44 protein-coding genes and 1 other RNA gene are annotated in these 56,613 nt (G+C 72.4%); 24 read left to right on the top strand and 21 right to left on the bottom strand.

Annotated features, from left to right (window positions below):
• Positions 1-141: 141 nt before the first annotated feature.
• The 5 genes from ACWGN5_RS29280 to ACWGN5_RS29260 are packed head-to-tail and all read right to left on the bottom strand — an operon-like array spanning position 142 to position 5,561.
• Positions 142-1,452, bottom strand: a complete 1,311-nt coding sequence (locus ACWGN5_RS29280; RefSeq protein WP_453520604.1) for a DUF58 domain-containing protein — start codon at positions 1,450-1,452, stop codon at positions 142-144.
• A gap of 12 nt (positions 1,453-1,464) precedes the next feature.
• A complete protein-coding gene (locus ACWGN5_RS29275) occupies positions 1,465-2,448 on the bottom strand; it encodes an AAA family ATPase (protein WP_369144551.1) in 984 nt (327 codons plus the stop codon).
• Positions 2,445-3,653 carry a DUF4350 domain-containing protein gene (locus ACWGN5_RS29270; protein WP_453520601.1) on the bottom strand — a complete coding sequence of 403 codons (1,209 nt, stop codon included), beginning with the start codon at positions 3,651-3,653 and terminating at the stop codon, positions 2,445-2,447. The genes ACWGN5_RS29275 and ACWGN5_RS29270 overlap by 4 nt, the downstream gene beginning before the upstream one ends.
• Positions 3,650-4,342: a DUF4129 domain-containing protein gene (locus ACWGN5_RS29265; RefSeq protein WP_453520600.1), complete on the bottom strand. Its 693-nt coding sequence runs from the start codon at positions 4,340-4,342 to the stop codon at positions 3,650-3,652. The genes ACWGN5_RS29270 and ACWGN5_RS29265 overlap by 4 nt, the downstream gene beginning before the upstream one ends.
• Positions 4,343-4,346: 4 nt before the next feature.
• Entirely contained in the window at positions 4,347-5,561 is a 1,215-nt protein-coding gene (locus ACWGN5_RS29260) for a DUF7544 domain-containing protein (RefSeq protein WP_453520598.1), read from the bottom strand.
• 330 nt (positions 5,562-5,891) lie between these two features.
• Between ACWGN5_RS29260 and mtrA the strand changes: the two genes are divergently transcribed.
• The 6 genes from mtrA (at position 5,892) to ACWGN5_RS29230 (ending at position 13,382) form a co-directional block, all read left to right on the top strand.
• Positions 5,892-6,569, top strand: a complete 678-nt coding sequence (gene mtrA, locus ACWGN5_RS29255; protein ID WP_010356958.1) for a two-component system response regulator MtrA — start codon at positions 5,892-5,894, stop codon at positions 6,567-6,569.
• 1 nt (position 6,570) lies between these two features.
• Positions 6,571-8,559, top strand: coding sequence for an MtrAB system histidine kinase MtrB (gene mtrB / locus ACWGN5_RS29250; RefSeq protein ID WP_453520595.1), 1,989 nt, complete (start codon positions 6,571-6,573; stop codon positions 8,557-8,559).
• 91 nt (positions 8,560-8,650) lie between these two features.
• Entirely contained in the window at positions 8,651-10,414 is a 1,764-nt protein-coding gene (locus tag ACWGN5_RS29245; RefSeq protein WP_453520594.1) for an LpqB family beta-propeller domain-containing protein, read from the top strand.
• A gap of 227 nt (positions 10,415-10,641) precedes the next feature.
• Positions 10,642-11,445 carry a ComF family protein gene (locus ACWGN5_RS29240; RefSeq protein WP_453520593.1) on the top strand — a complete coding sequence of 268 codons (804 nt, stop codon included), beginning with the start codon at positions 10,642-10,644 and terminating at the stop codon, positions 11,443-11,445.
• 293 nt (positions 11,446-11,738) lie between these two features.
• Positions 11,739-12,419: a ribosome hibernation-promoting factor, HPF/YfiA family gene (gene hpf, locus ACWGN5_RS29235; RefSeq protein WP_369144544.1), complete on the top strand. Its 681-nt coding sequence runs from the start codon at positions 11,739-11,741 to the stop codon at positions 12,417-12,419.
• A gap of 210 nt (positions 12,420-12,629) precedes the next feature.
• Positions 12,630-13,382, top strand: coding sequence for a response regulator (locus ACWGN5_RS29230; RefSeq protein WP_017237000.1), 753 nt, complete (start codon positions 12,630-12,632; stop codon positions 13,380-13,382).
• 3 nt (positions 13,383-13,385) lie between these two features.
• Here the strand turns inward: ACWGN5_RS29230 and ACWGN5_RS29225 are convergent, their stop codons facing one another.
• Both ACWGN5_RS29225 and ACWGN5_RS29220 read right to left on the bottom strand, forming a co-directional pair.
• Positions 13,386-14,549: a winged helix-turn-helix domain-containing protein gene (locus tag ACWGN5_RS29225; protein ID WP_453520590.1), complete on the bottom strand. Its 1,164-nt coding sequence runs from the start codon at positions 14,547-14,549 to the stop codon at positions 13,386-13,388.
• 30 nt (positions 14,550-14,579) lie between these two features.
• Positions 14,580-15,170: a GNAT family N-acetyltransferase gene (locus tag ACWGN5_RS29220; RefSeq protein WP_453520589.1), complete on the bottom strand. Its 591-nt coding sequence runs from the start codon at positions 15,168-15,170 to the stop codon at positions 14,580-14,582.
• Positions 15,171-15,409: 239 nt separating this feature from the next.
• Here ACWGN5_RS29220 and secA point away from each other — a divergent pair, with 239 nt between their 5' ends.
• Complete coding sequence (secA, locus tag ACWGN5_RS29215) at positions 15,410-18,217, top strand: preprotein translocase subunit SecA (RefSeq protein ID WP_453520587.1); 2,808 nt, start codon at positions 15,410-15,412, stop codon at positions 18,215-18,217.
• Between the two features lie 57 nt (positions 18,218-18,274).
• Here secA and ACWGN5_RS29210 read toward each other — a convergent pair whose 3' ends face one another.
• Positions 18,275-18,787: an Rv3235 family protein gene (locus ACWGN5_RS29210; RefSeq protein WP_453520584.1), complete on the bottom strand. Its 513-nt coding sequence runs from the start codon at positions 18,785-18,787 to the stop codon at positions 18,275-18,277.
• 274 nt (positions 18,788-19,061) lie between these two features.
• On the opposite strand from ACWGN5_RS29210, the gene ACWGN5_RS29205 reads away from it, so the two are divergent.
• Together ACWGN5_RS29205 and ACWGN5_RS29200 are read left to right on the top strand one after the other, a co-directional pair.
• Positions 19,062-19,568 carry a DUF6912 family protein gene (locus ACWGN5_RS29205; protein WP_453520583.1) on the top strand — a complete coding sequence of 169 codons (507 nt, stop codon included), beginning with the start codon at positions 19,062-19,064 and terminating at the stop codon, positions 19,566-19,568.
• Between the two features lie 23 nt (positions 19,569-19,591).
• On the top strand, positions 19,592-20,248 hold the full coding sequence (locus ACWGN5_RS29200) for an HAD family hydrolase (protein WP_453520580.1): 657 nt from the start codon (positions 19,592-19,594) through the stop codon (positions 20,246-20,248).
• Between the two features lie 153 nt (positions 20,249-20,401).
• Here ACWGN5_RS29200 and ACWGN5_RS29195 read toward each other — a convergent pair whose 3' ends face one another.
• Complete coding sequence (locus tag ACWGN5_RS29195) at positions 20,402-20,956, bottom strand: DJ-1/PfpI family protein (RefSeq protein WP_453520579.1); 555 nt, start codon at positions 20,954-20,956, stop codon at positions 20,402-20,404.
• 430 nt (positions 20,957-21,386) lie between these two features.
• Here ACWGN5_RS29195 and ACWGN5_RS29190 point away from each other — a divergent pair, with 430 nt between their 5' ends.
• Positions 21,387-26,387: an NAD-glutamate dehydrogenase gene (locus tag ACWGN5_RS29190; protein WP_453520577.1), complete on the top strand. Its 5,001-nt coding sequence runs from the start codon at positions 21,387-21,389 to the stop codon at positions 26,385-26,387.
• An 84-nt stretch (positions 26,388-26,471) separates the two neighbouring features.
• Here ACWGN5_RS29190 and ACWGN5_RS29185 read toward each other — a convergent pair whose 3' ends face one another.
• The 4 genes from ACWGN5_RS29185 to ACWGN5_RS29170 form a co-directional block, all read right to left on the bottom strand.
• On the bottom strand, positions 26,472-28,205 hold the full coding sequence (locus ACWGN5_RS29185) for a serine/threonine-protein kinase (protein ID WP_453520575.1): 1,734 nt from the start codon (positions 28,203-28,205) through the stop codon (positions 26,472-26,474).
• A 210-nt stretch (positions 28,206-28,415) separates the two neighbouring features.
• Positions 28,416-29,729 (bottom strand): glycosyltransferase 87 family protein, encoded by a 1,314-nt coding sequence (locus tag ACWGN5_RS29180; RefSeq protein ID WP_453520573.1) that lies wholly within the window; start codon positions 29,727-29,729, stop codon positions 28,416-28,418.
• Between the two features lie 26 nt (positions 29,730-29,755).
• Positions 29,756-30,523, bottom strand: coding sequence for an ABC transporter ATP-binding protein (locus ACWGN5_RS29175; protein ID WP_453520606.1), 768 nt, complete (start codon positions 30,521-30,523; stop codon positions 29,756-29,758).
• A gap of 94 nt (positions 30,524-30,617) precedes the next feature.
• On the bottom strand, positions 30,618-31,535 hold the full coding sequence (locus ACWGN5_RS29170; protein WP_453520570.1) for an ABC transporter permease: 918 nt from the start codon (positions 31,533-31,535) through the stop codon (positions 30,618-30,620).
• Between the two features lie 195 nt (positions 31,536-31,730).
• Between ACWGN5_RS29170 and ACWGN5_RS29165 the strand changes: the two genes are divergently transcribed.
• Positions 31,731-32,330: a TetR/AcrR family transcriptional regulator gene (locus tag ACWGN5_RS29165; protein ID WP_453520567.1), complete on the top strand. Its 600-nt coding sequence runs from the start codon at positions 31,731-31,733 to the stop codon at positions 32,328-32,330.
• 4 nt (positions 32,331-32,334) lie between these two features.
• Here ACWGN5_RS29165 and ACWGN5_RS29160 read toward each other — a convergent pair whose 3' ends face one another.
• The 4 genes from ACWGN5_RS29160 to ACWGN5_RS29145 form a co-directional block, all read right to left on the bottom strand.
• Positions 32,335-33,186 (bottom strand): carbohydrate ABC transporter permease, encoded by an 852-nt coding sequence (locus ACWGN5_RS29160; RefSeq protein WP_369144531.1) that lies wholly within the window; start codon positions 33,184-33,186, stop codon positions 32,335-32,337.
• The gene (locus ACWGN5_RS29155) at positions 33,183-34,484 is read right to left on the bottom strand and encodes a carbohydrate ABC transporter permease (RefSeq protein ID WP_453520564.1); all 1,302 of its coding nucleotides are present in this window, start codon (positions 34,482-34,484) and stop codon (positions 33,183-33,185) included. Before ACWGN5_RS29155 ends, ACWGN5_RS29160 begins: the two co-directional genes overlap by 4 nt.
• A 7-nt stretch (positions 34,485-34,491) precedes the next feature.
• The gene (locus ACWGN5_RS29150; RefSeq protein ID WP_453520561.1) at positions 34,492-35,832 is read right to left on the bottom strand and encodes an ABC transporter substrate-binding protein; all 1,341 of its coding nucleotides are present in this window, start codon (positions 35,830-35,832) and stop codon (positions 34,492-34,494) included.
• Positions 35,833-35,963: 131 nt separating this feature from the next.
• Positions 35,964-39,902, bottom strand: a complete 3,939-nt coding sequence (locus tag ACWGN5_RS29145) for an FHA domain-containing protein (protein WP_453520559.1) — start codon at positions 39,900-39,902, stop codon at positions 35,964-35,966.
• A 497-nt stretch (positions 39,903-40,399) separates the two neighbouring features.
• On the opposite strand from ACWGN5_RS29145, the gene ACWGN5_RS29140 reads away from it, so the two are divergent.
• From ACWGN5_RS29140 to prfB, 3 genes are all read left to right on the top strand, one after another.
• Entirely contained in the window at positions 40,400-42,121 is a 1,722-nt protein-coding gene (locus ACWGN5_RS29140) for a serine/threonine-protein kinase (protein WP_453520557.1), read from the top strand.
• A gap of 107 nt (positions 42,122-42,228) precedes the next feature.
• Positions 42,229-43,467: a serine/threonine-protein kinase gene (locus ACWGN5_RS29135; protein WP_453520555.1), complete on the top strand. Its 1,239-nt coding sequence runs from the start codon at positions 42,229-42,231 to the stop codon at positions 43,465-43,467.
• A gap of 29 nt (positions 43,468-43,496) precedes the next feature.
• Positions 43,497-44,600: a peptide chain release factor 2 gene (prfB, locus tag ACWGN5_RS29130; RefSeq protein ID WP_453520554.1), complete on the top strand. Its 1,104-nt coding sequence runs from the start codon at positions 43,497-43,499 to the stop codon at positions 44,598-44,600.
• Between the two features lie 236 nt (positions 44,601-44,836).
• On the opposite strand, the gene ACWGN5_RS29125 is transcribed toward prfB, so the two are convergent.
• Positions 44,837-45,574 (bottom strand): hypothetical protein, encoded by a 738-nt coding sequence (locus tag ACWGN5_RS29125; RefSeq protein WP_453520551.1) that lies wholly within the window; start codon positions 45,572-45,574, stop codon positions 44,837-44,839.
• 79 nt (positions 45,575-45,653) lie between these two features.
• On the opposite strand from ACWGN5_RS29125, the gene ACWGN5_RS29120 reads away from it, so the two are divergent.
• Positions 45,654-45,851: an LPXTG cell wall anchor domain-containing protein gene (locus tag ACWGN5_RS29120; RefSeq protein ID WP_369144525.1), complete on the top strand. Its 198-nt coding sequence runs from the start codon at positions 45,654-45,656 to the stop codon at positions 45,849-45,851.
• Between the two features lie 90 nt (positions 45,852-45,941).
• On the opposite strand, the gene ACWGN5_RS29115 is transcribed toward ACWGN5_RS29120, so the two are convergent.
• The gene (locus ACWGN5_RS29115) at positions 45,942-46,124 is read right to left on the bottom strand and encodes a hypothetical protein (protein WP_041129480.1); all 183 of its coding nucleotides are present in this window, start codon (positions 46,122-46,124) and stop codon (positions 45,942-45,944) included.
• Between the two features lie 235 nt (positions 46,125-46,359).
• On the opposite strand from ACWGN5_RS29115, the gene ftsE reads away from it, so the two are divergent.
• From ftsE to ssrA, 5 genes are all read left to right on the top strand, one after another.
• Positions 46,360-47,049: a cell division ATP-binding protein FtsE gene (gene ftsE, locus ACWGN5_RS29110; RefSeq protein WP_030692056.1), complete on the top strand. Its 690-nt coding sequence runs from the start codon at positions 46,360-46,362 to the stop codon at positions 47,047-47,049.
• Positions 47,050-47,070: 21 nt separating this feature from the next.
• A complete protein-coding gene (gene ftsX / locus ACWGN5_RS29105) occupies positions 47,071-47,988 on the top strand; it encodes a permease-like cell division protein FtsX (RefSeq protein ID WP_453520546.1) in 918 nt (305 codons plus the stop codon).
• 78 nt (positions 47,989-48,066) lie between these two features.
• Entirely contained in the window at positions 48,067-49,245 is a 1,179-nt protein-coding gene (locus tag ACWGN5_RS29100; protein WP_453520544.1) for a S41 family peptidase, read from the top strand.
• An 18-nt stretch (positions 49,246-49,263) separates the two neighbouring features.
• Entirely contained in the window at positions 49,264-49,812 is a 549-nt protein-coding gene (smpB, locus tag ACWGN5_RS29095; protein ID WP_453520542.1) for an SsrA-binding protein SmpB, read from the top strand.
• Positions 49,813-49,892: 80 nt separating this feature from the next.
• Positions 49,893-50,286, top strand: a transfer-messenger RNA (tmRNA) gene (ssrA, locus tag ACWGN5_RS29090).
• A 361-nt stretch (positions 50,287-50,647) separates the two neighbouring features.
• On the opposite strand, the gene ACWGN5_RS29085 is transcribed toward ssrA, so the two are convergent.
• Positions 50,648-50,944: a hypothetical protein gene (locus tag ACWGN5_RS29085; RefSeq protein WP_453520540.1), complete on the bottom strand. Its 297-nt coding sequence runs from the start codon at positions 50,942-50,944 to the stop codon at positions 50,648-50,650.
• 272 nt (positions 50,945-51,216) lie between these two features.
• Between ACWGN5_RS29085 and ACWGN5_RS29080 the strand changes: the two genes are divergently transcribed.
• Positions 51,217-51,405 (top strand): hypothetical protein, encoded by a 189-nt coding sequence (locus tag ACWGN5_RS29080; RefSeq protein ID WP_453520537.1) that lies wholly within the window; start codon positions 51,217-51,219, stop codon positions 51,403-51,405.
• Here the strand turns inward: ACWGN5_RS29080 and ACWGN5_RS29075 are convergent.
• A complete protein-coding gene (locus ACWGN5_RS29075; RefSeq protein WP_453520536.1) occupies positions 51,402-52,658 on the bottom strand; it encodes an MFS transporter in 1,257 nt (418 codons plus the stop codon). The genes ACWGN5_RS29080 and ACWGN5_RS29075 overlap by 4 nt on opposite strands.
• A gap of 83 nt (positions 52,659-52,741) precedes the next feature.
• On the opposite strand from ACWGN5_RS29075, the gene ACWGN5_RS29070 reads away from it, so the two are divergent.
• From ACWGN5_RS29070 to ACWGN5_RS29060, 3 genes are all read left to right on the top strand, one after another.
• A complete protein-coding gene (locus ACWGN5_RS29070) occupies positions 52,742-53,692 on the top strand; it encodes a LysR family transcriptional regulator (RefSeq protein WP_453520534.1) in 951 nt (316 codons plus the stop codon).
• Positions 53,693-53,825: 133 nt separating this feature from the next.
• A complete protein-coding gene (locus ACWGN5_RS29065; protein WP_453520532.1) occupies positions 53,826-55,181 on the top strand; it encodes a nitrate/nitrite transporter in 1,356 nt (451 codons plus the stop codon).
• An 84-nt stretch (positions 55,182-55,265) separates the two neighbouring features.
• Entirely contained in the window at positions 55,266-56,402 is a 1,137-nt protein-coding gene (locus tag ACWGN5_RS29060; RefSeq protein ID WP_453520529.1) for a uroporphyrinogen-III synthase, read from the top strand.
• The last annotated feature ends 211 nt before the right edge of the window (positions 56,403-56,613 follow it).

Raw genomic sequence — 56,613 nt, 5'->3', positions numbered from 1 at the left:
GGTACTGCAGGGGGGACCCTGTGGGAGAGTAGGACGCCGCCGAACAATCATTGTGGGAAAGCCCCGCACCTCATGGTGCGGGGCTTTTCTGCGTTTACGGCACGGACCCCCTCCCGGAGGGGGCAGTAGACGTCGATGGGTTCAGAGGCGGCCGGCTGCTTTCAGGGCCAGGTAGGCGTCTGCCAGGGCAGGGGCGAGGGTGTCGGGGGTCGCGTCGACGACCGTGACGCCGTGGCGCTGGAGCTGGTCCGCGGTGCGGGCGCGCTGGGACTGGGTCTGAGTGGCCGCTGCTGCTTCATAGACGGCTTCGATCGTGCCGCGGGCCTCGGCCATGCGCGTGACGTGCGGGTCGGCCACGGAGGCCACCAGGACCGTGTGGCGCTGGGCGAGCTGCGGGAGGACCGGGAGGAGGCCCTCCTCGATCGGGGCCGCGTCGAGGCTGGTCAGGAGGACGATCAGCGAGCGGCGTGGAGCGCGGGCCAGGGCCGTCGCGGCCAGGCCGCGCGCGTCCGTCTCCACCAGTTCGGGCTCCAGCGGGGCGAGGGCGTTGACCACGGCCGGGAGGACGTCGCCGGCGGAACGGCCCTGGACCTGGGCGCGGAGGCGGCGGTCGTAGGCCAGCAGGTCCACGCGGTCGCCGGCGCGGGAGGCGAGGGCGGTGAGGAGGAGAGCCGCGTCCATCGAGGCGTCCAGACGCGGGACGTCGCCGACGCGGCCCGCCGAGGTGCGGCCGGTGTCGAGGACGATCAGGATGTGTCGGTCGCGCTCGGGGCGCCAGGTGCGGACCGCGACGGCGGTCTGGCGGGCCGTGGCCCGCCAGTCGATGGAGCGGGTGTCGTCGCCGGGGACGTACTCGCGGAGGCTGTCGAACTCCGTGCCCTCGCCGCGGGTCAGCACGCTGGTGCGGCCGTCGAGCTCGCGGAGCCGGGCCAGGCGCGACGGCAGGTGCTTGCGGCTGGTGAAGGGCGGCAGGACACGCACGGTCCAGGGGACCTCGTGGTGGCCCTGGCGGGCAGCGAGTCCGAGGGGGCCGAAGGAACGGACCGTGATCCGCTCGGCGTGCCGGTCCCCGCGGCGGGTCGGGCGCAGGCTCGTGGTGAGGCGGCGGCGCTCGCCGGCGGGCACGGTCAGCCGGCGGCGCGAGAAGGCCTGCTCGGTGCCGGGAAGCCAGCTGCTGGGCGGCCAGGCGTCGCGGAGCTGGGCGCGGAGGGGCCGGCCGGAGGGGTTGGTGACGGTGAGCTGGACGTCCGCCCCGTCACCGAGTCGAACGGATGTATCACCACTTCGGGTGAATTGGAGCCTTCGTACTGGCGCCGCCAACACGTAGTCGCACAGAATTGCGAGGGAGAGAGGCGCGTTCACCGCAAGCATCCCCGTCCAGCTGGGGGCGAGGATGCCGACGGGGAGCGATCCGAGGGCGGCGAGCAGCGCGGTTCGTCCGGTGAGGGCCATGAGGCGCCGTTCTCAGCGGGGGACGGGGACGTGGGCGAGGATCGAGTTGATGACGGAGTCGGGGGTGACCCCCTCCATCTCGGCCTCGGGCCGCAGGTGGATGCGATGACGCAGGGTGGGGAGAGCGAGGGCCTTCACATCGTCCGGGGTGACGTAGTCCCGGCCGGTGAGCCAGGCCCAGGCGCGGGCGGTGGAGAGCAGGGCGGTGGCGCCTCGGGGAGACACCCCGAGTGTGAGTGAGGGGGATTCACGCGTGGCACGGCAGATATCGACGACATAGCCGGCGATCTCGGCGGAGACCGAGACCTTGGCGACGGCGGCGCGGGCCGCTTCGAGCTCGGCGGGGCCCGCGACGGGGCGGACGCCGGCGGCCTTCAGGTCGCGGGGGTCGAAGCCCTCGGCGTGACGGGTGAGGACATGGATCTCGTCCGCGCGTGAGGGCAGAGGGACCGTCAGCTTCAGGAGAAACCGGTCCAGTTGGGCCTCGGGGAGGGGGTAGGTGCCCTCGTACTCGACGGGGTTCTGGGTCGCGGCGACCAGGAACGGCTCCGGGAGGAGGCGCGGGGTGCCGTCGACCGTGACCTGACGCTCCTCCATCGCCTCCAGGAGGGAGGACTGGGTCTTCGGGGGCGTGCGGTTGATCTCGTCGGCGAGCAGCAGGTTGGTGAAGACCGGGCCGGGCTGGAAGGAGAACTCGGCGGTGCGGGCGTCGTAGACCAGGGAGCCGGTGACGTCGCTCGGCATCAGGTCGGGGGTGAACTGGACGCGCTTGGTGTCGAGTTCGAGCGCGGCGGCCAGTGAGCGGACCAGGAGGGTCTTGGCGACTCCGGGGACGCCTTCGAGGAGGACGTGGCCCCGGCAGAGCAGGGCGACGACGAGACCGGTGACGGCGGGGTCCTGGCCGACCACGGCCTTCGCGATCTCGGTGCGCAGGGCCTCCAGGGAAGCGCGGGCGCTGTCCGAGTCCGTGGCGATCTCGGGGGTCGGGGCGCTCATGAGGTGCGTACCTCTCTTTCGAGGGCGTCGAGTTGGTCCGCCAGGCGGATGAGGGTGGCGTCGTCGGCGGGAGCCGGGCCGAAGAGGAGGTCCTTGGGGTCCGCGGTGGTCTCGGGGAGACGGGCGGAGAGTGCGGGGAGGAGACGGTCGGGGGCGTGGGCGTCCTGGATGGCGACGCCGAGCAGCGGGGCGAGCCGGGAGCGGGTCGCGGTGCGCAGGACGGAGGCGGCGCGGTCGCGGGCGTTCGCCTTGCGGTAGAGGCGGGCGCGGCCCTCGGTGGCCTCCGAGGCGCGGAGGGCCACGGGGAGGCGCTCGGTGACCAGGGGGCCGAGGCGGCGGCCGCGCCAGAGGGCGGCGAGCAGGGCCGCGAGGGCGAGTTGGAGGGCGCCCCACAGCCAGCCCGAGGGGATGAGGGAGAGGAAGTTGCCCGTGGTGTCGTCGGCCGGTGTGTCGGCGGCGGCCGAGGCATCGGCGAGGGAGGGGAGGTACCAGACGAGATGGGGCCGGGAGCCGAGGAGTTGGAGGGCCAGCGAGGCGTTGCCCAGTTGGTCGAGGCGGGAGTTGTAGAGGATGTCGGGCGAGCCGAGGAGGACCGTGTCGGGGCCCGTGCCGGTGTCGGTGGCGGGGAGGTGCAGCAGGGTCGGCAGGCCGTCCGCGTGGTAGCAGGCGGAGGCGGTGGTGCCGGGGGCGGGTTCGTAGCGTTCGCCGCCGAGGTCGACGCTGCCGGCGCGGGTGGCGGCCGGCAGGGTGCAGGCGGGGGTGCGTTCCCGTACCGGGGCGCTCGGGGCGCTGGTGACTCCCGGGGCGAGGGTGGCGAGGGAGGCGCGGCCGGCGCCGATGAGGACCGTGCGGCCGGTGGAGTTCTCCATGGCCGTGTGGAGCGTGGACTGCTGGCTGTCCGTCAGCAGGTCGGGGGTGGTGACCAGGAGGGTCGTTCCGGTGTCCGTCGTGGCGGTGGCTTCGTCGAGGGTGGTGGCGATGGTGACGGTGACGCCGCGGGCCTTGAGGAGCTCGGCGACGGCCAGGCTGCCGTGCGGGTCGGCGGAGCGCGGGTCGAGGGAGCCGTGGGCGTCGGTGGAGCGGACCGTCGCGAGGGCGAGGCCGCCGATCAGGACCAGGGCGAGGACGAGGACCGCGCCGCGGACGCGGGTCCACACCTGGCGGGCGGTGGGGGCGGTCGAGGTGCCGGCGGCCGGGCGGCTCATGCGGGGGTCCCCGAGGAGGCGGTGTCGAGGGTGGGGCGGGTCCGCTCCAGGGCGGTGTCCAGGTCCTCGACGCGGCGGTATGCGGGCTCGTCGGCGGTGCGGCCGCCGTATGTGACGTCGTCGAAGGTGCGGGCCGCGAGGCGCAGGTCGTCCGCGTGCGACGGGAGGGAGCGGCCGGCCTCGGCGGCGGCCTCGTCGGCGGTGCGGCCGGGGCGGGGTTCGAGGAGGGTGCGTTCTTCCAGGGAGCGGACGATGGCGCGCATCCGTTCCTGGACGGCCTCGTTCCAGCGGCCGGCGGAGGCGTGCCGGGCGGCGGCCGCGCGGTGGTCGCGGGCGGTGCGGGGGCCGTCGGCGAAGAGCGAGTCGCCCGTGGTGCCGGGGGACCGGCGCGGGGTGCCGAGGCGCCACCAGAGGGCGGCTGCGAGGGCGGCCACGAGCAGGACGATGACGGCGAGGCCGAGGACGCCGCCCGGGGTGGCCCCCGAAGCGCTGCCGAAGAGGTCGTCGAGCCACTCCCAGAAGCGGTCGAGGCCGCGCTGGAGGAGGTTCGGGTCGTTCTGGTGGTACTTCGGGTCGGACAGCTCCCGCTCCGCCGCCTCGCGGGCGGGGACGCGGGAGATGTCCACCGGTACGTCGCCTTCGGCGCGCAGCCGTACGAGTGCCGCGGCCGTTCCCCCCGTGACCGTCACCGCATCAGCCCCCGACGGTGTCGGTGCCCGGCGTGGGGCCGTAGCCGGGGAGGCCCGCGGCCCGAGCCAGTTCGAGGTCCAGGGCTTCGCGGCGGATGCGCTGGTCCACGTACAGGAGGACCGTGACGCCGGCCGAGATCGGGTAGGTGACGGCGCTGGTGATCACGCCGCCGATGCCCGTGACGATCAGGAACGGCCAGCCGAAGGTGGTGGCGTTGCCGGAGAGCAGGCCCTCGAAGCCTTCTCCGTCCACGGCGAAGCCGATGATGGTGAACGGGATCGCGATGATCATGGCGAAGAGGAAGATCAGCAGCTGGGTCAGCACCGTGATGCCGAAGATCCGCCACCACGAGCCCTGCACCAGCTTCGCCGAGCGCTTCAGCGCCTGGACGACGCCGCGGCGCTCCAGCATCAGGGCGGGGGAGGACAGGCTGAAGCGGATCATCAGCCAGATGGCCGCCACGGCGGCGCCCAGACCTCCGAGGAAGGTCAGGGCCACGCCGGCGGCGCCGCCGATCAGCAGGCCGGGGAACAGGCCGACGCTCACGATCGCCACGGTCATCGCCGCGAGCAGCAGGGTCAGGCCGAGCAGCTGGAGCAGTCGCGGGCGGGCCTCCTGCCAGGCGGAGCCCAGCGAGACCGGGCGGCCGAGGACCGCGCGGCTGATGACGACGGTCAGCAGGGCGGCGCTCACGAGCGACGCCATCATCGTCACGAGCAGTGCGGGGCCCAGGCCGATCAGGGAGGCCTGGGCGGAGTCCAGGGTCTGCTCCAGCTGTTCGGCGGGCGTGGCGTCCGGGTTGAGCTCGGGGGAGGCCGGCACGAGGTAGCGCTGGGCCAGGATGTCGGCGATCTGGGAGATCACCGCGACCGTGACCGTGATGGAGAGGACCGTGCGCCAGTAGGTGCGGAGGGTCTTCACCGCGCCGTCGAGGATCTCGCCCATGCCCAGCGGGCGCAGCGGGATGACTCCGGGCTTGGCGGCCGGGGGCCTGCCCCAGTTGACGTGCGGGGGCGGGGTTCCCCAGTTCTGGCCGGGGGCGGGCTGCGGGGTCCGGTCGGTCGGCGGGGTCCACTGGCCGGCGGGCGGCTGGTCCTTGGACCACTGGGTGGCGGAGCCGTTCGCGTCGGCCGTGGCATGGGGTCCCTGGACCCCGGAGCCGTCCTGGCCGTCGGAGGGGGCGGATCCGGGCGAGGTCCAGCCCGGAGTGTCGTTCACGGTCGTCCACCTCGGAGGAATGGTCGCGGTGCCGGATCGGCGAACCGGCTCGGTCACGGCGGCCGACACCTGACGCGGCGGCGGGCCGGGTGCCATCGTGCCACGCGGGGCCCGCCCGTGGGCCGGAGCCTTGATCTCGTTCGTACCTTTGTCCGGACCTTCATTGTGCGAGCCGTAGGCGGCACACTGTGCGGATGCCCGATCAGGTCGCGCGAACCGTGCGCCGGCGGGCCGAGCGGGCCACCGACCACAAGATCAGGGCCCGGGCTGGGGGAGGCGCTGTGGGACAGGTCACGGCAGGTAACGATTGGCTAATGGGATGATGTCGATATGAAGGGACGCGTTCTTGTCGTCGACGACGACACCGCACTGGCCGAGATGCTCGGCATCGTGCTGCGGGGTGAAGGGTTCGAGCCGTCGTTCGTCGCGGACGGTGACAAGGCGCTTGCCGCTTTCAGGGAGGCCAAGCCCGACCTGGTGCTGCTCGACCTGATGCTGCCCGGCAGGGACGGCATCGAGGTGTGCCGGCTCATCCGCGCCGAGTCCGGCGTGCCGATCGTCATGCTCACGGCCAAGAGCGACACCGTCGACGTGGTCGTGGGCCTGGAGTCCGGCGCCGACGACTACATCGTGAAGCCGTTCAAGCCGAAGGAGCTCGTCGCCCGGATCCGGGCGCGGCTGCGGAGGTCCGAGGAGCCCGCTCCCGAGCAGCTCACCATCGGCGACCTCGTCATCGACGTGGCCGGGCACTCCGTGAAGCGGGACGGCCAGTCCATCGCGCTGACCCCGCTGGAGTTCGACCTGCTGGTCGCCCTGGCGCGCAAGCCGTGGCAGGTCTTCACGCGTGAGGTGCTTCTCGAGCAGGTCTGGGGCTACCGGCACGCGGCCGACACCCGGCTGGTGAACGTGCACGTCCAGCGGCTGCGCTCGAAGGTCGAGAAGGACCCCGAGCGCCCGGAGATCGTGGTGACCGTCCGTGGTGTCGGTTACAAGGCGGGACCGAGCTGACATGAGCGCAGGCAGTACTGCTCCGAGGCCCGGGGACCCGGGAGTCCGTACGGGGCGGACTGCCGGACCGGGGCGGGGGGGCTCGCGATTCGGCCGTCTGCTCCGCAGCAGGGCGGTCCTCCGGCTCTTCGCGCGGCTGGTCCGCCGGCCGCTGCTGCCCGCCGTGCGGCTGTGGCGGCGGAACATCCAGCTGAGGATCGTCGCGGGCACCCTGCTGATGTCCCTCGGGGTCGTGCTGCTGCTCGGCCTCGTCGTCATCGGGCAGGTCCGCAACGGTCTGCTCGACGCCAAGGAGAGGGCCGCCCAGAGCCAGGCCGCCGGAGGGTTCTCCGCCGCCCAGGACCGGGCGGCGACCACCCCCTCGGCGCCCGGGCAGCAGGACGGCGGGCGGGCCGGCTCCTCCGTGAACTGGCGCTCCACGCTGGTCGAGCAGCTCGCCAGCGGTGGCCAGAGCGCCTTCAACGTGGTGGCGCTCTCCCTCGACACCGGTGACACCGCGAGCCGCGGCGCCCGCGCCTCCGGCGAGGTCGACCCGACCACGAGCATCCCGGCGGACCTGCGGCACTCGGTCGCCCAGGGCACCGGGACCTTCCAGAAGTTCACGCGCATCCACTACACCAGCGGCAAGGCCTCCGAGGCCGGCCTGGTGATCGGCAAGCGGCTGAACGACGCCGACGGCGACCAGTACGAGCTGTACTACCTCTTCCCGCTGACCCAGGAGGAGGACTCCCTCACCCTGGTCAAGGGCACCCTGGCGACCGCCGGGCTCTTCGTCGTCGTCCTGCTGGGCGCCATCGCCTGGCTCATGGTGCGCCAGGTCGTCACGCCCGTACGGATGGCCGCCGGGATCGCCGAACGGCTCTCGGCAGGCCGCCTCCAGGAACGCATGAAGGTCACCGGCGAGGACGACATCGCGCGCCTCGGCGAGGCCTTCAACAAGATGGCCTCCAACCTCCAGCTGAAGATCCAGCAGCTGGAGGAGCTCTCGCGGATGCAGCGGCGCTTCGTCTCCGACGTCTCGCACGAGCTGCGCACACCGCTGACCACCGTCCGGATGGCCGCCGACGTCATTCATGAGGCCCGCGTCGACTTCGACCCGATCACCGCACGTTCCGCCGAACTCCTCGGCGACCAGCTCGACCGCTTCGAGTCGCTGCTCTCCGACCTACTGGAGATCAGCCGCTTCGACGCGGGCGCGGCCGCCCTGGAAGCCGAGCCGATAGACCTGCGCCAGGTCGTCCGCCGGGTCATCGGCGGCGCCGAACCCCTCGCCGAGCGCAAGGGCACCCGGATCGTCGTCCTCGGCGACCAGCAGCCCGTGGTGGCCGAGGCGGACGCCCGCCGCGTCGAGCGGGTGCTGCGCAACCTCGTCGTCAACGCCGTCGAGCACGGCGAGGGCCGCGACGTGGTCGTGAAGCTCGCCGCCGCCGGCGGGGCCGTCGCCGTGGCCGTACGGGACTACGGCGTGGGTCTGAAGCCGGGCGAGGCCACCCGGGTCTTCAACCGGTTCTGGCGCGCCGACCCGGCACGCGCGCGGACGACCGGCGGCACCGGCCTCGGCCTGTCGATCGCCGTCGAGGACGCGCGGCTGCACGGCGGCTGGCTCCAGGCCTGGGGCGAGCCCGGCGGCGGTTCGCAGTTCCGGCTCACCCTGCCGCGCACCGCGGACGAGCCGCTGCGGGGCTCCCCGATCCCGCTGGAGCCCGACGACTCCCGGCGCAACCGCGAGCAGGCGGCCGCCCGACGCGAGCAGGAGAGCGGCCGGCTCGCCTCGGTGCCGACGCAGCCCGCGGGCGACCGTCCGGCGCTCGCCGTACCGCCGAGGCTGCCCGCGCCGCCGCGGGCGACCGTCGACCCGACGGCGCTGCCCGGCAGCGGCGCACGGGTCGTGGCGCGAGCGGCGGCCGACGGCGACGGCGGCGGGGCGGGCACGACGACGGCCGGCGGGAACGGACCACTGGAGCGGGAGGACGGAACACGTGGGCGCTGACTCCCGAGCGGAGCACGCGGGGCGGGGACGCGGTACACGCGCGGTGGTCATCGCCGCGTGCGGCGGGCTTCTCGTGACCGGGTGCGCGACGATGCCCGACAGCGGTGACGTCCAGCCGGTCAAGGGCTCCAACACGGGTGACTCGCAGGTGCGGGTCTATGCCGTCGCGCCCCGCGAGAACGCGGACCCGGACGAGATCGTCGACGGCTTCCTGGAAGCCATGACCAGTGACGACCCCGGCTTCGCCACCGCCCGCAAGTACCTCACGAAGAAGGCCGCGCAGAGCTGGAGGCCGGAGCAGAGCATCACCGTGCTCACCACCGCGCCCGACCGCGAGCCGACCGACCGCAACGCCGACCCCGACAACCAGGGCCGCGCCTACCCGCTGTCCGGCCGCAAGATCGCGACGGTGGACGCCCGGCACGCGTACCAGCCGGTCAGCCCCGCCGAGTACCTCCAGTCGATCCACGTCGTGCAGCAGCCCTCGGCGAACGGCAAGGGCAAGGAATGGCGCATCGACAGCCTCCCGCCCGGCCTGGTCCTCGGCGAGGCCGACTTCCTCCGCAACTACCGGTCGGTCAACAAGTACTACTTCGCCTCCGGGGCGGAGTGGGTCGTCGCCGACCCCGTCTACATCCGGCAGCGGCAGGACCCCGTCACCCGGATGGACCCGGTGACGCAGACGGTCAAGGCGCTCCTCGAAGGCCCGACGAACTGGCTGAAGCCGGCCGTCGACTCGCGGTTCCCCTCCGGTACGGAGCTGAAGAGCGGCGTCACCACCCTGACCACGGACGACCAGTCCACGCTGAGGGTGCCGCTCAACCGCAAGGCGGACCGGGCCGACGGCGAGGCGTGCCGGCGGATGGCGGCGCAGCTGCTGTTCACGCTGGGCGACCTGACCTCCGTACGCGTCGAGCAGGTGGAGCTCCTCGGGTCGGCCGGGCAGTCGCTGTGCCGTGTGGGCAAGGGGCAGGCGGTCGAGTTCGCGGCGGTGCGCAATACCGACCGCGAGGAGCACCCCTACTTCGTCGACGAGCACGGCAAGCTGATGAAGCTCCTGGTCGGCGGCAAGGAGGCGGACGCGCCGATCGGGGTGCCGGGGCCGTTCGGCAAGGGCACCGTGCCGCTCGGTTCCGTCGCCGTCGACCACGGCGAGACCCGGGCCGCCGGGGTCGGCGAGGCCGGCCGCCAGCTCCTCGTCTCCTCCATCACCACCGAGCAGGACCCGCTGCCGCCCGTCCTGACCAGCCGGGCCGCCCGGCCGGACGACCGGCTGTCCACGCCCAGCTGGGACGCCAGGGGCGATCTGTGGGTCGCCGACCGGGACCCGGCCGCGCCCCGGCTGTGGATGGTGCCCGGCGGCACCGGTCACCCCGTCAAGGTCCGCACGCCCTGGCTGGGCGACGGCACCCGCATCGAATCCCTGCGGGTCTCCGCGGACGGCGTACGGATCGCCCTGGTCATCACCCAGGGCGAGCGCACGACCCTGCAGATCGGCCGGATCCAGCGGCAGACGGCGGGCGACGAACCGGTGGTCTCCGTCCTCGACCTCCAGCCCGCCGCGCCCCGGATGGAGTCGGTCACGGCCGTCTCCTGGGCGGGGCCCAGCCGGCTCGTCGTCGTCGGCAAGGAGGCGGGCGGCGTCCAGCAGATCCGCTACCTCCAGACCGACGGCTCGACCTCGACGACCTCGGTGCTCCCCGGCCTGAACGGGGTGACGTCGGTGGCGGCGCCGCACACCGACAGGGCGCCGGTGGTGGCCGACTCCGGCGACGACGGCATCGTCCGGCTGGCCCCCGGGACCAACTGGCAGCCGGTCGCCAAGAAGGGCCTCTCGCCCGTCTACCCCGGCTAGGACGCGGCCCCGGGCGGACCGCCGCCGCGAGGGCCGGGCGGACTGCCGGTCGCGGGGGCCGGACTGCCGCCGCGAGGGCCGGGCGGACTGCCGGTCTCGGGGGCCGGGCGGGCGCCTCTGCCTGCCTCCCCGCGCCTCCGTAGCCGTGCACCTGACGTACTTCCGGGATCCCCGGTGGGTTTTCCACAGGGGTGGCCGGGAGGCGTCCGGAGGCGCACAGTGGAGCCATGCGGGGGTGGTGGCGCGAGATCGCCGGGCTGGTGCTGCCGGTCGCCTGCGGAGGCTGCGGCAGACCGCGGACGGAGTTGTGCCCCGCCTGCGCGGACGCCCTCGCCGGGGCGGCACCGCGCCGGGTGCGGCCCTCGCCCGAGCCCGCTGGACTGCCCTCGGTGCACGCTGCCGCGCCGTACGCCGAGGCCGTACGGGAGCTGCTCATCGCCCACAAGGAGCGCGGGGCGCTCACGCTCGCCGGACCCCTGGGCGGCGCCCTCGCCGGGGCCGTGGAGGCCGCTGCCGGGCCCGCGAAGGGACTCGCGGACGGCCCGCTGCTCCTCGTACCGGTGCCGTCCTCGCGGCCTTCCGTACGGGCGCGTGGCCATGATCCGACGCGGCGGATCGCGCTGGCCGCAGCGGCCGGGCTGCGGCGGGCGGGCCGACCCGCCCGCGTCGTGCCCGTGCTGCGGCAGCGGCGGTACGTGGCGGACCAGGCGGGCCTCGGGGCGCGCGGACGGCTCGCGAACCTGTCGGGGGCGCTGGAGGTCGTGCCGGGCGGAGCACGGCTCCTGACGGCGGGAAAGGTGGTGCTCGTGGACGACCTGATGACCACGGGCGCCTCGCTCGCGGAGGCGGCGCGCGCCCTCGGAGCCGTACACCTTCCGTTCATTCGTGGAATACCGCACGGCTTACCGGCCGGTTCGGCGCAGCGCGGAATCGAACAGCGGGTGGCGGCTGTGATCGCATCCTCTCCCGCTTCGTTCGAAATAAACCGGAACTCGCCGGAAACTTCGATCGTTGCAGGTGGTGAGAGGTGAAAGCACCCGAACGGAGGTATGTCGCGGTAGCGGGTGCCGACACCCGTCCGAAGGGGCTATGTTCGGTTGTGAGGAATGGCGAATGCCATCGCCTCACCGAATACATGGTTGCGCCTACAGGACAGGAGTTCAGGGCGAATTAACCTCTTGTCGATGGGGTGGAGATCTTGTCGACTGGGGAGGAGGAGGTCGAAGTCGCCAAGTCCGAGCTCCGGTAACCACCGGAGCTGGTGCAAAGGGAGATGCCCGGCGGCCAAGGAGCCGACCAGGGCGATCCGGGAACGGAGTTCTGCGTGGACATCGTCGTCAAGGGCCGCAAGACCGAGGTGCCCGAGCGGTTCCGCAAGCACGTGGCCGAGAAGCTGAACCTGGAGAAGATCCAGAAGCTCGACGGCAAGGTGATCAGCCTCGACGTCGAGGTGTCCAAGGAGACCAACCCGCGGCAGGCCGAACGGTCCGACCGCGTGGAGATCACCGTCCATTCCCGAGGCCCGGTGATCCGGGCGGAAGCAGCGGCAGGCGACCCTTACGCAGCGCTCGACCTCGCCCACGGCAAGCTCGAGGCCCGACTGCGCAAGCAGCACGACAAGCGGTACACCCGCCGTGGCAACGGCCGGCTGTCCGCGGCGGAGGTCGGGGACGTGGTGCCCGGCGCCGCCAAGCTCAACGGAGACGGCCAACTGGCCGTGGACGAGACCGACAAGGTGCCCACCACGATGATGGGCTCCATCGAGGTCCAGGGCGAAGGCCCGCTCGTGGTCCGCGAGAAGACCCACCGGGCCGCACCGATGACGCTCGACCAGGCGCTCTACGAGATGGAGCTGGTCGGGCACGACTTCTACCTCTTCGTCGACTCCGACACCAAGCAGCCGAGCGTCGTCTATCGCCGACACGCCTACGACTACGGCGTCATCCACCTGGAGAGCGACCCGCTCGCCGAGGGCGGCGGCGCCGGCGGTGCGCTCGGCGGCTGATGCGCCGCCCCGTTCCGCCTCCGAACTGAGGTGTCCCTCTCGGTGCCCCTGGAGCGCACTTCGCGCCCCCAGGGGCACCCCCGTGCGCCCGTGGATCGCCCCGTGGGCGCGCGGGCATGAAATCATGGCGTGCACGCCAACCGGTGCCGAACGGGCACGGGTTGGAGGACCGGAAACGAATTCAGGCCACGGCCTTCAGGGGGAGGAACGATGGCGGACAGCTTCGGGCCGGTGCTCAGCGGGCGCGAGCACGGTGGCGCGGTCCCGGAGGGATCGGATTCGGACAGCGGAGCCTTCCGCAAGGAGCCGATCCGGGTCCTCGTCGTGGACGACCATGCCCTCTTCCGCCGGGGACTCGAGATCGTCCTCGCCCAGGAAGAGGACATCCAGGTGGTCGGCGAGGCCGGTGACGGCGCCGAGGCCGTCGACAAGGCCGCCGATCTGCTGCCCGACATCGTTCTGATGGACGTACGGATGCCCCGGCGCGGCGGCATCGAGGCGTGCACCTCCATCAAGGAGGTGGCCCCCAGCGCGAAGATCATCATGCTGACGATCAGCGACGAGGAGGCCGACCTCTACGACGCGATCAAGGCCGGGGCCACCGGCTACCTCCTCAAGGAGATCTCCACCGACGAGGTCGCCACCGCGATCCGGGCGGTCGCCGACGGGCAGTCGCAGATCAGCCCCTCGATGGCGTCCAAGCTCCTCACCGAGTTCAAGTCGATGATCCAGCGCACCGACGAGCGCCGGCTGGTCCCCGCGCCCCGGCTGACCGACCGCGAGCTCGAGGTCCTCAAGCTGGTGGCGACCGGGATGAACAACCGGGACATCGCCAAGGAGCTGTTCATCTCCGAGAACACGGTGAAGAACCACGTCCGGAACATCCTGGAGAAGCTCCAGCTGCACTCCCGGATGGAAGCCGTGGTGTACGCGATGCGGGAGAAGATCCTGGAGATCCGGTGAGCCTCAGGCGAGAGCCTTGAGCAGGTCGGGCAGGAGCTCCGGGTGGTCCAGACGCTCCACCGTCACCGCGTCGCAGCCCACCCACGCGGCCGCCTCGCGCAGGGCCTTCGCCACCGCCGGTACGGCCTTCGGGCCGTCGAGCGAGACCTGCTTCGCCACCAGCGTCCGGCCCTCCCGCGCCGGGTCCACCCGGCCGACCAGGCGGCCCCCGGCGAGGACCGGCATCGCGAAGTAGCCGTGGATCCGCTTCTGCTTCGGCACGTACGCCTCCAGGCGGTGCGTGAAGCCGAAGATCCGCTCCGTGCGCGGCCGCTCCCAGATCAGCGAGTCGAAGGGCGAGAGGAGCGTCGTGCGGTGCCGGCCGCGCGGCTCGGACGCGAGCGCCGCCGGATCCGCCCAGGCGGGCTTCCCCCAGCCCGCCACCGTCACCGGCACCAGACCCGAGGACTCCACCACCGCGTCGAACTGCTCGGCCTTGATCCGGTGGTAGTCGGCGATGTCCGCGCGCGTGCCCACGCCGAGGGCCTCGCCCGCCTGCCGCACCAGGCGCCGCACGCATTCGGCGTCGTCCAGGTCGTCGTGGAGCAGCGTCTGCGGGATCGCCCGCTCGGCCAGGTCGTACACCCGCTTCCAGCCGCGCCGCTCCGTGACGACCACCTCGCCGTACATCAGCGCCCGCTCCACGGCGATCTTGCTGTCGGACCAGTCCCACCACTCGCCCTTGTTCTTCGCGCCGCCCAGCTCGGTCGCCGTCAGCGGGCCCTGGTCCCGCAGCTGGTCGATCACCGTGTCGTACGCCCCGGCCGACAGCTCGTGGTGCCAGTGCGGGCGGTCGCGGTAGGCGCGCCGGCGGAAGGCGAAGTGCGGCCACTCCTCGACGGGCAGGATGCAGGCGGCGTGCGACCAGTACTCAAAGGCGTGCGCGTCGGTCCAGTACGCCTTCTCCACGTCCGGGCGGCCCACGGCGCCCAGGCGCGCGTACGGAATGAGCTCGTGCGAGCGGGCCAGGACCGAGATGGTGTCCAGCTGGACCTGGCCGAGGGAGCGAAGGACCCCGCGCACCCCGGCCCTGCGGTCGGGCGCGCCGAGGAACCCCTGGGCGCGCAGGGCGATCCTGCGGGCTTCGTCGGCGGACAGTTCGGCGGCGGGGCGCGGCGCAGTCGTCATGGACCGCACCCTAGGCCCCGGCACTGACAGTCACACCGCCTCGGCCGGACGCTCGGGCGCCGGGAGGTACGGCAAGGGGCTCGGCAGGCCGAAGTCGGAGGGGAGCAGGGCGCCGACCCAGGCGTCCCGGAGCGTGCCCTTGTTGGCGAGGCCCGCGCGCTGGACGCCCTCCGGGGCGAAGCCGACCCGCTCGGCCACCGCGCGCGAGGCGGTGTTGCCGACCTCGGCGCGCCAGATCAGACGGGTGCAGCCGAGCCCGGTGAAGGCCCAGTGGGCGAGTGCGCGGACGATCTCGGTCATGTGGCCGGCGCCGCGGTGTTCCTCGGCCAGCCAGTAGCCGATCTCCCAGACGCCGGCGCCGCGACTGATCAGGCTGGCGGCGGCGAGCAGCGGGCCGCCCTCCACGGGTTCGGCGGCGAAGGCGTACTCGGTGTCGTCGCGCCAGCCGTCCGGGACGAGGCGGTGGACGAACAGCTCGGCGTCCTCGCGCTTGTACGGGGAGGGGACGACGGTCCAGCGCTGGATGGCGGGGTCCTGGCAGATGGCGTACACCGCGTCGGCGTCCTCGGGGACGAAGCTCCGCAGTCGCAGGCGGTCTGTGGTGAGGATGATGGGATCCATGCCGGGATTCTGGTGACCGCGCGCACCGGAAGCGAACACTTTTCGGATGGGGCGGCACCTTCCGCCCACCTCGTGCGTTCTCTTTACGGGCGGACGTACGGCTCCGGCACTGCGGGCCTCCCTGCGCGAGGGCGGTCTCGCTTACGATGGCCGTTGCGGTGGGGACCACCTGCCGTGCCCGCGCTCGCGTCCATCACAAGACCCAGTGCCAGGCCCGACCGGCAAGGAGACCAGCCTCAGTGTCCGTCTTCAACAAGCTCATGCGTGCAGGCGAAGGCAAGATCCTGCGCAAACTGCACCGCATCGCGGACCAGGTCAACTCCATCGAAGAGGACTTCGTCAACCTCTCCGACGCCGACCTGCGGGCGCTCACCGATGAGTACAAGCAGCGGTACGCCGACGGCGAGAGCCTCGACGACCTGATGCCGGAGGCCTTCGCGACCGTTCGCGAGGCCGCCAAGCGCGTTCTCGGCCAGCGCCACTACGACGTCCAGCTGATGGGCGGCGCCGCCCTCCACCTCGGCCACGTCGCCGAGATGAAGACCGGTGAGGGCAAGACCCTCGTCGGTACCCTCCCGGCGTACCTCAACGCGCTCTCCGGCAAGGGCGTGCACCTGATCACGGTCAACGACTACCTGGCCGAGCGCGACTCCGAGATGATGGGTCGCGTCCACAAGTTCCTGGGCCTGACCGTCGGCTGCATCCTGGCCAACATGACGCCGGCCCAGCGCCGCGAGCAGTACGCCTGCGACATCACGTACGGCACGAACAACGAGTTCGGCTTCGACTACCTGCGCGACAACATGGCGTGGTCCAAGGACGAGCTCGTCCAGCGCGGCCACAACTACGCCTGTGTCGACGAGGTCGACTCCATCCTCGTCGACGAGGCCCGTACGCCGCTGATCATCTCCGGCCCCGCCGACCAGGCGACCAAGTGGTACGGCGACTTCGCCAAGCTCGTCACCCGGCTGAGCAAGGGCGAGCCCGGCAACCCGCTCAAGGGCATCGAGGAGACCGGCGACTACGAGGTCGACGAGAAGAAGCGCACCGTCGCCATCCACGAGGCGGGCGTCGCCAAGGTCGAGGACTGGCTGGGCATCGACAACCTCTACGAGTCGGTGAACACCCCGCTCGTCGGTTACCTGAACAACGCCATCAAGGCGAAGGAACTGTTCAAGAAGGACAAGGACTACGTCGTCATGGACGGCGAAGTCATGATCGTCGACGAGCACACCGGCCGTATCCTCGCCGGCCGCCGCTACAACGAGGGCATGCACCAGGCGATCGAGGCGAAGGAAGGGGTGCAGATCAAGGACGAGAACCAGACCCTCGCCACGATCACCCTGCAGAACTTCTTCCGCCTCTACGACAAGCTGTCCGGCATGACCGGTACGGCCATGACCGAGGCCGCCGAGTTCCACCAGATCTACAAGCTCGGCGTCGTCCCGATCCCGACGAACCGGCCGATGCAGCGCAAGGACCAGTCCGACCTGATCTACCGGACCGAGGTCGCCAAGTTCGCCGCCGTCGTCGACGACATCGCGGAGAAGCACGAGAAGGGCCAGCCGGTCCTCGTCGGCACCACGTCCGTCGAGAAGTCCGAGTACCTCTCGCAGCAGCTCGCCAAGCGCGGCATCCCGCACGAGGTCCTCAACGCCAAGCACCACGAGCGCGAGGCCACGATCGTCGCCCAGGCCGGCCGCCGCGGCGCCGTCACCGTCGCCACGAACATGGCCGGCCGTGGTACGGACATCAAGCTCGGCGGCAACCCGGACGACCTCGCCGAGGCCGAGCTGCGCCAGGCGGGCCTGGACCCGGTCGAGCACGTCGAGGAGTGGGCCGCGGCCCTGCCCGGCGCCCTGGAGCGGGCCGAGAAGGCCGTGAAGGCGGAGTTCGAGGAGGTCAAGGACCTCGGCGGTCTGTACGTCCTCGGCACCGAGCGCCACGAGTCGCGTCGTATCGACAACCAGCTGCGTGGTCGTTCCGGCCGTCAGGGCGACCCCGGCGAGTCCCGCTTCTACCTCTCGCTCGGCGACGACCTGATGCGTCTGTTCAAGGCGCAGATGGTCGAGCGCGTGATGGCCATGGCCAACGTGCCGGACGACGTCCCGATCGAGAACAAGATGGTCACCCGTGCCATCGCCTCCGCGCAGTCCCAGGTCGAGACCCAGAACTTTGAGACCCGTAAGAACGTCCTGAAGTACGACGAGGTCCTCAACCGGCAGCGCGAGGTCATCTACGGCGAGCGCCGTCGCGTCCTGGAGGGCGAGGACCTGCACGAGCAGGTGCGCCACTTCATGGACGACACGATCGACGACTACATCCGCCAGGAGACCGCCGAGGGCTTCGCGGAGGAGTGGGACCTCGACCGTCTGTGGAACGCCTTCAAGCAGCTCTACCCGGTGAAGGTCACCGTGGACGAGCTGGAGGACGCGGCCGGGGACCGGGCGGGCATCACCGCCGAGTTCATCGCCGAGTCCATCAAGGACGACATCCACGAGCAGTACGACGCGCGCGAGAAGCAGCTCGGCTCGGACATCATGCGCGAGCTGGAGCGTCGCGTGGTCCTCTCGGTCCTCGACCGCAAGTGGCGCGAGCACCTCTACGAGATGGACTACCTCCAGGAGGGCATCGGCCTGCGCGCGATGGCGCAGAAGGACCCGCTGGTCGAGTACCAGCGCGAGGGCTTCGACATGTTCACCGCCATGATGGAGGGCATCAAGGAGGAGTCCGTCGGCTACCTGTTCAACCTGGAGGTCCAGGTCGAGCAGCAGGTCGAGGAGGTCCCGGTGCAGGCGAGCGCTCCGTCGCTCGACAAGGAGGACGTGCCGGCGGGTGCCGGGCGTCCGGAGATCCGCGCCAAGGGGCTCGACGCCCCGCAGCGGCCGGACCGGCTGCACTTCTCCGCGCCGACCGTGGACGGGGACGGCGGTGTCGTCGAGGGCGACTTCGCCTCCGACGACGTGGACTCCGGCGACGGGCTGACCCGCGCGGAGCGCCGCAAGGCGCAGAAGAACGCGGGCGGCGGGCGTCGCCGCAAGAAGTGACGTTCTGAAGCTGTCGAAGGAGGGGTCGGTCGCCCGGGAGGGCGGCCGGCCCCTTCGTCATGGGTGGCGGGCGGCCACGCCGAGGCCGTCCAGTTCCACGGCGGCGCAGCGCCAGCGCTGGTCCTCGCCGCGCTCCAGGCGGAACGCCATGGCCCGGACGCGGGGGCCGGTCGCGATGGTCGCGAAGGCCTCGATCGCCGCGTGCGGGTGGTGCACCTGGATCGAGCAGCGGCGCAGGACCGGGCGGGGGCCGAGCGAGCGCAGGGGCGTCTCCGGGGCCAGCCGGACGAGCTGCTCGTACGCGTCTCCGACGGTGTGGCCGAGCATCCAGTGGACGGGCCGCTCCCCGCTCAGCACGGCGAGCAGGCGTTCGGCGAAGACGGTGTGCGGGGGGAGGGTGCGGGGCGGGCCGCCCTGGGCCGGGGTGTGGGGGCGGGTGCCTGTGATGCCGCGGGGACGGGCTCCGGCGGCGCCACGCGGGCGCGTGCCGGCCGGGCCGCCGGGGGCCGTGCGGGAGCGGGCGCGGGGCCGGGGGAGCGGGGAGGGCGTGGTGGTGAGCGTGGCGTTCATGGCGATCCCCTGTCGTTGCGTCACCGAGTGATACCAGTCAGTAACTTTCGTTGGGGATCTTGTACGGGGGTATGCCGAGGCCCCGCAAGGAGTCCGCGGCACCGGGGCGGCCTCGAAAACGGATCACCTATCCGGGTGGCGCGGTCGAACACCGGCTCTCCGGCGGGTCGGCGGGCGGCCTTCCGCGGTGGACGGACGGCATGTCAGGGCCGCCGCCCCGAAGGGGGACTCCGCACGTATCCTGAGGGCCCTGCGTCTACGAAAGCGGCCTGCCATGCGCGTCTACGTCCCTCTGACCCTCCCCGGTCTCGCACAGGCGCACAAGGCGGGCGAGCTGGGTCCCGGTCCGCTGACCGCCTACGCCGTCACGCCCGCGCTGCGCGAGTGGTACGTCTCCGACGACATCGAGGAGCTGGAGTACGCGGCGCTCAACCGGGCCGCCTCCGCCTCCCTGCGGCTCCTCGCCGGCGACCCCGAGGCGCCCCGGCGCCGGATCGTCGTCGCCGTCGACGTGGCCGACAAGAACGCGACCGTCGACCCCGACCGCGGGCTCGACGCCGCCTCCATCGGCGAGGTCCGCGTCGCCGGAGCCGTACCGCTGGCCAAGGCCGCGGCCGTGCACGCCGACGCGGACGACGCCGAGGCGGACGTCACGGCCGCGGCGGACGCGCTCGGGGCGGCGGACCAGGGCGACGACGACGCGCAGTTCGTCGTCGACGGGGCCGAGGACCACGAGCTGCTCTGGTTCGGGGTGCAGGAGATCCCCTCCCTGCTCGGCTGAGTCCCCGGGTACCGTCTCTCCTCATGGGGAAGCACGGAAAACACCTGGTCTGGGACTGGAACGGCACACTGCTCGACGACATCGGCGCGGTGATCGGCGCGACGAACGCGGCCTTCCTGGAGCTGGGGCTCGAAGAGATCACGCTGGAGCGGTACCGCGAGCTGTACACGGTGCCGGTGCCGAGGTTCTACGAGCGGATCATGGGGCGGCTGCCGACGGACGAGGAGTGGACCGTCATGGACGGGACCTTCCACCGGCACTACTGGGAGCGGGCCGAGTCCTGCGGGCTCACCGCGGGGGCGGCGGAGCTGCTCCTCGCGCGGCAGGAGGCCGGGTTCACGCAGTCGCTGCTGTCGCTCGCGCCGCATGCGCATCTTGTGCCGCTCGTGCGGCGGTACGGGATCGCGGAGCGGTTCGTTCGCATGGACGGGCGGGTGGATGCGTCGACCGAGGGGAAGTCGGGGCACATGGTGCGGCATCTTGCCGCGCTGGGTGTTGCGGCGGAACGGGTCGTCGTCATCGGGGATGCCGCTGATGATGCCGTGGCGGCGGCGCATGTGGGGGCGCGGGCGGTGCTTTACACCGGGGGGTCGCACAGTCGGGCTTCGTTGTCGCGGGTGGGGGTGCCCGTCGTCGACTCGCTGGAAGAGGCCGTCGCTGTGGCGGAGGAGCTCGTCTGACGGACGCTGTCCGGTGGTGGGCGGGCGGACCGGCCGGGTGCGGCTCGGTGGGTGGTTTGTGCCCACCCGTTCCGCCCTGGGGGTCCCCCCGGACGAAGTCTGGGGGAGGAACGCATGCCCACAAACCACCGACGCCCGCCCACAACGGGGTCGCTAGCCCTTCGCGCGGAGGACCTTCAGAAATTCGCGCATCCAGGTGGGGTGGTCCGGCCAGGCCCGGGAGGAGACCAGGAGGCCGTCCACGACCGCCGCGGTGTCCTGGAACGTCGCTCCCGCCGCCTGCATGTCGAGCTCCAGGGCCGGATAGGCCGTGACGCGGCGGCCCTCAAGGCCGCCGATCGCCGCCGTCAGGAGCGGGCCGTGGCAGATCTGGGCCACCGGCTTGTCGGCGTCGAAGAAGGCCTTGAGGATCTTCCGGAGCTCCGGGTCGTTGCGCAGGTACTCCGGCGCCCGGCCGCCCGGGATCACCACCGCCACGTACGCGCCCGGGTCGACCTCCGAGAAGGCCAGGTCGGCGGGCCAGGTGTAGCCCGGCTTCTCCGTGTACGTGTCGTAGCCCGGTTCGAAGTCGTGGACGACGAAGCGGAGCGTCTTGCGGGCCGGGGCCGCGATGTCGACCTCGTACCCCTCCTCCAGAAGCCGCTGGTAGGGGTACATCACCTCCAGCGACTCGGCCGCGTCCCCGGTCACGATCAGGATCTTCGCCATGGCTCTCCCAGATCACAGATGGTCGGTCTGTCGTGCTGTGCCCATGCTTGCGCACCCGGTGCCTCCGGCGTGGGGGTTTGCCGAGGAGACACGTGTCGCTGTCCATATCGTCAAACTTCCCCCGCTCTTTTGTACGCATACGGCTCATGACGGTTCGGGGGTCGGGAGCGATAGGCTTTTGCCGTGATCAGCGCGATACGCCAGGGGGGCAGTGAAGCCCCCGGCTGCCGCCCGGACCGCGACAGCGGCCGGGCCGACCGTGCGTTCGCCGATCCTCTCCGTCCGGGCGTGCCGCGTTCCGTGGCCGATAACGACCTGGGCATCTCTCATCCGGGCATAACGTCGACTTCGACCGGAATCACCGCGTCGTGGCGTTGTGTCCTTTCTTCCACCGACGTCACGCAACGGCGCGCGACAGGAGTCAGAGGACATGCAGACCAAGCTGGACGAAGCAAAGGCCGAGCTGCTCGAGAGGGCCGCTCGCGTAGCTGAGCACAGCCCGGTCGGGGGGCGACTTCCGACGGGCCCGGAGGGCTCTGGGGAGCGTCCGGACCGGGACACCGTGCTCGATTACCTCCAGCGCTACTACCTGCACACCGCGCCCGAGGACCTCGCCGACCGCGACCCGGTCGACGTGTTCGGCGCCGCGCTCTCTCACTACCGCCTCGCGGAGAACCGCCCGCAGGGCACCGCGAACGTGCGCGTCCACACCCCGACGGTGGAGGAGAACGGCTGGACCAGCAGCCACTCCGTCGTCGAGGTCGTCACCGACGACATGCCGTTCCTCGTCGACTCGGTCACCAACGAGCTGTCCCGCCAGGGCCGCGGCATCCACGTCGTGATCCACCCGCAGGTCCTCGTCCGCCGTGACATCGCCGGGAAGCTCATCGAGGTCCTGTCGGCGCAGATCCCGGGCGAGCTGCCGCACGACGCGCTGAACGAGTCCTGGATCCACGTCGAGATCGACCGCGAGACCGACAAGGCCGACCTCAAGCAGATCACCAACGACCTGCTGCGCGTCCTGTCCGACGTCCGCGAGACCGTCGAGGACTGGGAGAAGATGCGCGATGCCGCCCTGCGCATCGCCGACGGCCTCGCCGACGAGCCCACCGCCTCCGACCTGCGCCCGACCGAGGTGGAGGAGGCGCAGGAGCTGCTGCGCTGGCTCTCCGACGACCACTTCACCTTCCTCGGCTACCGCGAGTACGAGCTGGTCAACGGCGACGCCCTGTCCGCCGTCCCCGGCACCGGCCTCGGCATCCTGCGCTCCGACCCGCAGCACGGCGCCGACGACGAGGGCCACCACGCCCACCCCGTCTCGCCCTCCTTCAGCCGGCTGCCCGCCGACGCCCGCGCCAAGGCGCGCGAGCACAAGCTGCTGATCCTGACCAAGGCCAACAGCCGGGCGACCGTGCACCGCCCCTCGTACCTCGACTACGTCGGCGTGAAGAAGTTCGACGCCGAGGGCAACGTCATCGGCGAGCGCCGCTTCCTCGGCCTCTTCTCGTCCGCCGCCTACACCGAGTCCGTCCGCCGGGTCCCCGTCGTCAAGCGCAAGGTCCAGGAGGTCCTCGCGGGCGCCGGCTTCTCGCCGAACAGCCACGACGGCCGCGACCTGCTCCAGATCCTGGAGACCTACCCGCGCGACGAGCTCTTCCAGACCCCGTCCGACCAGCTGCGGTCCATCGTCACCAGCGTCCTGTACCTCCAGGAGCGCCGCCGGCTGCGGCTCTACCTGCGCCAGGACGAGTACGGCCGCTACTACTCGGCCCTCGTCTACCTGCCGCGCGACCGCTACACCACCCGCGTCCGGCTGCGGATCATCGACATCCTGAAGGAGGAGCTCGACGGCACCAGCGTCGACTTCACCGCCTGGAACACCGAGTCGATCCTGTCCCGGCTGCACTTCGTCGTCCGCGTCAAGCCCGGCACCGAGCTGGCCAAGCTCACCGACGCCGACGTCGACCGCATCGAGGCCCGGCTCGTCGACGCCGCCCGCTCCTGGGCCGACGGCTTCGGCGAGGCCCTCAACGCCGAGTGCGGCGAGGAGCGTGCCGCCGAGCTGCTCCGCCGCTACGGCAACGCCTTCCCCGAGGGCTACAAGGCCGACCACTCGCCGCGCGCGGCCGTCGCCGACCTGGTCCACCTGGAGGCCCTCGCCAGCAGCGGCAAGGACTTCGCGCTCTCCCTGTACGAGCCCGTCGTCGCCGGCCCCGGCGAGCGCCGCTTCAAGATCTACAAGACGGGCGACCAGATCTCCCTCTCCGCCGTCCTGCCGGTCCTCAACCGGCTCGGCGTCGAGGTCACCGACGAGCGCCCGTACGAGCTGCGCTGCTCCGACCGCACCCACGCCTGGATCTACGACTTCGGTCTGCGGATGCCGGCCACCACGGGCAACGGCGGGGACTACCTCGCCGACGACGCCCGCGAGCGCTTCCAGGAGGCCTTCGCCGCCACCTGGACCGGCGAGGCCGAGAACGACAACTTCAACTCCCTCGTCCTCTCCGCCGGGCTCAACTGGCGCGAGGCGATGGTGCTCCGCGCCTACGCCAAGTACCTGCGCCAGGCCGGCTCGACCTTCAGCCAGGACTACATGGAGGACACCCTCCGCAACAACGTCCACACCACCCGGCTGCTGGTCAACCTCTTCGAGGCCCGCATGGCGCCGGAGCGCCAGCGCGCCGGCACCGAGCTGATCGACGCGCTCCTCGAAGAGCTCGACGCCGCCCTCGACCAGGTCGCGAGCCTCGACGAGGACCGGATCCTGCGGTCCTTCCTCACCGTCATCAAGGCCACGCTGCGGACCAACTTCTTCCAGAGCGCCAGCGAGGGAAGCGGTAAGGGGGGTCAGACCACGGCCGACGGCAAGCCGCACGCCTACGTGTCGATGAAGTTCGACCCGCAGGCCATCCCCGACCTGCCGGCCCCGCGCCCCGCCTTCGAGATCTGGGTGTACTCCCCGCGCGTCGAGGGCGTCCACCTGCGCTTCGGCAAGGTCGCCCGAGGCGGCCTGCGCTGGTCCGACCGCCGTGAGGACTTCCGTACCGAGATCCTCGGCCTGGTCAAGGCGCAGATGGTGAAGAACACCGTCATCGTGCCCGTCGGCGCCAAGGGCGGCTTCGTCGCCAAGCAGCTCCCGGACCCGACCGTGGACCGCGACGCCTGGCTGGCCGAGGGCATCGCCTCGTACAAGACCTTCATCTCGGCCCTCCTCGACATCACCGACAACCTGGTCGCGGGCGAGGTCGTGCCGCCGGTCGACGTGGTCCGCCACGACGAGGACGACACGTACCTCGTGGTCGCCGCCGACAAGGGCACCGCCACCTTCTCCGACATCGCCAACGGCGTCGCGGAGTCGTACGGCTTCTGGCTCGGCGACGCCTTCGCCTCCGGCGGCTCCGCCGGCTACGACCACAAGGGCATGGGCATCACCGCCCGCGGCGCCTGGGAGTCCGTCAAGCGGCACTTCCGCGAGCTGGGCCACGACACCCAGACCGAGGACTTCACCGTCGTCGGCGTCGGCGACATGTCCGGCGACGTCTTCGGCAACGGCATGCTGCTCTCCGAGCACATCCGCCTGGTCGCCGCCTTCGACCACCGCCACATCTTCATCGACCCGAACCCGGACGCGGCCGTCTCGTACGCCGAGCGCCGCCGGCTCTTCGACCTGCCGCGCTCCTCGTGGGCGGACTACGACACCTCGCTGCTCTCCGCGGGTGGCGGCATCCACCCCCGCAGCGCCAAGTCCATCCCGGTCAACGCGCAGATGCGGGCCGCCCTCGGCATCGAGGACGGCGTCACCAAGATGACCCCGGCCGACCTGATGAAGACGATCCTCCAGGCGCCCGTCGACCTGCTGTGGAACGGCGGCATCGGCACGTACGTGAAGTCCTCGGCCGAGTCCAACGCCGACGTCGGCGACAAGGCCAACGACGCCATCCGCGTCGACGGCCAGGACGTCCGCGCCCAGGTCATCGGCGAGGGCGGCAACCTCGGCGCGACCCAGCTGGGCCGCATCGAGTTCGCCCGCGCCGGCGGCCCCGAGGGCCAGGGCGGCAAGGTCAACACCGACGCCATCGACAACAGCGCCGGCGTCGACACCTCCGACCACGAGGTCAACATCAAGATCCTGCTCAACGGGCTCGTCGCCGAGGGCGACATGACCGTCAAGCAGCGCAACAAGATCCTCGCCGAGATGACGGACGAGGTCGGCCGGCTCGTCCTGCGCAACAACTACGCGCAGAACACCGCCCTGGCCAACGCCGTCGCCCAGTCGCCGTCCCTGCTCCACGCCCACCAGCGCTTCATGCGCCGCCTGGGCCGCGACGGGGCCCTCGACCGCTCCCTGGAGTTCCTGCCCAACGACCGGCAGATCCGCGAGCTCCTCAACAACGGCCGGGGCCTGAGCCAGCCCGAGCTCGCCGTCCTCCTCGCGTACACCAAGATCACGGTGGCCGACGAGCTGATCGGTACGGAGCTGCCGGACGACCCGTACCTGCGCGGGCTGCTCCACGCGTACTTCCCGACGCTGCTGCGCGAGAAGTTCGCCGAGGCCGTCGACGGCCACGCCCTGCGCCGCGAGATCATCACGACGGTCCTGGTCAACGACACCGTCAACACCGGTGGCTCGACCTTCCTGCACCGCCTCCGCGAGGAGACCGGCGCGTCCATCGAGGAGATCGTCCGCGCGCAGACCGCCGCCCGGGTCGTCTTCCGCCTCGGCCAGGTCTGGGACGCCGTCGAGGCCCTCGACAACGTGGTGCCGGCCGACGTCCAGACCCGGATGCGGCTGCACTCCCGCCGGCTCGTCGAGCGCGGCACCCGCTGGCTGCTCAACAACCGGCCGCAGCCGCTCCAGCTCACCGAGACCATCGAGTTCTTCGCCGACCGCGTCGAGGAGGTCTGGGCCCAGCTGCCGCAGCTGCTGCGCGGCGCGGACCTGGAGTGGTACCAGTCGATCCTGGAGGAGCTGACCGAGGTCGGCGTGCCGGAGGAGCTCGCGCTGCGGGTCGCCGGCTTCTCCTCCGCCTTCCCGACGCTCGACATCGTCGCGATCGCGGACCGCATGGGCAAGGAGCCGCTCGCGGTCGCCGAGGTCTACTACGACCTGGCCGACCGGCTGCGGATCACCGACCTCATGGACCGGATCATCGAGCTGCCGCGCAGCGACCGGTGGCAGTCGATGGCCCGCGCCTCGATCCGCGAGGACCTCTTCGCGGCGCACGCGGCGCTGACCGCCGACGTCCTGACGGTCGGCAACGGCACCACGAGCCCCGAGGAGCGGTTCAAGGCCTGGGAGGAGAAGAACGCGGCGATCCTGGGCCGCGCGCGGACGACCCTGGAGGAGATCCAGGGCTCGGACACCTTCGACCTGGCGAACCTGTCGGTCGCGATGCGGACGATGCGGACGCTGCTCCGTTCGCACAGCTGATCCGTGCCTGAGGAAGGGCCCCGCCGGTGTTCCGGCGGGGCCCTTCCCCGTGTTCCGGCGGGGTCGGGCGTCCGTCGTCTCCGCCTAGAGCTTCCAGACGGTGAGCTTGGCGAAGTAGTTCGGCAGGTCGTTCTCGGCGTTCTTGGTGATCTTGGTGATCTCCAGCATCGCGAGCTTGTCGTCGCTGGTCTTTCCGCACAGGAGGGTGCCCACGGGGATCTCCTCGCGGAGCTTCTCGGCCTCGATCTCCTGGGGGAGGACATCGCCCTGGGAGCCCTCCAGGCACAGCTGGGCGGTCTTTCCGGTGCTCTTGCCCATGCCGCTGGGGAACTCCCAGCGTCCGCCGGAGACCTCGTTCATGATCAGTTCTGAGTCGTAGCGGTTGAAGTCGCCGGTGCCCTTGATCTCGGGGACGTCGAGGTCGACCCCGGCGATCTCCGGTTCGGCGGGCGCGCGCAGGGCGAACGGCCGCTCCGTGATGATCTTGGTGTACCCGCCGTCGGCGGCCGGCGTCGGGGCGGTGGTCTTCGGGGCGGTGCTCGGCGGGGCCGAGGTGGGGCCGGGCGTTCCGCCGGCGGTCGGCGTGGTGCCGCCGCGGGCGTCGTCGCCGCCGTCCCCGTCGCCGCCGAAGCTCTGGGCGACGCGCCAGGTGCCGGCGACCAGGAGGACGGCGACCGTCACCGCGACCGCGATCTGCGTCTGCCGGCGCGGGGAGGGCGAGGGGGAGGTCGCGGGGGCGGGTGGGCCGTACGAGGCGGGCGCGGGCCCGAAGCCCGGCGGCGGCGGGGCGAAGGTGTGGGTCGCCGCTTCGGCGGTCGGCGGCGCGAAGGCCTGCGCCGGGTCGGTGCCGGGCGGCGGGGTGGCGTCTCGCAGGGTCGGCTCATGGGTCGGCGGACCGGGCTGCGGGTTGGTCCCATGGGAGGGGTCGGCAGCGGTGGGCCCAGTGCCGCCGGGGGCCGTCGCCGGGGGCGGCATGGTCGGTGCGTCGGCCGGGCCGGTGCCGTCGGTCGCCCGTACGCGGCGGTCGACGGCCGCCGCCACCGGGGCCGGAAGCCAGTCGCCGAGCGCGGTCAGCGGGCGTCCCGCGGCGCGCTCGCACCAGTCGGTCAGCTCGGCGGGGGTGATCCGGTCCGCCGGGTCGGCGGTGAGGCAGCGCTCCAGGAGCGGGCGCAGCTCCGTCGGGTAGCCGTCGAGGTCCGGGGGCCGCAGGGCGGTGTTGGCGATCCGGGTGCCCACGGTGAAGGCCCCGCCGTCGCCGTAGGGGTGGCGTCCGGTGGCGGCGACGGCCGCGATCAGACCGAGGGAGAAGACGTCGCCGGCCGGGGTGACCGGCTCGCCGAGGGCGTGCTCCGGCGACATGTACTGCGGGGTGCCGATGATCCGCCCGCTGCGGGTGATCTGGGTGGCGTCGGCGGCGCGGGCGATGCCGAAGTCGATGACGTACGGGCCGGTCGGGGCGAGCATGATGTTGCTCGGCTTCAGGTCGCGGTGGACGACCCCGGCGGCGTGGATCGAGGTCAGGGCCCGGGCCGCGCAGCCGACGAGCGGGAAGACGGAGCTCAGCGGCAGCGCCCCGAAGGCGCCGAGCGCGTCGTGCAGCGCGATGCCCGGGACGAAGGCGGAGGCCAGCCACGGGGAGGCGCCCGAGGTGTCGTGGTCGACCACCGGCACCAGGTGGTATCCCTGCACCCGGCGGGCGGCCTGCACCTCCTGCTCGAAGCGCTGCCGGAACTCGGGGTCCTGGCCGTGCTCGCGCAGGATCAGTTTCAGGGCGACGGGCTGGCCGCCGCGTGTGTGCGACAGGTAGACGGTGCCCATGCCGCCCGCGCCGAGCCGGGCGACCAGCCGGTATCCGGCGACCTCCCGCGGATCCTCGGGACCCAGGGGCGTGAGTGTGTCGTCGACGCCGGTACCGATGAGAGCCTCCCCCGCTCTTCCCGCCGCTGCCGCAGCCGGGTGCGGACAGCGCTTTCCGAACGAGAGTACGGCACGGTGGAGTTCGCCAACTTCCCGTCTTCCCCGGTGGATTCACTCGGCGGGCGGTGCGCCGGTCGTGGAGGTCCACAGCCGGCGGGCGGCCAGCAGGGCCGCGGCGAGGAGCAGGGCGTTGCGGAGCACCATGACCGCCACGCCGGTGGGGGTGCCGAGGATGACCTCGTCGTAGAGGACGGGGTACGCGAGGGAGCTCAGCGCGGCCGCCGGGAGGAGCAGCAGGGCGACCGGGCGCATCACGGTGTCGCGTGAGGTCAGGCAGGCGGCGGCGAGGCCGAGCAGCCAGATCATGTACTGGGGGCTGATCACCCGGCTGGTGACGGTGAAGAGCAGGACGGCGGCGAGGGCCGCGTCGAGCGGGGTGGCGGGGGTCCAGCGGCGGGCCTGGAGGCGCCACAGGAGCAGCCAGCCGAAGGCGATGACGGTGAGCAGCAGGGCGAGGTGCCCGAGGCTGGAGACGTACGGGCCGACGTACTCGAAGGCCCCGTAGCGGAACTCGACCCTGCCCGGCCAGACGCCGGTGGCCTGGGCGACCGCGAGGGCCGTGCCGCCCAGGGACTCGATCTGGATGCCGCGGCTGCCCTGCTGGCGCAGGAAGCCGAGCGAGCCGGAGAAGAACAGCGCGAGGGTGGCGAGGAGCGCGAGCGCGGTGACGGCGGCGGCGGTCCAGGCCTCGCGGGTGGTACGGCCCCGGGGGGTGCCGATCAGGGCGAGCGCCGGCCACACCTTGACCATGGCGCCGATCCCGGCGAGCGCCCCGCCGAGCTGGTGGCCGGCGGTGGAGCGGGCGCCCAGGGCGAGGAGGGCGAGCACGGCGAGGGCGGTGGCCTGGACGTCGTACCGGGCGAGCGGGAGGTGGAGGAGGAGGGGGAGGCCGCAGACCCAGACCCAGGTGCCGTGGGTGAGGCGGGCGCTGTCGGCGCGGGCGAGGGCGAGGGTGACGAGGGCGTCGGCGAGGAGGGTGAGGGTGACGAAGGCCTGGAAGTAGCTGAGCCAGGGGAGGATGCCCGGCGACATGATCACGAGGCCCGCGCCGGGCGGGTACTGCCAGGTGACGTCGCCGGGCGGGAAGGTGCCGTCGGCGAACTTCCCGTACCAGTGCTGGTAGAGGGCGACCTCGCGGGCCACCCCGCCGATGCCGAGGTCGTCGCGGGCGAGGAGCAGGAGCATGCCGGCCCGGGTGAGGAGCCAGACGGCGGCGAGGGCGAGGTGGGGGCCGCGGCCGACGGTGACGAAGGTGGCGGAGGTGAAGGTGTCCGAGTCGAAGGGGGACCCGGTGAGGGCGGGGGGGTCGCTCGCCGAGCGGGGTGGCGACGCGAGGGGGTCCGGCTGCGGGTGATCGTTCGTCATCCCACCGCACTTTAGACCGCTATGTCTTATTTGTTGGCCTTCTGTGCGTCCGGCTTGGCCGTGAACTCCTCGTATGCCGCCACGACCTCCTTCGCCGGGCCGTCCATCCGCAGCGTGCCCGCCTCCAGCCACAGCGCCCGCTCGCAGGTCTCCGTGATCGTGGAGTTCGAGTGGCTGACCAGGAAGACCGTGCCCGCCTCCGCCCGCAGCTCGTCGATCCGCTGCTGGCTGCGGCGGCGGAAGCGCGCGTCGCCGGTCGACAGGGCCTCGTCGATGAGGAGCACGTCGTGGCTCTTGGCTGCGGCGATGGCGAAGCGCAGCCGGGCGCCCATCCCGGAGGAGTACGTCCGCATCGGGCGGGAGATGGCGTCGTCCTTCTCGTTGATGCCGGAGAAGTCGACGATCTCGTCGTAGCGCTCGCGGACCTCCGTGCGGCTCATGCCCATCGCGAGCCCGCCCAGGATCACGTTCCGCTCGCCGGTCAGATCGTTCATCAGGGCCGCGTTGACGCCGAGCAGGGAGGGCTGTCCGTGGGTGTGGATCGCGCCCCGGTCGACCGGCTGGAGGCCCGCGATGGCCTTCAGGAGGGTGGATTTCCCACTGCCGTTCGAACCGATCAGGCCAATTGCCTCGCCCCGGTACGCGACGAAGCTGACGCCCTTCACGGCATGGACCCGCCGGGCCGTCGGAGCCGTACCGCGCCGCATGATCCGGCCGAGCGCGGCCGTGGCGCCGCCCCGGCCGCCCGGGTGTCCGCCGTGCACGGTGTACGTGATGTGGACGCCGTCGGCGATGACGGTGGGGGTTCCCTGCGCCTGCTGCTGTGCGTGCTGCTGTGCGTGCTGCTGTGCGTGCTGCTGTGCGTGCTTCTGTGCGTGTTTCTGTGCGTCAGCCACGGCCGTACGTCTCCTCCGCCTTCCAGAACCAGATGAAACCGCCCGCGAAGGCCAGCACGGCCCAGCCGACCGCCAGCGCCCACACGTGCGGCGGCAGCTGTGTCCTCGTGTAACTCTCGATCAGGGCGAAGCGCATCAGGTCGATGTAGACCGCCGCCGGGTTGCACTGGAGCGCGAGGACCACGGCCTCCGGGAAGCGGCCGCCGCGCGCCAGGTTCTGGATCGACCACATCGCGCCCGAGGCGTACATCCAGGTCCGGAGCACGAACGGCATCAGCTGGCTGATGTCCGGGGTGCGGGCCGCGACCCGGGCCAGGGCGAGGGCGACGCCCGTGCTGAACAGCGCCTGGCAGAACAGCGCGGGGACCGCGAGCAGCCAGCTCCAGGTGGGGAACTCCCCGAAGCAGACCAGCATCACGACCAGCACGGCGAGCGAGAACAGCAGCTGCTGGAGCTGCTGGAACGCGAGCGAGATCGGCAGGCTGGCGCGCGGGAAGTGCAGGGCGCGGACCAGGCCCAGATTGCCGCTGATCGCCCGGGTGCCGGCCTGGGCCGTGTTGGCCGTGAAGGTCCACACGAAGATGCCGGTCACCAGGAAGGGGATGTAGTCGGGCACCCCGCTCTTCGCGTTCATCAGGACGCCGAAGATCAGGTAGTACACGGCCGCGTTGAGGAGCGGGGTCGCCACCTGCCAGACCTGGCCGAGGCGCGCCTGGCTGAACTGGGCGGTGAGGCGGGCGGTCGCGAAGGCGGCGATGAAGTCGCGGCGGGACCAGAGCTGCCGGACGTAGGCGGGGAGCGAGGGGCGGGCGCCGCTGACGCTCAGGCCGTGGCGGCGGGCGAGGGCGGTGAGGTCCTCCTGCTCCGCGGGGGTGGCCTGCTGCACGGGCGGGGCGAGGGTCAAGGTCACGGGCGGGCGCTTTCGACGAGGGGTGCGGGGGCGCGGGCGTGCCGGTCCCGGCGTGCGGGGGCCGGGCGCGTGATGCCGTCGGCGATGGAACGGGTCCGTATCGTCGCTACGGGGACAGTAGGACGCCCGGACGTCGGAACGCAACCGTCTCGTCGTAACGCCGCCGGGATGTCGAGGTTGGCTAGGATGCCGTCCATGACCGATCCGACCCCCCGCCGCGCCCCCGCCGGAGCCGCCGTACTCCGCGAGGACGTGACCGAGGCCATCCGCGCCGCCGTCTTCGAGGAGCTCGCGGCCGTCGGCTACGCCCGGATGTCCATCGAGGGCATCGCGCGCCGCGCGGGAGTCGGCAAGACGGCCGTCTACCGGCGCTGGAAGTCCAAGCTCGCCCTCGTCCTCGACCTCGTCGGCGCCTTCGCCGCCCAGGGCCTGCCGGCCCCCGCCAGCGGCTCCCTGTACGGGGACGTGCGCGCCCTCCTCGAAGTGGCCTCGCATGCCCTGCGGCACCCGGTCGCCTCCCAGGTCATCCCCGACCTGCTCGTCGAGGCCGCCCGGCACCCCGAGATCGCCGAGACCGTCAAGGCCGTGCTGCTCGACGGGCAGCAGGGCGTCATGACCCAGGTCGTCCGCGAGGCCGTCGCGCGCGGCGAACTCCCCGAGGGCACCGACCCGGGCAAGGCCCTCGACCTGGTCGTCGGCCCGCTCTACTGGCGCCTCGTCGTCGTCCGTACGCCCCTGCCGAAGGGGTACGCGGACGAGCTCGCGCGCGCGGCGGTCGCGGCGCTCACGAGCTGAGGCCCTACTTCACCGCGCCCGCCATCACCCCGGACGCGAACTGTCGCTGGAACGCGAAGAACACCACCAGCGGCACCACCATCGACACGAACGCCCCCGGCGCGAGCACGTCCACGTTGTTGCCGAACTGGCGCACCTGCTGCTGCAGCGCCACCGTGATCGGCGGGGACTGCGAGTCCGCGAAGATCAGCGCGATCAGCATGTCGTTCCACACCCACAGGAACTGGAAGATCCCCAGCGAGGCGATCGCCGGACCGCCCAGCGGCAGCACCACGCGCGTGAAGAGCCGGATCTCGCCCGCCCCGTCGAGCCGCGCCGCCTCCAGGAGCTCGCGCGGGATCTCCGCGAAGAAGTTCCGCAGCAGGAAGATCGCGAACGGCAGGCCGAAGGCCGTGTGGAAGAGGACCACTCCGGCCGTCGTCTCGAACAGCCCCACCGCGCCGAACAGCTTCGACACCGGCACCAGGGCCACCTGCACCGGGACCACGAGCAGCGCCACCACGCCCAGGAACCACCAGTCCCGGCCCGGGAACTCCAGCCACGCGAAGGCGTAACCGGCGAGTGAGCCGATGAGCAGGACGAGGAGGGTGGCCGGGACGGTGATCAGGACGGTGGAGACGAGCGAGCCGGTGATCGTGTCGTTCGCGAGGAGCCGGCCGTAGTTCTCGGTGGTCAGCTGGGCCGGGGCCGTGAACACCTGCCACCAGCCGCTCGCCGCGATGTCGGAGGGCGAGCGGAGCGAGGAGAGCAGCAGCCCGACCGTCGGCAGCAGCCAGAACAGGCCGGTCAGGAGCAGGAAGACCCGGACGGCTCCGCCCGTCACACGCGCCGAGGCCCTTGCCGCGAAGCCCTTCATCGACGGGACTCCCTTCGGATGCGGCGGATGTTGACCACCATCACCGGCAGCACCAGCAGGAGCAGCACGACGGAGATCGCCGAGCCGACCCCGAGATCCGCGTCCGTGCCGAACGACGAGCGGTACAGCTGGAGCGCCAGCACGTTCGCGTCGTCCTGTGCCGAACCCGGCGCGATGACGAAGACCAGGTCGAAGACCTTGAGCACGTTGATCATCAGCGTGACGAGGACGACCACGAGGACCGGCGCGAGCAGCGGCACCGTGATCCGCCGGAACACCTGCCACTCGTTCGCCCCGTCCACCCGCGCCGCCTCCAGGAGCTCGCGCGGTACGGCCGCGAGCCCGGCGCCGATCAGGACCATCGCGAACCCGGCCCACATCCACACGTACGCCCCGATGACGGCCGGGGTGACGAGCGAGGGGCCCAGCCACTCCACGCCGTTGTACTGCTCCCGGAAGTTGCTCGCGGGCAGCCGCAGCACGGCTCCGTCGGCGCGGTCGGCGGGCAGGCTGAAGCTGCCGTCGGCCGCCGCCGTGGCCGTGGCGACCACCTTCCCGTCCCGTACGGCCTCGATCCGCAGCCCCTTAAGGCCCAGCTCCTTCGGGTCGACCGCGTTCGGCTTCCCGCCGCCGCCCCGGGTGAAGTCCAGCCAGGCCGTTCCGGTGATCTCCGCGCCGGAGCCGGTGGGCGCGTGCGCCGGGCGGGCGTCCTGCGGCATCCGCGCCGGAGCCACCCCGACCAGCGGCAGCAGCACCGGCACCCCCGCCCGTACCGGCTCCTTCGTCTCGTACGCGCCGCCGCCGGCCCGCTTCAGCGGGTGCACGGGCAGCGGGCGGGCCTTCGGGAAGCCGGAGGACTCGGCGAAGGTGTCGTGGACGCCGACCCAGACGGCGTTGGCCACCCCGCGGTCCGGGTCCTGCTCGTAGACGAGCCGGAAGATGATCCCCGCGGCCAGCATCGAGATCGCCATCGGCATGAAGACGACCAGCTTGAACGCCGTCCCCCAGCGGACGCGTTCGGTGAGCACCGCGAAGACCAGACCGAGCGCGGTGGCCACCGCCGGGGCCACGAGCAGCCAGATCAGGTTGTTGCGGACGGCGGTGCGGAGCGAGTCGTCGGTGACGAGCGCCAGGTAGTTGTCGAGGCCGACGAAGGACGAGTCCGAGCGGTCGAAGAGCGACCGCCGGACGGAGTACCCGATCGGGTAGACGACGAGCGCGCCGAGGAGGAGCAGGGCGGGCAGCAGGAAACCCGCCGCCACGACCCTGGTCCTGGGCCTGGTCCCGGTGGCCGGCATGTCGGCCTCAGCCCTTGTAGGCCTTCGCCGCGTCCGCCTCCAGGCGCGCCTGCGTCCCCGCGATGTCCTTCGGGTTCTTCAGGAAGTCCTGGAGCGCCTTCCACTCGCCCTTGCCCGGCGTCCCGCCGAAGGACTGCGGCATCTGGTCCGACATGTCGAAGCGGAAGTCGTCCCCGGCGCCGATGAGCGCCTTGGCGATCTCGCGCTGGACGTCGTTCGGGTACGCCGCCGGGTCCAGGTTCTTGTTGGGGGAGAGGAACCCGCCCTCGGCCGCCCAGATCTTCGCCGCGTCCGGGGAGGCCAGGAAGGCGAGCAGCGCCTGCGCACCCTTCGTGTCCTTCAGGGCCACGGCCGCGTCGCCGGCCGTCACCACCGGCGCCGTGCCCGCGTCACCGACCTTCGGGAACGGGAAGACCTTCGCGTCCTTCCCGATCTCCGCCTTCGTCTGGGCGATGTTGACGGCCGCGAAGTCGCCCTCGAAGACCATCGCCCCCTTGGGCTGGTCGCCGCCCGTGAAGGCCTGGGTGACCGAGGCCGGGTACTCCGTCTGCAGCGCGCCTTCGGGGCCGCCCGCGATCAGCGTCCGGTTGCCGAAGAGCTCGGCGAGCGTCTTCAGGGCGGCCGCGACGGACGGGTCCGTCCACTTGATCTCGTGCTTCGCCAGCTGGTCGTACTTGGCCGGTCCCGCCTGCGACAGGTAGACGTTCTCGAACCAGTCGGTGAGGGTCCAGCCGTCCGCGCCGCCGATCGAGACCGGGGTCACGCCGGAGGCCGAGATCGTCTCGGCGGTGGCGAGGAACTCCTTCCAGGTCTTCGGCTCGGCGGCGCCCGCGCCGTCGAACACGGCGGTGTTGTACCAGACCAGGGACTTGTTGGCGGCCTTGAAGTACACCCCGTACTGGGTGCCGTCCACCGCGCCGAGCTCCTGCCAGCCGCGCGAGTAGTTCGCCGCCAGCTGGGCCTTGGCGTCCGGGCCGACCGGCTTCAGCCACTTCTGGGCGGCGGCCTGCTGGATCGCGCCCACCTGCGGGAGCATCGCCACGTCGGGCGGCGAACCGCCGGCGATCTTCGTACCGAGGAAGTTCACGATCGGGTCCTGCGCGGGCACGAAGGTGACCGTGGCGCCGGTGCGCTTCTCGAACTCCTTCAGGACCTTGGCGAAGTTCTCCTGCTCGGGGCCCGTCCAGACGGCGGCGACCTCGATCCTCTCGCCCTTGAGGGAGAGTTCGCGGTCGGGCGCGGGCTGTGGGTCCTTCGCGCTCTCGCCGCCGCAGCCCGCGAGGGCGACGAGGGCGGCGAGCGTCGTTAACGTCACTGCGGCCTTGCGTGGACGAAGAGTTGTACGCATCGCTGCCCCGTCTCTCCCGTGCGCTTCGCTGTCCGTCCGACAGGTCTACGCCGGGCCGCGGGGCCCCGCAATACCGCCTTCCGCGTCCTGGGCGGTCATGTGTGCGATTGTGATGCCCTCGTGACGTACCGTCAGCCGTGCGTGGCCGGGGTGAGCGGGGGCACGGGCGTCGCCTCGACCGAACGCGCGGCCCGGTCGAGCGCGCTCGCCAGGAGGGCCAGGTCCGTCGGCCCGTTGCCCAGCTCGCGGACCGGGCGACGGGTCGGCGGGTCGCCCATCCGCTCCCACTCCAGCGGGACCACCGTCGGGCGGAGCGTCGCCGTCCGGGGGATCCGGCCCGTGACGCGGCCCGCCTGGAAGGGGGTCACCCGGCCGTCCGGATGCCCGAGCCGGCCCCGCCCGGCCGCCGGCACGTCCGGGCCCGCCGCCACCGGGGGCGGGTCGAGCACGATCCGCAGCCGGGCCCCGTGGGCCAGCTCCGTGTCGGCGGTCCTGTCCGGGCGCGCCGACGTCGCGACGAGGTGCACCCCGAGCCGCTCACCGTTCCGCGCGACGGCCTCCAGGGCCCGCACGACGGACCCGGCGGCGGGCCGGCCGGGGGCGCCGAGCGCGGGCGCGACCAGGGCGTCGAAGTCGTCGACGAGCACGACGAGCCGCGGCAGCGCCCGCGCGGACGCCTGCTCGCCGGGGCCGGTCCGGGGGACCCGCGCACCGGCGTCCTCGGCGGAGGGGTGCGGGATCCGGCCACTGGCGTTGTCGGCGCCGGGGTACGGGACGCGGCCGCTGGTGCGGGCGGTGACGTCGTCGGCGGTGGGGTAGGGGACCCGGCCGCTGGTGCGGCTGGTCACGTCGTCCGCGTTCGGGTACGGGACGCGGCCGCTCGACCGGCCCGTCACGTCGTCCGTGTTCGGGTACGGGACCCGGCCGCTCGACCGGCCCGTCACGTCGTCCGCACCCGCCGCGCGCGGCACGCGGCCGCTCGGGTGGTCCGAAAGGTCCCCGTCGCCGGTGCGGAGGGTCCGGCTGCTCGGGCGCTCGTCGAGGGCCCCGCCCTCGCGCCGCGGCAGCCGCCCGCTGGGCGTGTCGGCGAGGAACGCGCCCCCGCCGGACCGCTCGTTCGGCAACCCGTCCCCGGCCCGCGGGACGCGCCCGCTGGACCGGTCGCTCAGCTCACCCGTACGAGCGACGCGGCCGCTCGGGCGGTCGCTGAGATCACCGGCCCGGGGGACCCGCCCGCTCGGGTGATCCGTGAGATCACCGGAAACGCGCCCGCTGGCACGGCTGTTGAGGTCGTCGGCGCCGGGGTAGGGAACGCGGCCGCTGGAGCGACCGGTGACGTCGTCGGCGCCGGGGTGCGGGACTCGGCCGCTCGTGCGGGTGTTGACGTCGTCGGCGCCCGGGTACGGCACGCGGCCGCTGGAGCGGGTGGTGACGTCTCCCGTGCTCGGGTGCGGGAGACGGCCGCTGCCGCGGCCCTGTACGTCGTCCGCGCCCTGGTACGGGGCCCGGGCGTTCGGAAGGGCGCCGATCGGGCCGTCGCCCGTGCGGAGCGTGCGGCCGCTCGGGCGGTCCGTCAGGTCGCCGGCGTCCGGGACGCGGGCCGTCGCGCGGGCGCCCTGCGGCACGGATTCCGCCGCGCTCGGGGCGCGCTGACCGATCAGCCGGTCGGCGGCCCGCGCCACCCCCCGGCGGTCGGCGAAGTGGGCGTCGCCCAGGAGCTCCGCCCTGCGCTTCAGCTCGGCGCCCAGCGCCTGCGCGAACTCCCGCATCCGTACCGGGTCCGAGGCCACCAGGTGCTCGGTGACGTGCGGCAGCTCCGTACAGACCGCGAGGCCCTCGCCGCGCTCCCCGCCCGCGCCGTCCACGAGGAGCAGGCCCAGCCGGTCCGGGCGGCCGCCCGCCGCGAGGGAGGCGGCGATCGAGCGGAGCAGCTCCGTGCGCCCGCTGCCCGCCGGGCCCTCGATCAGCAGGTGCGGACCCTCCGCCGTGAGGTCCACGGACAGCGGGCCGCGCGGGCCCGCGCCCAGGACCGCCGTGCCGTCCCCTGCCGAGGCCCAGCGGGCCATCAGGGAGGCGGGCGTGGCCCGGGCGAGCCCGAGTTCGTCCAGCAGGCGGGAGGAAGGGGGCAGCGCGGCCGCTCGGGTGCCCGGGGCCGCCGCCGTCTCGGGGCGCAGCGGGGCGAGGGCCCGGCCGAACCGCTCGGCCCAGGCGACGGAGACCGCGTCGACGACGCCGACGGTGCCGTGGCCGGCCAGCCGCCCGCCGGAGGTCCGGAGCAGCCGCAGCGCCGTCGCCACGTCGCCGCTGAGGAGCGCGGCGGCCCCGCACTCGCGGAAGGCGAGGGAAGCGGCGCACGCGGCCTCGTACGTGGCGGCCACCGGCGAGTCCGGCGTGGCGGCGGGGGCCTCGGCGAGGCACAGCAGGTGGATGCCGGCCGCCGCGCCGACGCCCGCGAGGCGCGCGACCGTCTCGCGCAGGGCCGCCGAACCGGGGTCGCCGTCGACGATCACGACCGTCGTCGGCCCGTCGTGGCGGGCCGCGGCCTCGGCGACGGACGCGCGGTCGGCGCTGGGCCAGCCGGGGCCGAGCGGGCCGTCGTCGAGGCGCCGGGTCAGCTCGGCCGTACGGGCCTGGGCCTGCTCGCGGTCGTACGCCAGGAGCAGCCGGCAGTCCTGGCCGTGGGCGGGCCGGACGTGCGGGAGCCAGCCGAGCCAGCCCCAGGCGCGGCGGCGCGCCTCCAGGGGCCGGTTCCGGTCGGCGCTGATGAGCACGATCTCCAGGTCGGAGGGGGAGTGCAGGGCGGCGAGCTGGGCCACGACCGAGCGCGCGAGCCCGGTGAGCCGGTCGCCGGGGCCGGCCAGGCCGAGGGATCCGGCCTCGCGGAGGCCGACGGTGACGGGCACGCCGGAGAGTTCGGCGCGGTCGGTGGTGCCGAGCCGGACCACCAGGGACTCGGGGTGGTCCTGGGTCCGCTCCCAGAGCCGGGGGCCGGGGCCGAGGGCGGTGAGCAGGACGGTGGCCGGGTCGGGCCAGGTGTCGGCGCCCGGTACGGGGCCGGGGGCGCCGGCCCGCGCGCCGGGGCCGGTCCAGGTGTGGGCGTGCGTGTCCGGCGAGGAGTGGGTGGCGTGGGCGTCGGTGGCCGGGGGCTCCTCGCGGCCGCCCGCGAGGCGCCGGGCCCAGGCGCCGAGCCCGCGCTTGCCGCCGCCGCGCGCGGACGCGGCGGGCGTCGTGGGCGTCTCGCCCCGGTCCCGGGTCCTGCCGTGCGGCTCGCCGCCGTCGTGGAGGGAGATACCGGGGTCTCCCGCGTGCGCGTGGCCCCCGTCGTAGACCTCGCCGTACGCGATGCCGCGCGCCCCGCCGTGGGTGGCGTCGTCCGCCGGTCCCACCGGCTCGGGCCGGTCCGGCAGGTCCGTCGCGTGCGCGACGCGCAGGTGGCCCTCGCCGTCCGGGGCCGTCCCCACCACGTCCGTGGCCTCGGTGGTGCCGCCGGGGCCCGTCAGGCGGAGGGCGGACTCGCCGAGGCGCAGCAGCGCGCCCGGGCGGAGGGGGACGGGGCGGTCGTCGACGGGCACGCCGTCGAGCGTCGTCCCGTTCGTGGAGCCGTGGTCGGCGACCGTGACCCGGCCGTCCTGGCCGACGGTCACCGTGCAGTGGGAGCGGGAGACGTCCGGGTCGTCGAGCGGCACGTCGGCGTCGACGGAACGGCCGATTCTGATCGTTCCGCCGTGCAGCAGGTGCACCCCGCCCGCGTCGGGGCCCGCCACCACGTGCAGCCGGGCCGCGGCCGCCTCGTCGGCCCGGTCGTCCGGTCCCGGGACCTGGAGGGAGAGGACCGCGCCGTCGACCAGCGGGGGTTCGCCGAGCACGCAGCGTCGGTTGTCGAGCCGCTCCGCGCCCGCGTAGAGCACGGTGGTGCCCGAGGCGGAGGTCTCGGGGCCGGTGACGGCGGCGGCGAGGTTCGAGGCCACGGCGGCGAGGGCCGTCCCGGCGGGGGCCGTGACGAGCACGTCGCAGGCGCGCCCGGCGCCGTGGCCGGCGTACGGCGCGAGGACGGTCAGCCGGATCTGCATCGCCGTCAGCGGTCCCTTCTGCGCGAGCTGGCCCGGCAGGGGGGAACCGCCCTGTGTCTCCCCCCACCCGGCACGGACGCGTCGCCCGGTACAGGTCGGCACGGCGCGGGGGCTCCCGACCCCGTCGATGCGACGTGCTGTAGGCATCCTCGCACCTGCCACCGACAACACGCCCGCGGGTCGGCCACAAGTGATCTTGAATGGTCGGCGGTGGACGAGAAATAGCCTGGTTGGGCATGCCTTCGGAGCATGCGTGGCAACCGTCGACCCCTGTGGAGCGTCTTCTTCCGGACAAGTTCGGGACGAGTTCCGTTCGCTCAGGACCCCCGGCGAGGCTCGGACACGGCATCGGAATCGGCCTGTGGACGACCGGCCTGTGACCCGTTCGGCGGCACTAAAGTGGGTCGGACACCCGGACGGGGTCACAACAGAGGACAGGGACCCCGGGGACAGCTCAGGAACCACCCCAGGACCACGATCAGCAGGGAGCGCGTGACGTGCGGCCTATCGGCAGCAAGTACCTGCTCGAGGAGCCGCTCGGCCGCGGCGCCACGGGCACCGTCTGGCGAGCCCGCCAGCGGGAGACGGCGGGCGCCGAGGCGGCCGTGCCCGGCCAGCCCGGCGAGACCGTCGCGATCAAGGTCCTCAAGGAGGAGCTGGCCAACGACGCGGACATCGTGATGCGCTTCCTGCGCGAGCGGTCCGTGCTGCTCCGGCTCACCCATCCGAACATCGTGCGCACCCGCGACCTGGTCGTCGAGGGCGATGTCCTCGCCCTCGTCATGGATCTCGTCGAGGGCCCCGACCTGCACCGGTACATCCGGGAGAGCGGCCCGCTCACCCCGGTCGCCGCCGCGCTGCTCACGGCCCAGATCGCCGACGCGCTCGCCGCCAGCCACGCCGACGGCGTCGTCCACCGCGACCTCAAGCCGGCCAACGTGCTGCTCGCCGAGCAGGGCGGCCAGATGCACCCGATGCTGACCGACTTCGGCATCGCGCGCCTCGCGGACTCCCCGGGCCTCACCCGCACCCACGAGTTCGTCGGCACGCCCGCGTACGTGGCGCCGGAGTCCGCCGAGGGCCGCCCGCAGACCTCCGCCGTCGACATCTACGGCGCGGGCATCCTCCTCTACGAGCTGGTCACCGGTCGGCCCCCGTTCGCGGGCGGCACCGCCCTCGAGGTCCTCCACCGGCACCTCAGCGAGGAGCCGCGCCGGCCCTCGACCGTGCCCGGACCGCTGTGGACGGTCATAGAGCGCTGCCTCAGCAAGAACCCGGACCTGCGGCCGAGCGCCGTGAACCTGGCCCGGGGCCTGCGCGCGGTCGCCGCCGGCATCGGCGTGCACGCCACGCCCGCCCAGATCGAGGCCGCGGAGGGCGTCGGCGCGCTCCTCGCCCCCGACCCCGCCCCCGCCCCGGTCCCGGCGACCCCGGAGGCCCCGGGCGCCGCCGACCCCACCCAGGTGCTGCCCGCCGGCGCCGCGGCCGCCGCCGGGATGCCCCCGCAGTACGACCCCGCCGCCGCGACCAGCGTCATGCCGACCGGCGGACCGGTGGGCGCCGCCGACCCGACGGCCGTCATGCCTCCCGTACCGCAGAACCCGCCGGCCGAGGAACCGCACCCCTGGCAGAGCCAGCTGCGGCAGGTCCGCGACCGCAACGAGCAGACCCAGGTGCAGTACCTGGACCCGAGCGAGGACCCGCTGCGCCGCCGCCCGCAGCGCCAGCAGCAGCCACCGCAGGACGCCCGGCCCGGCCCGTACGGCCAGCAGCACGGCCAGCAGCCGCAGCAGTACCAGCAGCGCCCCGCCCAGCAGCAGCGGCCGCCGCAGCCCCAGCCGTACCAGCAGCAGCCCCAGCAGTACGCACCCCCGCCGCCCCCGCCGCAGCAGTACGCCCCGCCCCAGCAGCAGTACCAGCCGCCCCAGCCGCCGCCCCAGGCCCCCGCGCCCCGCGAGCCGCGCCCGCCGCGCCAGCGCAGCGCCAACCCGGTGCACATCCCCGGCCTCGGCTGCCTCAAGGGCTGCCTGATCATGATCGTCCTGTTCGTGGTCGCCGGCTGGCTCGTCTGGGAGCTCACCCCGCTCCAGGACTGGATCGCCCAGGGCAAGGGCTACTGGGAGGCCATCGGCGACGGCATCTCGACGGTCACCGACTGGATCTCCTCGATCGGCGAAGCCACCGGTTCCGGGGGTACTACCGGCGGTACGGGGCAGTAACGCTGCCGATTTGTCGACTTCCGAGGGGTGATTTCCCCTCGGAGGTCGAGACCGGCGGCCGTGGACGCGTAGCTTTGTCGAGAACCGCAGCCGCTGAGGGAGCAGTCTTGGCACGGAACATCGGCAGCCGCTACACCGCCCACCAGATCCTCGGGCGGGGCAGCGCCGGAACGGTGTGGCTCGGCGAGGGACCCGAAGGGCCCGTCGCCGTCAAACTCCTGCGCGAGGACCTGGCCTCCGACCAGGAGCTCGTCGCCCGCTTCGTCCAGGAGAGAACCGCCCTGCTCGGCCTCGACCACCCCCGGGTGGTCAAGGTCCGCGACCTCGTCGTCGACGGCACGGACCTCGCCCTCGTCATGGACCTCGTCCGCGGCACCGACCTGCGCACCCGCCTCGACCGCGAGCGGCGCCTCGCGCCCGAGGCCGCCGTCGCGATCGTCAAGGACGTCGCCGAGGCCCTCGCCGCCGCCCACAAGGCCGGCGTCGTCCACCGCGACGTCAAGCCGGAGAACATCCTGCTCGACATGGAGGGCCCGCTCGGCCCCGGCGGCGCCCACCCCGCCCTCCTCACCGACTTCGGCATCGCCAAGCTGATCGACACCCCCGGCCGCACCAAGGCCACCCGGATCATCGGCACCCCCGACTACCTCGCCCCCGAGATCGTCGAGGGCCTCCCGCCGCGCGCCGCCGTCGACATCTACGCCCTCGCGACCGTCCTGTACGAGCTGCTCGCCGGCTTCACCCCGTTCGGCGGCGGCCACCCCGGCGCGGTCCTGCGCCGCCACGTCACCGAGACCGTCGTCCCGCTGCCCGGCATCCCCGAGGAGCTGTGGCAGCTGATCGTCCAGTGCCTCGCCAAGGCCCCGGCCTCCCGGCTGCGCGCCTCCGAGCTCGCCGCCCGCCTGGGCGACGTCCTGCCGCTACTCAAGGGCATCCCGCCGCTCGACGTCGACGAACCGGACGCGGAGCCGGCCCCTGAGCCGTACGAGGAGGACACGTACGCCACCGGTACGGGCACGGGCGAGCCCGGCCCGCGCCGCGCCGCCGTCCCGCTCGTCCCCGGCGCCTCAGCCGACTCCAACCGCGACACCCACACCTCCATGCGGGTCCCGGCCCCCGACGAGCTCTCCGGCGGCCCCCTCGGCACCGCCCGCGCCCCGCGCCCATCCGGGGCCCGGCGGCCGGGCTCGGCCCGCCACAAGGCGGGCGCGGTCCGCAAGAGACGGATCACCCTCGCCGTCGCGGCGGTCGTGGTCGCCGGCGCGCTCGGCGCGGGCGGCTACCTGGCGGCCTCCGGGGACGCGGAGGCCCCGCCGCAGGACTCCAAGCAGTCCTCCCTGCCGTAGTACCGGCGGCGAGCCGTTACGCTGGACGCGTGGCAGTCGTCGATGTATCCGAAGAGCTGAAGTCCCTCTCCTCGACCATGGGGTCGATCGAGGCCGTCCTGGACCTCGAGAAGCTGAGGGCCGACATCGCCGTGCTCGAAGAGCAGGCCGCGGCCCCGTCCCTGTGGGACGACCCGGAGGCGGCGCAGAAGATCACGAGCAAGCTTTCGCACCTCCAGGCCGAGGTCCGCAAGGCCGAGACCCTGCGCGGCCGGATCGACGACCTCGGGGTGCTCTTCGAGCTCGCCGAGGAGATGGACGACCCGGACACGCTCGCCGAGGCCGAGACGGAGCTGGCCTCCGTCCGCAAGGCGCTCGACGAGATGGAGGTCCGTACCCTCCTCTCCGGCGAGTACGACGAGCGCGAGGCCCTGGTCAACATCCGGGCCGAGGCCGGCGGCGTCGACGCCTCCGACTTCGCCGAGCGGCTCCAGCGCATGTACCTGCGCTGGGCGGAGCGCCACGGCTACCCGACGGAGATCTACGAGACCTCGTACGCGGAAGAGGCGGGCATCAAGTCCACCACCTTCGTCGTGAAGGCCCCGTACGCCTACGGCACGCTCTCCGTCGAGCAGGGCACCCACCGGCTCGTCCGCATCTCGCCCTTCGACAACCAGGGCCGCCGTCAGACGTCCTTCGCCGGCGTCGAGATCCTCCCGGTCGTCGAGTCCTCGGACCACGTCGAGATCGAGGAGTCGGACCTGCGCGTCGACGTGTACCGCGCCTCCGGCCCCGGCGGCCAGGGCGTCAACACGACCGACTCGGCCGTGCGCATCACGCACCTCCCGACCGGCATCGTCGTCTCCTGCCAGAACGAGCGCTCCCAGATCCAGAACAAGGCGAGCGCCATGAACGTCCTCCAGGCCAAGCTCCTTGAGCGCCAGCGCCAGGAGGAGCGGGCCAAGATGGACGCCCTCAAGGACAGCGGCAGCTCCTGGGGCAACCAGATGCGTTCGTACGTGCTCCACCCGTACCAGATGGTCAAGGACCTCCGTACGGAGTTCGAGGTCGGCAACCCGCAGTCCGTCCTGGACGGCGAGATCGACGGCTTCCTGGAGGCCGGCATCCGCTGGCGCAAGCAGCAGGACAAGTAGTCCCCTCGGTCGTACGAGCCCGGGCCCCGCACCTCTCACGGTGCGGGGCCCGGTGCCGTTCCGGTGCCTCCCGCGTATTCGCTGACGCAAGCGGAACGGAGGCCGTCGGGGCGCTTTGTCGACAAGGGAACTGCCCTCGTCGGGCCCGGAGTTCCGGGTTTACGTCACAGTTGCATCGTCGCATGTCGGTCACCTGGTGATCTTTCGGGCATCGCACGCGCAACGACCTTGACGCTTCATCGGAAACTCGGAAGGGTGGCGTACTGGCATGCGCTTTTCTGGGACGCGTGTGAACGGGGGCCGGTCCAGTCGTGACATACCCCTGCTGCGCGGGGCCACGAGCGCTGCCCCATGACGAGATGAGCTACTGGGGGTAGCAGCCAGATGACCAACAAGACGCGAGTCCGCCTGGTGCGGGTCGCGGCCAGTGCCGTGATCATCGCCGGTGCGTCCCTGACGGCGGCCGGTGCCGCGCAGGCCGTCGGCGGATTCGGAACCGAGCAGACGCAGGACGCGGGCCTCGGCATCCAGGACGCCCTGGACAACGAGGAAGACGCCACCGCCGTGATCGGCGGCGGGATCTCCGGCGGTGCCGCTGCTGCGGCGGCGTCGACGACCTCGGGTGACCCGTCCTCTTCGACGACGACCACCTCGGGTGACCCGTCGTCCTCGACGACGACCTCGGGTGACCCGTCGTCCTCGACGACGACCACCTCGGGCGACCCGTCCTCTTCCACGACGACGACTTCGGGTGACCCGTCCTCCTCGACGACCACCTCGGGTGACCCGTCGTCCTCGACGACGACCACCTCGGGCGACCCGTCCTCGTCGTCGTCCTCTTCGTCGTCCTCGTCCTCGTCGTCCTCTTCGTCGTCGACCTCGGGCCAGCCGTCGTCCTCGTCGTCGTCGACCTCGGGCGACCCGTCCTCGTCGTCCTCTTCGTCGTCGTCCTCGACCTCGTCGACGTCGAGCACGGGCTCCACCACCAGTGGCAGCTCGACCACCGACGGTGGCGCCGGCACCTGCACCGTCGACCTCGACGGCGCCGAGTGCGTGGACACCCCGAACAACACCGACACCGACCAGGCCGGCTCGCAGCCCGTCCAGCAGGGTCAGGCCAAGGAGGAGCTCGCCGAGACCGGTGCGGCCGAGACCTCGTTCCTGATCATCGGTGCCGCGACCATGATCGCCGGCGGCATCGGCTTCCGTATGCTGCCGCGTCTCGTGGGCGGCGGTCGCGCCGCCGTCTGAGGCGCGTAGACGCATGACGAAGGGCCGGGGAGCGAGCTCCCCGGCCCTTTCGCGTGGTTCCGGCTCGTGTGGGCTGCGTACGCCCTCCGGTCAGGCCGCCTGCACCGCGGCGAGCAGCGCGATCGCCGCGAGCAGCGCGATCGCCAGCGTCAGCAGCATCGCGGGCGAAAGACCCTGAGGGGTCAGACGCTCCCGGTTCGCGCGGCAGACGGGGCAGCGGCCCTCGGCGACCGGGGCCGCGCAGTTGGCGCACACCAGTCGGTCGTAGGTCATGCGCTCTCCTCCTCCCGCACTGGGGTACACACCAGGACAACGTCCGGAGGGGCCCGGACGTTCCCCCTACCACTGTGCCAGCTTCGCGGCGTTTCGGCGCGCCCCGTCCGACGGACCGCCTTCCGCCCGGAAGGGTGAAAAGGATAAACGTCGCAAGTCAGGACCGCGACTGCGCGGGCCATCCCCGGTCGCGTAAGGTCACGCACACCTACTCCCGGCCGACCGTGGTGCATCCGTGATCCGATTCGACAACGTCTCCAAGTCCTATCCGAAGCAGAGCCGCCCCGCGCTCCGGGATGTCTCCCTGGAGATCGAGAAGGGGGAGTTCGTCTTCCTCGTCGGTTCCTCCGGCTCCGGAAAGTCGACTTTCCTGCGACTGCTCCTGCGTGAGGAGCGCGCCAGCCAGGGCCAGGTGCACGTCCTCGGCAAGGACCTGGCCCGGCTCTCCAACTGGAAGGTGCCGCAGATGCGGCGCCAGCTGGGCACCGTCTTCCAGGACTTCCGCCTGCTGCCCAACAAGACCGTCGCCGAGAACGTGGCCTTCGCCCAGGAGGTCATCGGCAAGCCGCGCGGCGAGATCCGCAAGGCCGTGCCGCAGGTGCTCGACCTGGTCGGACTCGGCGGCAAGGAGGACCGGATGCCGGGCGAGCTCTCCGGTGGTGAGCAGCAGCGCGTCGCCATCGCCCGGGCCTTCGTCAACCGGCCGATGCTGCTGATCGCCGACGAGCCCACCGGCAACCTCGACCCGCAGACCTCCGTCGGCATCATGAAGCTGCTCGACCGCATCAACAGGACAGGGACCACCGTCGTCATGGCGACCCACGACCAGAACATCGTCGACCAGATGCGCAAGCGCGTCATCGAGCTCGAAAAGGGCCGCCTCGTCCGTGACCAGGCGCGCGGCGTCTACGGCTACCAGCACTGACGGCGGGGGATCCAGAACACCATGCGCGCTCAGTTCGTGCTCTCGGAGATCGGCGTCGGTCTCCGTCGCAACCTGACGATGACCTTCGCCGTCATCGTCTCCGTGGCCCTCTCGCTCGCCCTGTTCGGCGGTGCGCTGCTCATGCGTGAGCAGGTCAGCACGATGAAGGACTACTGGTACGACAAGGTCAACGTCTCCATCTTCCTCTGCAACAAGGCGGACGCGGCCACGGCGGCCAAGTGCGCCAAGGGCGCGGTCACCAAGGAGCAGAGGGATCAGATCGAGGCCGATCTGAAGAAGATGGACATCGTCGAGTCCGTCCAGAAGGAGACCGCCAGCGAGGCCTTCAAGCACTACAAGGAGCAGTACGGCGACACCGCCATCGCCTCCGTGGTGACGCCGGACCAGATGCAGGAGTCGTTCCGGGTCAAGCTCAAGGACCCGGAGAAGTACAAGGTCGTCGCCACGGCCTTCGCCGGCCGCGACGGCGTCGAGTCGGTCCAGGACCAGCGGAACATCCTGCAGAACCTCTTCGACCTGATGAACGGCATGAACATCGCCGCCCTCGGTGTCATGGGCCTGATGCTGATCATCGCGCTGATGCTGATCGTCAACACGGTCCGCGTCTCGGCCTTCAGCCGCCGCCGCGAGACCGGCATCATGCGGCTGGTCGGCGCGTCCAGCTTCTACATCCAGATGCCGTTCATCATGGAGGCCGCGTTCGCCGGTCTCCTCGGCGGCGCCGTTGCCTGTGTGCTGCTGCTCGTCGGCCGGTACTTCCTGATCGACCACGGCATCGCGCTCGCCGAGAAGATGCAGCTCGTCAACTTCATCGGCTGGGACGCCGTCCTCGCGAAGCTGCCCCTGGTGATCGCCATCGGCCTCCTGATGCCCGCCGTGGCCGCCTTCATCGCGCTGCGCAAGTACCTGAAGGTGTGAGAAGACACTTCTGACGGTGGAGGGCGTCGTACGGGCAAAGCCCGTGCGGCGCCTTTCGTTTGTCCTAGAGTGGGCGCCATGCCGGCCGGGTCCGCACCCTTTTGTATCCGGCCCCGTGGAGTCGTCCGCGGGGCCGTTCTGACGTTGGTGTTCACCGGGGTGCTCGCCACGGCCGCCGCCACCGGGGTGCTGCCCCGGCAGGAGTCCGCGAGTGCCGAGCGGCGGGCGGTGCCGGGCCGGGGTCCGGACGGTGCGACCGTCGACAGTGCCGCGCTCAGCAGGGCCGCGGCCGCTGCCATGGCCGACGGGAAGTCCGGCAAGCAGGCCGCCGAGGAGTTCGTCAGCCGCAGCGGGGACCGCTGGGGTGCGGTGTACGACAAGAAGGAGTACGCCGAGTTCGAGCAGGCCCTCGACGGCGCCTACACCGGGGTCGGGCTCTCCGCCGGGCGGTCCGGGGCGGGTGGCGTGCGGGTGACGCGGGTGCAGGCCGGGGGGCCCGCCGAGCGGGCCGGGCTGCGGGCCGGCGACCGGCTCGTCGCCGTCGACGGGCGGTCGGTCGAGGGGCTTTCCGTGTCCGAGGTCGTCTCCCTGCTGCGGGGGGACGGCGTGCCCGGTTCGGCCGTCGGCCTGCGCGTCGAGCGCGGCCGGGCGGTCTGGACGCAGACCCTGCACAGGGCCCGGCTCGCCACGGATCCGGTCACCGTCCGTCGTCTCGACGACGGGACCGTGCTGATCCGGGTCGCCGCCTTCACCAAGGGCGCGGGCACGCGCGTGCGTGACGCGGTACGGGCCGCCCCCGCCGGCGCCGGGGTCCTCCTGGACCTGCGGGGCAACTCGGGCGGCCTCGTCGCCGAGGCGGCCGTCGCCGCGTCCGCGTTCCTCGACGGCGGTCTCGTCGCCACGTACGACGTGAAGGGCGAGCAGCGGGCCGTGTACGCGGAGGGCGGCGGTGACACCGGCAGGCCCCTGGTGGCGCTGATCGACGGGGGCACGATGAGCGCGGCCGAGCTGCTCACGGGCGCCCTCCAGGACCGGGGCCGGGCGGTCACCGTGGGCTCGCGGACCTTCGGCAAGGGTTCGGTGCAGATGCCGAGCGCCCTGCCCGACGGTTCCGTCGCCGAGCTGACCGTCGGCCACTACCGCACCCCCGCCGGCCACGCGGTCGACGGCCGTGGCATCGCGCCGGACCTGGCGGTGGGGGAGCGGGCCGAGGAGCGGGCGAGAACGGTATTGAGTGGCCTCGGAGGGGGCTCGTAGTGCGAAAATGGCCGCACTATGGCAAAGGGACTCGTGAACGTGCAGGGCAAGCCTGCGAAGAAGACATCGGACAAGGCGCCTGAGCGCAAGCTCATCGCGCAGAACAAGAAGGCGCGGCACGACTACCACATCATCGACACCTACGAGTGCGGTGTGGTGCTCATGGGCACCGAGGTGAAGTCGCTGCGCATGGGCCGGGCCTCGCTGGTCGACGGCTTCGTCCAGATCGACGGCCACGAGGCGTGGCTGCACAACATCCACGTGCCCGAGTACCTGCAGGGCAGCTGGACCAACCACCACGCGAAGCGGAAGCGGAAGCTGCTGCTGCACCGGGCCGAGATCGACAAGCTGGAGTCGAAGTCGCAGGAGACGGGTCACACGATCGTGCCCCTCTCGCTGTACTTCCTGAACGGCCGGGTGAAGTGCGAGATCGCGCTGGCCAAGGGCAAGAAGGAGTACGACAAGCGGCAGACCCTGCGGGAGAAGCAGGACACGCGCGAGACGAACCGGGCGATCGCGTCGGCCCGTCGGCGGCAGCGGGCGGCCCAGGCCGCCGAGCGCGGTTAATACGCTGGCAAGCGGACCCGTCGGTCACGTACGATGGGACCTGCACCCCACCAAGGGTGCGACCTTTGAAAAAACAACATGGGGATGATCGGTTTCGACAGCGGATGTCGAAGCAGTGGGAAGCGTGTCGAGGAAGCGGCAATGATCTCGTAAACCATATGTCGCAACCAATAATCGCCAACACCAAGAGCGATAACTCCCGCTTCGCCCTCGCTGCCTAATTTTAGGTAACGAACAGAAGCCTCTGTGAGGAGCGTCAGCCCGGGGGTGGTCCCGACCCGGATCCTGGCGTCATTTAGGGATCTAAACCTCTCGCCCCGGTCACGGGGGTGAGAGGGAAATCAAACAGTGACTGAGCCCGTTCCGGACTTGTCTGGGTGATCCGGAGGGCTGAGAAACTCGTACCAGACTGCACACGGAGAAGCCCTGATTCCGCACCGTTGGACGCGGGTTCGATTCCCGCCATCTCCACTCATCCCATGTGGGCACAGGCCCGGTGGTCACCTCGACCGCCGGGCCTTTGTCATGCCGTCCTGCTACTCGTCCGGATCGGAGTCGTCCGGCGTGACCGTGATGATCGCCACGGCGGGAGGTGGTGGCTGGGGCAGGTACAGGTACACGACGGTCAGTCCGGGCATACCGGGGCGCCCCTCGATACGGGTCCGGTAGGCAGTCGCCTCTCCTGTGCCCCGGACAGGTCCGCGCCGGACACCCAGGCGGGGTGCGTACTCGAGTTCCTGGCGAAGTGACTCGACCGCTTCCTCCGCAACAGGCCCGAGGAGCTTCAATCGCCGTGCCGCGCCTGCGGTGATCTCGGCGATTGCGGTGCGTCGGCTCAAGACAGCGGACCCCCCTTCTTGATCTCGGCGATCAGATCGAGGCCTTCCTCCACCGCTGCGTCGAACTCGGGGTCCGAGTACGCCGCGATGCTGCCCGCGTATTCGTTGAGCACGTCGGCTACGCGGTGCAGGTCAGTAGGGGTGGAGGCGTCCAGAGCGCGAGCCAGGTCGGCTTCGAAGCTCTCCGCGTCGCCCGGGAAACCGCGCCCCTGGCGCAGCGCGGCACGTATGTCCCCGACCGTTCTCAGACGGGGGGCCGTGGGGTGGGCGGGTTCGGCGTGCTGAGCGCTCATGGGCGGTCTCCTCCGCTACGGGCGTACATCTGAAACCGTACCCGCCCGGGTCTGTGCGCGGACGTCACTCGGACGAGGGAAGCCGCTCGTTCAGCCGCCGGTCGTGGCCCTCGCGCAGGTCTCGGTGAGGGTGCGCCGCTCCGTGCTGGGGGTCCGGGGGTCGTCCCCCGGGCAAGCACAGCACGGCGGGGCTCTACCTGGCGTATGGGCGCAGCCCGCTGCCGGAGTGTGTCGACTTCGCGAACTCGCTCCAGAAGGCGACCGGGGACTGGGTGCGGAACGCGGCGCCGAACGGGGCCGGGACCACCCCGGGGCTCCTCGGCTACATGTTCTGGGCCGCCGAGAAGCCGTCCACCCGCGGCCTCGGCACCCAGGAGCCCGACGGGTGCGAGGGCGGCGCAGGGACCGGCGCGACCGCGTACGGGGTGCAGGTGCCGATGGCGCCGCTGCGGCAGAGCTAGGACCTCTTCTGTGTACGGCGGCCCACCCCGGTCGCCGTACACAGAGCCAGGGCCACCGCCGCCGCCGTCACCGGGATCAGGAAGCCGAAGGACGCGAAGGGCGCGTGGTCGGCGGCCCAGCCGCCGGTGGCCGAGCCGGTCGCGATGCCCGCCAGGAGGGCGGTCACGGCGAGGGTCATGCCCTCGTTGAGCTGGGCCGCGGGCGTGAGGCGCTGGACCAGGCCCATGCCCGTCACCATCGTCGGGGCCGTCGCCATGCCCGCCAGGAGGAGGCCGGCGGCCAGGGCGGGCAGGAAGCCGGTCGAGGCGGCGAGCAGCGGCATCGCCATCAGGACGGTCATCGCGGTCAGACAGGTGCGCAGCCGGGCCGTCCGGCGGGCCCGGCCGTAGAGGAGGCCGGCCGCGCAGGAGCCCGCGGCCTGGAGGGCGAGGACCGGTCCCGCGACGGGGCCGTCCACGTACGCGAGGGTGACCACCTCCATGGAGCCGAAGACCGCTCCCGTGGCGAGGAAGACCGCGAGCAGCGGCGCCATGCCGGGGGCGCGCAGCGGGGAACCGGCCGTGGTGCGGGGCGCGACCGGGGGTTCGGTGGAGCGCTGGGCGGCGAAGACCAGGACGCCGCCGAGGAAGAGGGCGGCCGCGGTGAGCGTGCCCGCCTCCGGGAAGAGCGCCGAGCAGAGGACGGCGGCGAGCACCGGGCCGATCATGTAGCAGAGCTCGTCGGCGGCCTGCTCGAAGGCGTTCGCGGTGTGCAGCGCGTCCGGGTCGTCGCGGAAGAGGTGCGCCCAGCGGGCCCGGGACATGCCGCCCGTGTTCGGGGTGGTCGCGGTGACGGCGGTGGTGAGGAACAGCGCCCAGGCGGGGGCCTTCTCGTGGACGCAGAGCAGCAGGACCAGATGACCCAGGACCGCGTAGGCGGTGGCAGGGACCGCGATCCTGGCCTGGCCGTACCGGTCGACGAGCCGGGCGATCAGCGGGCCGGTGACGGAGCCGACGGCGAGGCCGGTGGCGGTGACCGCGCCGGCCAGGGCGTAGGAGCCGTACGCCGCCGCGATCATGATCACGGCGCTGACGCCGAACATGCCCATGGGCAGCCGGGCGATCAGGTTCCCGGCGGTGAAGGCGCGGGTGCCGGGGTGGGTGAAGAGGCGGAGGTAGGGGTTGAGGGGGAGGACGGCGGGCCGGTCGCGCTCGCGGTAGCGGGGGGCGAGGGCCGGGCCCGCCGGGGTGAGGGTGAGGTCCGGTTGCGGCATGCGACAAGGCTCCGTCCGCACGGCCCCGCCGGTCCAACACCTTCTCGGTGGCCATTCACGCGCCTGTGTTGTTAAATGCGGCGGTGTCCACCGACCCGCGTCTGCTGCGCGCCTTCACCGCCGTCGCCGAAGAGCTGCACTTCACCCGCGCCGCCGCCCGCCTCTACCTCGCCCAGCAGGCCCTCAGCCGCGACATCCGGCGCCTGGAGCGGGAGTTGGGCACCGAACTCTTCGTACGGACCACCCGGCAGGTCGCCCTCACCCCCGACGGCGAACGCCTCCTCCCGTACGCCCGCCGGGTGTTGGCCGCCCACGACGAGCTCAGCGACGCCTTCCGCGCCGCGCCCCGACCGCTCCTCGTCGACCTCAACAGCCCCGGCCTCGTCCAGGAGCGCATCCTCCTCCGGGCTCGCGAACTCGCCCCAGAACAGGAGCTGATGGCCCGCTACGAGAGCGGACTCACCGGCGCCGCGCAGTCACTCCTCGCCGGCCGGATCGACACCTCCTTCGGCCGGTACGGAGGACTCGACGCCCGGCTCCGGGCCCGGCTCGACTCCCAGTTCGTCCGGTACGAGCCGATGGCCGTGGTCCTGCGCGAGGACCACCCCCTCGCCGGCCTGCCCGAGGTGCCGCTCGCCCGCCTCGCCGGCCTGCGGATCTACGCCGGCGCGGGAAACGACCGCACGCCCGAGTGGACCGACCTCGCCGCCCGCCTCTTCGCCGGCCGGGACATCGAGGTCGCCCCGCCCGCACCGCTCGCCGTCGGCCACGAGGAGTTCCGCCGGCTCATGGCCAAGTACGGCGACCCGGTCCTCGCCGTCGTCGACTTCCCGCCCATGCCGAACTGCGTGATCCGGCCACTCGTCGACCCCGTCCCCCTCTCACCCGTGAGCCTCGTGTGGCGCAAGGGACTCCGCCACCCCGGCCTCGACGCCCTGCGCCGGGCCGCCGATGAGCTGGGCGCCCGGGAGGGCTGGCTGGAGCGCCCGCCCGGCTCCTGGCTGCCCGAGGGAGAACCCGGACTGCCCGCGTAGAGCGGGGGCGCTCACAGGGGGGTCGTACGCCGGGTGAGAGCAAGGTTCCGCCACCGTCACCTCACGGCACCGGCCTGAAACGCGCCCTTCCTACCGTCGGTCGCATCAGGATCCGACTCCGTGGAGGTGCGAGATGGGTGGCCGCTGGATCGAACGCTGGGAACCGGAGGACGAGACCTTCTGGCGGGAGAAGGGGGAGAAGATCGCCCGGCGCAATCTGCTCTTCTCCGTGCTCTCCGAGCACATCGGCTTCTCCATCTGGAGCCTCTGGTCGGTCATGGTGCTCTTCATGGGCCCGAAGTACGGGGTCGACCCGGCCGGGAAGTTCTTCCTGATCGCCACCGCGACCTTCACCGGCGCGCTGATCCGGATCCCGTACACCTTCGCCGTCGCCCGCTTCGGCGGCCGGAACTGGACGGTCGTCAGCGCCCTGCTGCTCCTGCTGCCCACCGCCCTCGCCTTCGCGGTGATGGAGCCCGGCACCTCGTACACCACCTTCGTCCTCGTGGCCGCGCTCACCGGCGTCGGCGGCGGCAACTTCGCCTCCTCCATGACCAACATCAACGCCTTCTTCCCGCTCCGGAAGAAGGGCTGGGCCCTCGGCCTCAACGCCGGTGGCGGCAACATCGGCGTCCCCGTCGTCCAGCTCGTCGGCCTGCTGGTCATCGGCACCGCCGGGGCCCTGCACCCCCGGATCGTCCTCGGCGTCTACCTGCCGCTCATCGTGATCGCCTCCGTCTGCGCCGCGCTCTTCATGGACAACCTCGCCCCCGTGAAGAACGACACCGGCGCCGCGAAGGAGGCCGTGAAGGCCCGGCACACCTGGATCATGGCCTTCCTCTACATCGGAACCTTCGGCTCCTTCATCGGCTACAGCTTCGCCTTCGGCCTCGTCCTCCAGACCCAGTTCGGCCGCACCCCGCTCCAGGCCGCCTCGCTCACCTTCATCGGCCCGCTCCTCGGCTCCCTCATCCGGCCCGTCGGCGGCACCCTCGCCGACCGGCACGGCGGCGCCCGCATCACCCTGTGGACCTTCGGCGCCATGGCCGCCGCGACCGCCGTCGTGATCTACGCCTCCGTGATCGAGTCCCTCGGCGTCTTCCTCGTCGGCTTCATCGGACTCTTCGTCCTCAGCGGGCTCGGCAACGGCTCCACGTACAAGATGATCCCGGCGATCTTCCTCTCCCAGGGACACCGCAAGGGCCTCGCGGGCGAAGCCGCCGAAGCCTACGGACGACGGCTCTCCGGCGCCTCCATGGGCCTCATCGGCGCCGTCGGCGCGCTCGGCGGGCTCGGCATCAACCTCGCCTTCCGCCAGTCCTTCCAGACCGCCGGCACCGGCACCGCCGCCTTCGTCGCCTTCCTCGCCTTCTACGCGGCCTGCATGGTCGTCACCTGGGCGGTATACCTTCGGGCCCCGGCCGCCGTCCCCGAGACCGCCGCCGCGGTCACGGAGCCGGAGTCCCGGTCCGGCTACGCCCGGGTGTGACCCCCCATGCCCGGCGCGGACCGTAACGACCAGGAAATACGGGCGAACCGAGACCGTCACGCGTCCCCGTCAGGCTCAGGCCCCATGGACGAGCAAGAACACGGCCCCCTCGCCGGCTTCACCGTCGGCGTCACCGCGGCACGCCGCGCCGACGAGCTGATCGCGCTGCTGCGACGGCGCGGCGCGGCCGTCGTCCACGGACCCGCCCTGCGGATCGTCCCCCTCGCCGACGACACCGAGCTCCTCGCCGCCACCAAGGAACTCGTCGGCCACGCCCCGGACGTCGTCGTCGCCACCACGGCGATCGGCTTCCGGGGCTGGATCGAGGCCGCGGAGGGCTGGGGGTACGGGGAGGAGCTCCTCGACGTGCTGCGTCGTGTGGAGCTCCTCGCCCGGGGCCCGAAGGTCAAGGGGGCCGTACGGGCCGCAGGACTCACCGAGTCCTGGTCGCCCTCCTCGGAGTCCATGGCCGAGGTCCTCGACCGGCTCCTCGCCGAAGGCGTCGCCGGCCGCCGGATCGCCCTCCAGCTGCACGGGGAGCCCCTGCCCGGCTTCGTGGAGGCCCTCACGGCGGGCGGCGCGGAGGTCGTCGGCGTCCCCGTCTACCGCTGGATGCCGCCCGAGGACCTCGGGCCGCTCGACCGGCTCCTCGACGTGACCCTCGCGCGCGGCCTCGACGCGGTGACCTTCACCAGCGCGCCGGCGGCCGCCTCCCTCTTCTCCCGGGCCGCGGAGCGGGGGGTACGGGACGCACTCGTCGCCGCGCTCCGGCACGACGTGCTCGCGGTGTGCGTGGGGCCCGTGACGGCGCTGCCGCTCCAGGCCGAGGGCATCGACACGTACCAGCCCGAGCGCTTCCGGCTCGGGCCGCTCGTCCAGCTCCTCTGCCGGGAGCTTCCCGGGCGGGCGCGGGTCCTGCCGGTCGCCGGGCACCGGATCGAGGTCCGCGGGCACGCGGTCCTCGTCGACGGCGCTCTGCGGCCCGTCCCGCCCGCCGGGATGGCCCTCCTCGGCCTCCTGGCCCGCCGGCCCGGCTGGGTCGTCTCCCGCGCCGACCTCCTGCGCGCGCTGCCGGGCGCGGGGCGCGACGAACACGCCGTGGAGACGGCCATGGCGCGGCTGCGTACGGCCCTCGGGACGCCGAAGCTGATCCAGACGGTCGTGAAGCGCGGCTACCGCCTGGCCCTGGACACCCCCCCGGAAACCAAGTACGACGGCTGACCCCGCCGTTGTGGGCAATCGTTCCGCTGGGGCGGAACGGGTGGGCACAACGGAACGGCGCCCTTGCCGGCGCCAGAGGCTCCCGCGCCTGAACCCGCACCCCTGGTGACGGCGAGCCGGTGGTGCGGGTCCAGGCGCGGAACGCGGAGGCGCCGCTGAGGGCGCCGTCCCGTGTGCCCACCCGTCCCGCCCTGCGGGACGATTGCCCACA

The sequence above is a fragment of the Streptomyces sp. NPDC055815 genome, from assembly GCF_053616475.1.
Note: the sequence above shows the minus strand (reverse complement) of the source record. Positions and strands in the feature narration are given on the sequence as shown.

Excerpts from the sequence above, each read along its gene's own strand:
- ACWGN5_RS29155 (WP_453520564.1), bottom strand. The coding sequence starts at position 34,484 with ATGCCGGCCACCGGGACCAGGCCCAGGACCAGGGTCGTGGCGGCGGGT.
- ACWGN5_RS29210 (WP_453520584.1), bottom strand. The coding sequence starts at position 18,787 with ATGAACGCCACGCTCACCACCACGCCCTCCCCGCTCCCCCGGCCCCGC.
- ACWGN5_RS29270 (WP_453520601.1), bottom strand. The coding sequence starts at position 3,653 with ATGAGCCGCCCGGCCGCCGGCACCTCGACCGCCCCCACCGCCCGCCAG.
- ACWGN5_RS29280 (WP_453520604.1), bottom strand. The coding sequence starts at position 1,452 with ATGGCCCTCACCGGACGAACCGCGCTGCTCGCCGCCCTCGGATCGCTC.
- ACWGN5_RS29225 (WP_453520590.1), bottom strand. The coding sequence starts at position 14,549 with ATGACGACTGCGCCGCGCCCCGCCGCCGAACTGTCCGCCGACGAAGCC.
- ACWGN5_RS29275 (WP_369144551.1), bottom strand. The coding sequence starts at position 2,448 with ATGAGCGCCCCGACCCCCGAGATCGCCACGGACTCGGACAGCGCCCGC.
- ACWGN5_RS29145 (WP_453520559.1), bottom strand. The coding sequence starts at position 39,902 with ATGCAGATCCGGCTGACCGTCCTCGCGCCGTACGCCGGCCACGGCGCC.
- ACWGN5_RS29065 (WP_453520532.1), top strand. The coding sequence starts at position 53,826 with ATGGGTGGCCGCTGGATCGAACGCTGGGAACCGGAGGACGAGACCTTC.
- ACWGN5_RS29180 (WP_453520573.1), bottom strand. The coding sequence starts at position 29,729 with ATGACGAACGATCACCCGCAGCCGGACCCCCTCGCGTCGCCACCCCGC.
- ACWGN5_RS29060 (WP_453520529.1), top strand. The coding sequence starts at position 55,266 with ATGGACGAGCAAGAACACGGCCCCCTCGCCGGCTTCACCGTCGGCGTC.
- ACWGN5_RS29100 (WP_453520544.1), top strand. The coding sequence starts at position 48,067 with ATGCCGGCCGGGTCCGCACCCTTTTGTATCCGGCCCCGTGGAGTCGTC.
- ACWGN5_RS29115 (WP_041129480.1), bottom strand. The coding sequence starts at position 46,124 with ATGACCTACGACCGACTGGTGTGCGCCAACTGCGCGGCCCCGGTCGCC.
- ACWGN5_RS29185 (WP_453520575.1), bottom strand. The coding sequence starts at position 28,205 with ATGGGCACCGTCTACCTGTCGCACACACGCGGCGGCCAGCCCGTCGCC.
- smpB (WP_453520542.1), top strand. The coding sequence starts at position 49,264 with ATGGCAAAGGGACTCGTGAACGTGCAGGGCAAGCCTGCGAAGAAGACA.
- mtrB (WP_453520595.1), top strand. The coding sequence starts at position 6,571 with ATGAGCGCAGGCAGTACTGCTCCGAGGCCCGGGGACCCGGGAGTCCGT.
- ACWGN5_RS29150 (WP_453520561.1), bottom strand. The coding sequence starts at position 35,832 with ATGCGTACAACTCTTCGTCCACGCAAGGCCGCAGTGACGTTAACGACG.
- ACWGN5_RS29245 (WP_453520594.1), top strand. The coding sequence starts at position 8,651 with ATGCCCGACAGCGGTGACGTCCAGCCGGTCAAGGGCTCCAACACGGGT.
- ACWGN5_RS29195 (WP_453520579.1), bottom strand. The coding sequence starts at position 20,956 with ATGGCGAAGATCCTGATCGTGACCGGGGACGCGGCCGAGTCGCTGGAG.
- ACWGN5_RS29075 (WP_453520536.1), bottom strand. The coding sequence starts at position 52,658 with ATGCCGCAACCGGACCTCACCCTCACCCCGGCGGGCCCGGCCCTCGCC.
- ACWGN5_RS29165 (WP_453520567.1), top strand. The coding sequence starts at position 31,731 with ATGACCGATCCGACCCCCCGCCGCGCCCCCGCCGGAGCCGCCGTACTC.
- ACWGN5_RS29160 (WP_369144531.1), bottom strand. The coding sequence starts at position 33,186 with ATGAAGGGCTTCGCGGCAAGGGCCTCGGCGCGTGTGACGGGCGGAGCC.
- ACWGN5_RS29205 (WP_453520583.1), top strand. The coding sequence starts at position 19,062 with ATGCGCGTCTACGTCCCTCTGACCCTCCCCGGTCTCGCACAGGCGCAC.
- ACWGN5_RS29190 (WP_453520577.1), top strand. The coding sequence starts at position 21,387 with ATGCAGACCAAGCTGGACGAAGCAAAGGCCGAGCTGCTCGAGAGGGCC.
- ACWGN5_RS29230 (WP_017237000.1), top strand. The coding sequence starts at position 12,630 with ATGGCGGACAGCTTCGGGCCGGTGCTCAGCGGGCGCGAGCACGGTGGC.
- ACWGN5_RS29200 (WP_453520580.1), top strand. The coding sequence starts at position 19,592 with ATGGGGAAGCACGGAAAACACCTGGTCTGGGACTGGAACGGCACACTG.
- ACWGN5_RS29085 (WP_453520540.1), bottom strand. The coding sequence starts at position 50,944 with ATGAGCGCTCAGCACGCCGAACCCGCCCACCCCACGGCCCCCCGTCTG.
- ftsX (WP_453520546.1), top strand. The coding sequence starts at position 47,071 with ATGCGCGCTCAGTTCGTGCTCTCGGAGATCGGCGTCGGTCTCCGTCGC.
- mtrA (WP_010356958.1), top strand. The coding sequence starts at position 5,892 with ATGAAGGGACGCGTTCTTGTCGTCGACGACGACACCGCACTGGCCGAG.
- ACWGN5_RS29220 (WP_453520589.1), bottom strand. The coding sequence starts at position 15,170 with ATGGATCCCATCATCCTCACCACAGACCGCCTGCGACTGCGGAGCTTC.
- ACWGN5_RS29240 (WP_453520593.1), top strand. The coding sequence starts at position 10,642 with ATGCGGGGGTGGTGGCGCGAGATCGCCGGGCTGGTGCTGCCGGTCGCC.